Annotated in this window: 47 protein-coding genes and 1 pseudogene (2 of these 48 cut by a window edge); 15 read left to right on the top strand and 33 right to left on the bottom strand. The window is 70.4% G+C overall.

Going from position 1 to position 57,671, the window contains the following annotated elements; genetic code table 11:
- The 7 genes from H343_RS0124885 to H343_RS0124915 form a co-directional block, all read right to left on the bottom strand.
- Window positions 1-106 carry the start of a proline--tRNA ligase gene (locus tag H343_RS0124885; RefSeq protein WP_028433331.1) on the bottom strand. 1,604 nt of this gene lie to the left of the window's left edge, so 106 of the gene's 1,710 nt are visible here — the first part of the coding sequence; it begins with the start codon at window positions 104-106; its stop codon lies off the left edge, out of view.
- A gap of 108 nt (window positions 107-214) precedes the next feature.
- Window positions 215-787, bottom strand: a complete 573-nt coding sequence (locus tag H343_RS0124890; protein ID WP_051265994.1) for a GNAT family N-acetyltransferase — start codon at window positions 785-787, stop codon at window positions 215-217.
- A gap of 277 nt (window positions 788-1,064) precedes the next feature.
- Complete coding sequence (locus H343_RS0124895) at window positions 1,065-1,910, bottom strand: GNAT family N-acetyltransferase (RefSeq protein ID WP_028433333.1); 846 nt, start codon at window positions 1,908-1,910, stop codon at window positions 1,065-1,067.
- Between the two features lie 159 nt (window positions 1,911-2,069).
- The gene (gene ispG / locus H343_RS0124900; RefSeq protein WP_037905088.1) at window positions 2,070-3,233 is read right to left on the bottom strand and encodes a flavodoxin-dependent (E)-4-hydroxy-3-methylbut-2-enyl-diphosphate synthase; all 1,164 of its coding nucleotides are present in this window, start codon (window positions 3,231-3,233) and stop codon (window positions 2,070-2,072) included.
- A gap of 187 nt (window positions 3,234-3,420) precedes the next feature.
- Entirely contained in the window at window positions 3,421-4,725 is a 1,305-nt protein-coding gene (locus H343_RS0124905; RefSeq protein WP_028433335.1) for a site-2 protease family protein, read from the bottom strand.
- The gene (gene dxr, locus H343_RS0124910) at window positions 4,722-5,972 is read right to left on the bottom strand and encodes a 1-deoxy-D-xylulose-5-phosphate reductoisomerase (protein WP_028433336.1); all 1,251 of its coding nucleotides are present in this window, start codon (window positions 5,970-5,972) and stop codon (window positions 4,722-4,724) included. Before dxr ends, H343_RS0124905 begins: the two co-directional genes overlap by 4 nt.
- Window positions 5,973-6,147: 175 nt before the next feature.
- Window positions 6,148-8,061 carry an acyl-CoA dehydrogenase family protein gene (locus tag H343_RS0124915; RefSeq protein WP_106958942.1) on the bottom strand — a complete coding sequence of 638 codons (1,914 nt, stop codon included), beginning with the start codon at window positions 8,059-8,061 and terminating at the stop codon, window positions 6,148-6,150.
- A gap of 363 nt (window positions 8,062-8,424) precedes the next feature.
- Here H343_RS0124915 and H343_RS32770 point away from each other — a divergent pair.
- Window positions 8,425-8,795, top strand: a pseudogene (locus H343_RS32770) (nuclear transport factor 2 family protein).
- Between the two features lie 78 nt (window positions 8,796-8,873).
- Here H343_RS32770 and H343_RS0124925 read toward each other — a convergent pair.
- The 3 genes from H343_RS0124925 to H343_RS32775 form a co-directional block, all read right to left on the bottom strand.
- On the bottom strand, window positions 8,874-10,328 hold the full coding sequence (locus H343_RS0124925; protein WP_028433338.1) for an aldehyde dehydrogenase family protein: 1,455 nt from the start codon (window positions 10,326-10,328) through the stop codon (window positions 8,874-8,876).
- 215 nt (window positions 10,329-10,543) lie between these two features.
- Window positions 10,544-12,277 (bottom strand): PucR family transcriptional regulator, encoded by a 1,734-nt coding sequence (locus H343_RS0124930; RefSeq protein ID WP_028433339.1) that lies wholly within the window; start codon window positions 12,275-12,277, stop codon window positions 10,544-10,546.
- 60 nt (window positions 12,278-12,337) lie between these two features.
- Window positions 12,338-14,701 (bottom strand): ATP-binding protein, encoded by a 2,364-nt coding sequence (locus tag H343_RS32775; protein WP_486587036.1) that lies wholly within the window; start codon window positions 14,699-14,701, stop codon window positions 12,338-12,340.
- Window positions 14,702-15,050: 349 nt separating this feature from the next.
- Here H343_RS32775 and gabT point away from each other — a divergent pair, with 349 nt between their 5' ends.
- Both gabT and H343_RS34545 read left to right on the top strand, forming a co-directional pair.
- On the top strand, window positions 15,051-16,400 hold the full coding sequence (gene gabT / locus H343_RS0124940) for a 4-aminobutyrate--2-oxoglutarate transaminase (RefSeq protein ID WP_028433340.1): 1,350 nt from the start codon (window positions 15,051-15,053) through the stop codon (window positions 16,398-16,400).
- Window positions 16,401-16,726: 326 nt separating this feature from the next.
- Entirely contained in the window at window positions 16,727-17,353 is a 627-nt protein-coding gene (locus H343_RS34545) for a phosphatase PAP2 family protein (protein ID WP_486587037.1), read from the top strand.
- Window positions 17,354-17,384: 31 nt separating this feature from the next.
- On the opposite strand, the gene H343_RS0124950 is transcribed toward H343_RS34545, so the two are convergent.
- The 7 genes from H343_RS0124950 to H343_RS36145 form a co-directional block, all read right to left on the bottom strand.
- Complete coding sequence (locus tag H343_RS0124950; protein WP_028433341.1) at window positions 17,385-18,860, bottom strand: FAD-dependent oxidoreductase; 1,476 nt, start codon at window positions 18,858-18,860, stop codon at window positions 17,385-17,387.
- Window positions 18,857-19,678: an ABC transporter permease gene (locus tag H343_RS0124955; RefSeq protein WP_199778993.1), complete on the bottom strand. Its 822-nt coding sequence runs from the start codon at window positions 19,676-19,678 to the stop codon at window positions 18,857-18,859. The genes H343_RS0124950 and H343_RS0124955 overlap by 4 nt, the downstream gene beginning before the upstream one ends.
- Window positions 19,678-20,640: an ABC transporter permease gene (locus H343_RS0124960; RefSeq protein WP_028433343.1), complete on the bottom strand. Its 963-nt coding sequence runs from the start codon at window positions 20,638-20,640 to the stop codon at window positions 19,678-19,680. Before H343_RS0124960 ends, H343_RS0124955 begins: the two co-directional genes overlap by 1 nt.
- A complete protein-coding gene (locus tag H343_RS0124965; RefSeq protein ID WP_028433344.1) occupies window positions 20,637-21,788 on the bottom strand; it encodes an ABC transporter ATP-binding protein in 1,152 nt (383 codons plus the stop codon). The genes H343_RS0124960 and H343_RS0124965 overlap by 4 nt, the downstream gene beginning before the upstream one ends.
- A 12-nt stretch (window positions 21,789-21,800) precedes the next feature.
- Entirely contained in the window at window positions 21,801-23,051 is a 1,251-nt protein-coding gene (locus tag H343_RS0124970; protein ID WP_037905091.1) for a polyamine ABC transporter substrate-binding protein, read from the bottom strand.
- A gap of 95 nt (window positions 23,052-23,146) precedes the next feature.
- The gene (locus tag H343_RS0124975) at window positions 23,147-24,661 is read right to left on the bottom strand and encodes a gamma-aminobutyraldehyde dehydrogenase (protein WP_028433346.1); all 1,515 of its coding nucleotides are present in this window, start codon (window positions 24,659-24,661) and stop codon (window positions 23,147-23,149) included.
- A gap of 132 nt (window positions 24,662-24,793) precedes the next feature.
- Window positions 24,794-25,666 carry a DUF4190 domain-containing protein gene (locus tag H343_RS36145; RefSeq protein WP_486587038.1) on the bottom strand — a complete coding sequence of 291 codons (873 nt, stop codon included), beginning with the start codon at window positions 25,664-25,666 and terminating at the stop codon, window positions 24,794-24,796.
- 101 nt (window positions 25,667-25,767) lie between these two features.
- Between H343_RS36145 and H343_RS0124985 the strand changes: the two genes are divergently transcribed.
- Complete coding sequence (locus H343_RS0124985) at window positions 25,768-26,796, top strand: adenosine deaminase (RefSeq protein ID WP_028433347.1); 1,029 nt, start codon at window positions 25,768-25,770, stop codon at window positions 26,794-26,796.
- 148 nt (window positions 26,797-26,944) lie between these two features.
- On the opposite strand, the gene H343_RS0124990 is transcribed toward H343_RS0124985, so the two are convergent.
- Both H343_RS0124990 and H343_RS32790 read right to left on the bottom strand, forming a co-directional pair.
- On the bottom strand, window positions 26,945-27,313 hold the full coding sequence (locus H343_RS0124990) for a zinc ribbon domain-containing protein (protein WP_028433348.1): 369 nt from the start codon (window positions 27,311-27,313) through the stop codon (window positions 26,945-26,947).
- A gap of 132 nt (window positions 27,314-27,445) precedes the next feature.
- The gene (locus H343_RS32790) at window positions 27,446-28,387 is read right to left on the bottom strand and encodes a LysR family transcriptional regulator (RefSeq protein WP_078506093.1); all 942 of its coding nucleotides are present in this window, start codon (window positions 28,385-28,387) and stop codon (window positions 27,446-27,448) included.
- A gap of 79 nt (window positions 28,388-28,466) precedes the next feature.
- On the opposite strand from H343_RS32790, the gene H343_RS0125000 reads away from it, so the two are divergent.
- The gene (locus H343_RS0125000) at window positions 28,467-29,381 is read left to right on the top strand and encodes a serine/threonine dehydratase (protein ID WP_028433349.1); all 915 of its coding nucleotides are present in this window, start codon (window positions 28,467-28,469) and stop codon (window positions 29,379-29,381) included.
- Between the two features lie 124 nt (window positions 29,382-29,505).
- Here the strand turns inward: H343_RS0125000 and H343_RS0125005 are convergent, their stop codons facing one another.
- Entirely contained in the window at window positions 29,506-30,939 is a 1,434-nt protein-coding gene (locus H343_RS0125005) for a gamma-aminobutyraldehyde dehydrogenase (RefSeq protein ID WP_028433350.1), read from the bottom strand.
- A gap of 170 nt (window positions 30,940-31,109) precedes the next feature.
- Here H343_RS0125005 and H343_RS0125010 point away from each other — a divergent pair, with 170 nt between their 5' ends.
- Together H343_RS0125010 and H343_RS0125015 are read left to right on the top strand one after the other, a co-directional pair.
- Window positions 31,110-31,598 carry an Lrp/AsnC family transcriptional regulator gene (locus H343_RS0125010; RefSeq protein ID WP_028433351.1) on the top strand — a complete coding sequence of 163 codons (489 nt, stop codon included), beginning with the start codon at window positions 31,110-31,112 and terminating at the stop codon, window positions 31,596-31,598.
- 2 nt (window positions 31,599-31,600) lie between these two features.
- Window positions 31,601-32,962, top strand: coding sequence for an aspartate aminotransferase family protein (locus H343_RS0125015; RefSeq protein WP_028433352.1), 1,362 nt, complete (start codon window positions 31,601-31,603; stop codon window positions 32,960-32,962).
- A gap of 15 nt (window positions 32,963-32,977) precedes the next feature.
- Here the strand turns inward: H343_RS0125015 and H343_RS0125020 are convergent, their stop codons facing one another.
- Complete coding sequence (locus H343_RS0125020) at window positions 32,978-34,621, bottom strand: PucR family transcriptional regulator (protein WP_486587039.1); 1,644 nt, start codon at window positions 34,619-34,621, stop codon at window positions 32,978-32,980.
- 147 nt (window positions 34,622-34,768) lie between these two features.
- On the opposite strand from H343_RS0125020, the gene H343_RS0125025 reads away from it, so the two are divergent.
- From H343_RS0125025 to H343_RS0125045, 5 genes are all read left to right on the top strand, one after another.
- Window positions 34,769-36,262, top strand: a complete 1,494-nt coding sequence (locus H343_RS0125025) for a sodium:solute symporter family protein (RefSeq protein WP_028433354.1) — start codon at window positions 34,769-34,771, stop codon at window positions 36,260-36,262.
- A 100-nt stretch (window positions 36,263-36,362) separates the two neighbouring features.
- Window positions 36,363-38,012 (top strand): thiamine pyrophosphate-binding protein, encoded by a 1,650-nt coding sequence (locus H343_RS32795; protein ID WP_051265997.1) that lies wholly within the window; start codon window positions 36,363-36,365, stop codon window positions 38,010-38,012.
- A 244-nt stretch (window positions 38,013-38,256) separates the two neighbouring features.
- Window positions 38,257-39,117, top strand: a complete 861-nt coding sequence (locus tag H343_RS32800) for an ATP-binding cassette domain-containing protein (protein ID WP_078506095.1) — start codon at window positions 38,257-38,259, stop codon at window positions 39,115-39,117.
- A complete protein-coding gene (locus H343_RS0125040) occupies window positions 39,099-40,376 on the top strand; it encodes a hypothetical protein (RefSeq protein ID WP_028433355.1) in 1,278 nt (425 codons plus the stop codon). Before H343_RS32800 ends, H343_RS0125040 begins: the two co-directional genes overlap by 19 nt.
- A 150-nt stretch (window positions 40,377-40,526) precedes the next feature.
- Complete coding sequence (locus tag H343_RS0125045; protein ID WP_028433356.1) at window positions 40,527-41,618, top strand: SLOG cluster 4 domain-containing protein; 1,092 nt, start codon at window positions 40,527-40,529, stop codon at window positions 41,616-41,618.
- 54 nt (window positions 41,619-41,672) lie between these two features.
- On the opposite strand, the gene H343_RS0125050 is transcribed toward H343_RS0125045, so the two are convergent.
- From H343_RS0125050 to rlmN, 4 genes are all read right to left on the bottom strand, one after another.
- Window positions 41,673-42,701 carry an ABC transporter ATP-binding protein gene (locus H343_RS0125050; protein ID WP_028433357.1) on the bottom strand — a complete coding sequence of 343 codons (1,029 nt, stop codon included), beginning with the start codon at window positions 42,699-42,701 and terminating at the stop codon, window positions 41,673-41,675.
- Window positions 42,702-44,327: an ABC transporter permease gene (locus H343_RS0125055; RefSeq protein WP_028433358.1), complete on the bottom strand. Its 1,626-nt coding sequence runs from the start codon at window positions 44,325-44,327 to the stop codon at window positions 42,702-42,704.
- Window positions 44,328-44,416: 89 nt separating this feature from the next.
- On the bottom strand, window positions 44,417-45,496 hold the full coding sequence (locus tag H343_RS0125060) for a thiamine ABC transporter substrate-binding protein (protein WP_028433359.1): 1,080 nt from the start codon (window positions 45,494-45,496) through the stop codon (window positions 44,417-44,419).
- 237 nt (window positions 45,497-45,733) lie between these two features.
- A complete protein-coding gene (gene rlmN, locus H343_RS0125065; RefSeq protein ID WP_028433360.1) occupies window positions 45,734-46,840 on the bottom strand; it encodes a dual-specificity RNA methyltransferase RlmN in 1,107 nt (368 codons plus the stop codon).
- Window positions 46,841-47,243: 403 nt separating this feature from the next.
- Between rlmN and H343_RS34555 the strand changes: the two genes are divergently transcribed.
- Window positions 47,244-47,825, top strand: coding sequence for a DUF6932 family protein (locus tag H343_RS34555; RefSeq protein ID WP_078506096.1), 582 nt, complete (start codon window positions 47,244-47,246; stop codon window positions 47,823-47,825).
- A complete protein-coding gene (locus H343_RS32805; protein WP_037905095.1) occupies window positions 47,822-48,730 on the top strand; it encodes a hypothetical protein in 909 nt (302 codons plus the stop codon). Before H343_RS34555 ends, H343_RS32805 begins: the two co-directional genes overlap by 4 nt.
- Window positions 48,731-49,559: 829 nt before the next feature.
- Here H343_RS32805 and H343_RS35690 read toward each other — a convergent pair.
- From H343_RS35690 to H343_RS0125095, 5 genes are all read right to left on the bottom strand, one after another.
- Window positions 49,560-50,807, bottom strand: a complete 1,248-nt coding sequence (locus H343_RS35690; protein ID WP_199778994.1) for an SLATT domain-containing protein — start codon at window positions 50,805-50,807, stop codon at window positions 49,560-49,562.
- Between the two features lie 322 nt (window positions 50,808-51,129).
- The gene (locus tag H343_RS0125080; protein WP_028433362.1) at window positions 51,130-51,744 is read right to left on the bottom strand and encodes a dihydrofolate reductase family protein; all 615 of its coding nucleotides are present in this window, start codon (window positions 51,742-51,744) and stop codon (window positions 51,130-51,132) included.
- 123 nt (window positions 51,745-51,867) lie between these two features.
- Window positions 51,868-52,215 carry a hypothetical protein gene (locus H343_RS0125085; RefSeq protein ID WP_028433363.1) on the bottom strand — a complete coding sequence of 116 codons (348 nt, stop codon included), beginning with the start codon at window positions 52,213-52,215 and terminating at the stop codon, window positions 51,868-51,870.
- Between the two features lie 97 nt (window positions 52,216-52,312).
- The gene (locus tag H343_RS35405) at window positions 52,313-54,241 is read right to left on the bottom strand and encodes a hypothetical protein (RefSeq protein ID WP_028433364.1); all 1,929 of its coding nucleotides are present in this window, start codon (window positions 54,239-54,241) and stop codon (window positions 52,313-52,315) included.
- Window positions 54,242-54,396: 155 nt separating this feature from the next.
- Complete coding sequence (locus H343_RS0125095; RefSeq protein ID WP_028433365.1) at window positions 54,397-54,858, bottom strand: Lrp/AsnC family transcriptional regulator; 462 nt, start codon at window positions 54,856-54,858, stop codon at window positions 54,397-54,399.
- Window positions 54,859-54,969: 111 nt separating this feature from the next.
- Here H343_RS0125095 and H343_RS0125100 point away from each other — a divergent pair, with 111 nt between their 5' ends.
- Window positions 54,970-55,593, top strand: a complete 624-nt coding sequence (locus tag H343_RS0125100) for a LysE family translocator (RefSeq protein WP_028433366.1) — start codon at window positions 54,970-54,972, stop codon at window positions 55,591-55,593.
- 123 nt (window positions 55,594-55,716) lie between these two features.
- Here the strand turns inward: H343_RS0125100 and H343_RS0125105 are convergent, their stop codons facing one another.
- The 3 genes from H343_RS0125105 to pyrH form a co-directional block, all read right to left on the bottom strand.
- Entirely contained in the window at window positions 55,717-56,898 is a 1,182-nt protein-coding gene (locus H343_RS0125105) for a phosphatidate cytidylyltransferase (protein ID WP_028433367.1), read from the bottom strand.
- 61 nt (window positions 56,899-56,959) lie between these two features.
- Window positions 56,960-57,517, bottom strand: coding sequence for a ribosome recycling factor (frr, locus tag H343_RS0125110; protein ID WP_028433368.1), 558 nt, complete (start codon window positions 57,515-57,517; stop codon window positions 56,960-56,962).
- A gap of 151 nt (window positions 57,518-57,668) precedes the next feature.
- A protein-coding gene (pyrH, locus tag H343_RS0125115) for a UMP kinase (protein ID WP_028433369.1) crosses the window boundary here: on the bottom strand, window positions 57,669-57,671 show its 3' end. The gene runs 777 nt beyond the window's last position; 3 of the gene's 780 nt are visible here — the last part of the coding sequence; its start codon lies off the right edge, out of view; the stop codon is at window positions 57,669-57,671.

A 57,671-nucleotide genomic window follows, 5' to 3' on the forward strand; every position in this document is an offset into this window, starting at 1 on the left:
AGCCCGCGCGCACCAGCAGCTTGTGGCTGACGGTCTCGGCGTCGGCCGGGTCGTCCCGCAACGTCTTCAGCATCGACCGGGACAAACGCTGGACTCGGGCTGCCATGGAGTTCTCCGTGCGGTGGGTGAAGTGACTGAGGAGGAGACTATCCGGCGCCGCGCACAGCACGGAAATGCGATTACGGCCTCCCGCCGGGGAGCCGCCCCGCGTCCGTCACCGCCTGCTGAGCGGAAGCCACGCCCCCATCACCGCGTACGGGCTGGACGCGCTCGGGAAGTGCACGTTCCGTGCCAGGTCGCGGTAGCCCAGCGCACGGTAGAGGGCGCGTGCCGGGCTGTCGGTGTCGATGGCCGACAGCAGGGAGCGCGGTTCGGCGGCGGAGTCGGCCAGCGTGGTGATCAGGCTGCGGCCGATGCCGCGGTGCTGGTACAGGGGATGCACGTGCAGCTCGGTGATGACGAAGGCGTCGTCCAGCCAGCCCTCGAACCCGGCCTGGCGCAGATAGCCCGCCACCACCGTGGACCACCAGTGGGTACGGTCGTTGGGCATCCCGTAGACGAATCCGACGAGCCGGCCCTCCTCCGTCCGGGCCCCGAGCGCCCGGGCGCCCGGGGTCTTCAGGTGCCGCAGCACGATGTGGCGGCGGACCGCGATCTCGTCGTCGTCCAGCCCGAAGGCGACGGCCTGCACGGCGAGCGCGTCGTCCACGTGCGCTTCCAGCTCGAGCGGCCCGACGGCAACGCCTCGGGGGGCCCGGGGTTGTGGTCCCCCGTCAGAATGCGGCATGCCCGGAGGCTACTAGGGGGTGTCCGACAAGAAGCGTCGTCCGCCCGCGAGCGCGGAGTCCGCCCGCCGAGGAACGGCTGCCGGTGCGTGTGACCCCAAGGGCGGCCGGAAGCCCTGCCGCCGGAGCGGCCTGCGGCTCCGGCCGGTGGGCACCCACGCCGAAGGCAGGGGGCGTCGCGACGGCCCGGACCCCGCAGGGGAGGGCGCAGGGGACGGGCGCGAAGCGGTCTCCGCCTTCAGGCCGTGCGTGAGCGGCGCGCAGACCCGGGGGCACCGCTCAGAACAGCACGCTCATGAAGGCTCCGACCTCACGGAAGCCCACACGGCGGTACGCGGCGCGTGCCGCGTGATTGAAGTCGTTGACGTACAGGCTGGCGACGGGGGCGACCTCGTTCAGCGCGTAGCGCAGCACGGCCGCCATGCCGGTCACGGACAGGCCCTGCCCGCGCCTGCCGGGTGCGACCCAGACGCCCTGGATCTGGCATGCGCGGGGGGTGGCCGCCCCGATCTCCGCCTTGAAGACGATCTCGCCGTTCTCGACGCGTGCGAACGAGCGCCCGGAACCGACGAGTTCGGCGACCCGTGACTGGTAGACCAGCCCGCCGTCGCCGGCGAGCGGCGAGACACCGACCTCCTCGGTGAACATCGCCACGCACGCGGGCAGGACCAGGTCCATCTCGTCCTTGCGGACGCGCCGCACCAGCGGGTCGGGCCTGACCCCGTGCGGCACCTCGTCCGCCACGAGGAGCGGCTGCCGGGCCCGTACGTCACGGGCCGGGCCCCAGTGCGGCTCCAGACGGGACCAGAGCGCGGAGGTGGGCCCGGCGGGACCGACGATGGACGAGCAGCGCCGCCCCTGACGCCGTGCCCTCTCCGCGAAGGCGCGTACGGCCTCCGGGCCGGCGCACAGGGGCACGAGGTTGGCCCCGGCGTAGCACAGGGCGCTCAGCCGCCCCTGCTGGTACCAGCCCCACATCTCCCCGCCGAGCCGCACGGCGTCGAGGCCCGCGGCCTGTACGCGGGAGGCGATGAACGCGTTGTTGACCGGCTCGCGGTGCAGGAGAGCCAGCACGTCGTCGAGTTCACCGGGGTCGACAACCCTGGTGGAGGTGGTGGTCAACAAGGTGGCGGCTGCCTCATCGTGACGGCCCCGAGGACAGGGGGATGGGGAGAGGGGACGCTCCGGACGCTCCCCCCACGAGACTACCCCGCAACGCGCGGCCCCTCGCCCTCGGTGACCGTTCCGTGGGCGCGCTCACCGTGCGTACACCACGGCCGTCCCTCAGCCGGAGACGGCGACCTGCGGCTCACCGGAGGCGACGCCGTCCTGCTCCATCCGCTCGGCGATCTTCATCGCCTCGTCGATGAGGGTCTCGACGATCTTCGACTCGGGGACGGTCTTGATGACCTCGCCCTTGACGAAGATCTGGCCCTTGCCGTTGCCGGAGGCGACTCCGAGGTCGGCCTCACGGGCCTCGCCGGGGCCGTTGACGACGCAGCCCATGACGGCGACGCGCAGCGGTACCTCCATGCCCTCCAGCCCGGCGGTGACCTCGTCGGCGAGCTTGTAGACGTCCACCTGTGCGCGGCCGCAGGAGGGGCAGGAGACGATCTCCAGCCGGCGCTGCCGCAGCCCGAGCGACTCCAGGATCGAGATACCGACCTTGACCTCCTCGGCGGGCGGCGCGGACAGCGAGACGCGGATGGTGTCGCCGATCCCCTCGGCCAGCAGCGCACCGAAGGCCACGGAGGACTTGATGGTGCCCTGGAAGGCGGGTCCGGCCTCGGTGACGCCCAGGTGCAGCGGGTAGTCGCACTGCGCGGCCAGCTGCCGGTATGCGGCGATCATCACGACCGGGTCGTTGTGCTTGACCGAGATCTTGATGTCGCGGAAGCCGTGCTCCTCGAACAGGGAGCACTCCCACAGCGCCGACTCCACCAGCGCCTCGGGAGTCACCCGCCCGTACTTCTCCAGCAGCCGCTTGTCCAGCGAGCCCGCGTTGACCCCAATACGGATCGGGATCCCCGCCGCGGAGGCCGCCTCGGCGATCTCCCCCACCCGGTCGTCGAACTGCTTGATGTTGCCCGGGTTCACACGCACCGCCGCGCAGCCCGCGTCGATGGCGGCGAAGACGTACTTCGGCTGGAAGTGGATGTCCGCGATCACGGGGATCTGGGACTTGCGCGCGATCGTCGACAGCGCGTCCGCGTCGTCCTGCGTGGGGCAGGCCACACGCACGATCTGGCAGCCGGACGCGGTCAGCTCCGCGATCTGCTGGAGCGTGGCACCGATGTCGGCCGTACGGGTCGTGGTCATCGACTGCACGGACACCGGTGCGTCACCCCCCACGGCCACCGGTCCGACCTGGATCTTCCGGCTTCTGCGGCGGTCGACGAGCTTGGTCGGTACGTCCGGCATTCCGAGCGAAATCGCTGTCGCTGTCATCAGGCGTGCAACCCCAAGGTGTGGATCGAGAAGTCCCGGAGATCGACGGGCTCCAGCACCTGAGATTACGGCACCGTCACCCTTACGAGCACATCACTGACCGGTAACCACCCCAAGCGGGACACCCGGGCACATATCCTGCCCGGGTGCCGCAACGCGTTCCCCTTCGGCTGTCCGCCAGGCGGAGCTATCCGGCGAGTCTGACCGGATTGACGACGTCCGCCACCAGCACGAGCAGCGTGAAGCAGATGAAGATCCCGGCGACGACGTACGCGACGGGCATCAGCCTGGCCACGTCGAAAGGCCCCGGGTCGGGCCGCCGGAAGACCTTGGCGAAGGCCCTCCTGACCGACTCCCACAGCGCGCCCGCGATGTGCCCGCCGTCCAGCGGCAGCAGCGGCAGCATGTTGAAGAGGAACAGCGAGAGGTTGAAGCCGGCGACCAGGAAGAGCATGGTCGCCACCCGCTGCGTCGGCGGGATGTCCAGCGAGAAGACCTCGCCTCCCACGCGGGCGGCGCCGACGACCCCCATCGGGGAGTCCTGCTTGCGCTCGCCTCCGTCGAAGGCCGCGTTCCACAGGTCCGGCACCTTGGACGGGAGGGCGATCAGCGCCTCCACACCGGAGGCCATCATGCCGCTCATGCGGTCGACGGACTGCGGGAAGGACTGCTGGACGACCCCGCTGGCCGGGGTGAAGCCGAGGAAGCCCGCGGTGACGTACTCGCCCTCGACGTAGCTGCCGCGCCCGTCGGACTTGGCGACCTTGTTGGAGATCAGGTCGGCCCGCAGGGTCTCACGGGCGCCGTCCCGCTCGACGGTGATGGTGGCAGGCCCCGTGGTGTCCCGGATCTGCTGCTGGAGGGTCCCCCATTCGGCGACGCGCCGGCCGTCGAAGGCCACGATCTCGTCGCCCGGCTGCAGGCCCGCCGCCTTGGCCGGTGAGTCCGGGGCCCCCGAGGGGCACTTGTCGGACTTCGCCGAGGCCGGGATGACGCACTCGGAGACGGAGGAGACCGTGGTCGTCTGGGTGTTGATGCCGAACGACATCAGTACGACAAGGAAGATCACGACTGCCAGGATCAGGTTCATGAACGGCCCGGCGAACATCACGATGACGCGCTTCCAGGGCGCCCGGGTGTAGAAGAGCCGCTTCTCGTCGCCCGGCTGCAGCTCCTCGAAGGCCGCGGCCCTCGCGTCCTCGATCATGCCTCGGAAAGGCGACGTCGAGCGCTGTCGCAGCGACCCGTCGTCGCCCGGCGGGAACATTCCGATCATGCGGATGTAGCCGCCGAGGGGCACCGCCTTCAGCCCGTACTCGGTGTCGCCACGGCGCCGGGAGAAGAGCGTCGGGCCGAAGCCCACCATGTACTGCGGCACCCGGATGCCGAACATCTTCGCGGTGGAGAGGTGCCCCAGCTCGTGCCAGGCGATGGAGAAGAGCAGGCCGACCACGAAGACGACTATGCCGAGAATCGTCATGAGAGTCGTCATGCGCGGGCCTCCGCTGCTGCCGTCGCCAGTTCACGGGCACGCGTTCGCGCCCAGGTGTCAGCGTCGAGGACGTCGGCGAGCGTGAGGGATGTCTCCGCGGGCGTGCCGTGCTCCTCGACCACAGCGGCAACCGTATCCACGATGCCGGAGAACGGCAGCCGTCCGCCCAAGAACGCCTCGACGCACTCCTCGTTGGCGGCGTTGTAGACCGCCGGCGCGGTGCCCCCCGAGCGTCCCACCCGGAAGGCGAGCGGCACGGCGGGGAACGCCTCGGCGTCCAGCGGGAAGAAGTCCCAGGACATCGCCCGCGACCAGTCGAAGACCGGGCCCGCGTCCGGCACCCGCCGCGGCCAGCCCATCCCCAGCGCGATCGGCAGACGCATGTCCGGCGGTCCGCACTGTGCGAGCGTCGAGCCGTCGGTGAACTCCACCATCGAGTGCACCGCCGACTGAGGGTGCACGACGACCTCGATCCGCTCGAACGGCACGTCGTAGAGCAGATGCGCCTCGATGACCTCCAGACCCTTGTTGACCAGGGTCGCCGAGTTGACGGTGATCACCGGGCCCATGTCCCAGGTGGGGTGGGCCAGCGCCTCCTCGGGAGTGACCCCGGCCAGGGCCTCCTTGGTACGTCCGCGGAAGGGGCCGCCCGAGGCGGTGACGAGAAGCTTGCGCACCTCGGCGTGCGTCCCGCTCATCAGGGCCTGGAAGAGGGCCGAGTGCTCGGAGTCCACGGGCACGATCTGGCCGGGGCGTGCGAGTCGTCTCACCAGCGGGCCGCCGACGATCAGCGACTCCTTGTTGGCCAGCGCCAGCATCCGCCCCGCCTCCAGAGCGGCCAGCGTGGGAGCCAGTCCGATGGAGCCGGTGATGCCGTTCAGGACGGTGTGGCACTCGGCGGCCGCCAGCTCCGTGGCCGCGTCCGGTCCGGCCAGCACCTCCGGAATCGGCTCACCCGTCCCGTACTCCGCGCGCAGAGCCTGGCGCAGCTGCCCCACCTTGTCCTCGCGGGCGACGGCGACAGTGCGCACCTGCAGCCGGTGCGCCTGCCCGGCCAGCAACTCCAGGCGGCCACCCGCGGCGGACAGCCCGGTCACCCGGAAGCGGTCCGGATTGCTCAGTACGACATCGACAGCCTGCGTTCCGATGGAGCCGGTCGACCCGAGGATCACGATGTCGCGCGGTCCTTCCGCCGGGGTCGCCGGACCGGGGAACCGCAGGTGCGGGTCAGCGAGGGATTCCGTCATGCACCCATTCTGACGGCTCCCCTGCCCGGCGCCTTCACCCCCTCGGGCACCCCCTCGGGCGCACGGCCCGGGGACGCAGGCGCAGGCCCGCACGGCGCGGGCGCCCGGCGCCTGTTGCGCCGCGCCGGGCGCCCGCCCCCTCCCCGCCTGTTCGCGCCCCTCTCTCCGGGGGACGTCAGCTGATGCGCCGGTGCACGTTCTCCTTCTTCGAAGGTCCCGGCACGGCCTCCGCGATCCACGGGCCGTCGGTCGAGGGGTCGATGACGCCTTCCTCCAGCCACTCGTACGAGCCGCCGAGGATGCCGCGCACGACCTTGCGGTCCAGGTCGTCCGTGTTGTGCCACAGCCGCCCGAACAGCTCCTCCACGCGCACCCGCGACTGGCGGCAGAAGACGTCCGCGAGCTGGTGCGCCGCCTTGGCGTCGCCGCCGCTGCTCAGCGCGTCGCGCCGCAGCTTCTCCGCCCTCACGCAGGCGGCGCTCATCGCGAACAGCTCCGCGCCGATGTCCACGATCCGCCCCAGGAAGCCCTGTTTGGTCTCCATGCGGCCCTGCCACCGCGACATGGCGTAGAACGTCGACCTGGCCAGCTTCCGGGAGGTGCGCTCCACGTACCGCAGGTGCACCGCCAGCTCCTCGAAGTCGGCGTAGGCACTGGGCAGCTGGCCCGGCCCCGCGAGGAGCTTCGGCAGCCAGCGCGCGTAGAAGCCGCCCGCGTCCACGGCCGCGCGGCCCTTGTCGGACAGGGTCTTGTCCGGGTCGATCAGGTCCCCGGCGACGGACAGGTGCGCGTCGACCGCCTCGCGCGCGATGAGGAGATGCATGATCTCCGTCGAGCCCTCGAAGATGCGGTTGATCCGCAGGTCGCGCAGGAGCTGCTCGGCCGGTACGCCCCGCTCGCCGCGCGCGGCGAGGGACTGCGCCGTCTCGAATCCGCGCCCGCCGCGGATCTGGACGAGCTCGTCGGCCATCTGCCACGCCATCTCACTGCCGAACAGCTTCGCCAGCGCCGCCTCGATGCGGATGTCGTTGCGCTCCTCGTCCGCCATCTGGCTCGCCAGGTCGACCACGGCCTCCAGCGCGAACGTCGTCGCCGCGATGAAGGACATCTTGCTGCCGACCGCCTCGTGCCTGGCGACCGGCCGGCCCCACTGCACGCGCGCCTCTCCCCACTCACGGGCGACCTTCAGACACCACTTGCCCGCGCCCACGCACGTCGCGGGAAGGGAGAGCCGTCCGGTGTTGAGGGTCGTGAGCGCGATCTTCAGCCCCTCGCCCTCCCTGCCGATGCGGTTCGCGGCGGGCACGCGGACCTGGTGGAGTCGGGTGACGCCGTTCTCCAGGCCGCGCAGCCCCATGAAGGAGTTGCGGTTCTCGACGGTGATGCCCTCCGCGCCGCCCTCGACGACGAAGGCGGTGATCCCGCCCCGGTGGCCCTCGGACTTCGGCACGCGGGCCATGACGACCAGGAGGTCGGCCACGACCCCGTTGGTCGTCCACAGCTTCACACCGTCCAGCAGGTAGTCCTCGCCGTCCGGCACGGCGGTGGTCGCCAGCCGTGCGGGGTCCGAGCCGACGTCGGGCTCGGTGAGGAGGAAGGCGGAGATGTCCGTACGGGCGCAGCGCGGCAGGAAGGTCTCCTTCTGCTCCTGCGTGCCGAACATCTTCAGCGGCTGCGGCACCCCGATCGACTGGTGCGCGGAGAGCAGTGCGCCCACGGCGGGGCTGACGCTGCTGACCATGGCCAGAGCCTTGTTGTAGTAGACCTGCGTGAGGCCGAGGCCGCCGTACTCGGGGCCGACCTTCATGCCGAGCGCACCGAGGTCCTTCAGGCCCGCGACGACCTCGTCCGGAATGCGGTCCTCGCGCTCGATGCGGGCGCCGTCGACCGTCGACTCGCAGAAGCCGCGCAACTTCGTCAGGAACTCCTCGCCGCGCCGTACGTCGTCGGCGGAGGGTTCCGGGTGGGGATGGATCAGGTCCAGCCGGAAACGGCCCAGGAACATTTCCTTGGCGAAGCTGGGCTTGCGCCAGTCCTGTTCGCGTGCGGCCTCGGCTACTTCTCGGGCTTCGCGCTCGGAGACAGTCATCTCACTCATCTCGCCGCGTGGTAGGGACAGGGAACGCCGTGCACTACCGGCCGGTGCTACTCGCTCGTATGTACCCGATTCATCCGATGCGTACCAGGCTCCGCGCACACCCGGCCCGTACGGGGAACCAGGTGCCCCGGCATCCCGGCGCGGAGGGGCCCGCCCGGCGCGGGAACGGCCACGTCGCGCCCCGTGGCACCGGCCCGGTGCCGGCATCCGGACACCGCGTACGGCGCGCGCCCGCGCCGGCTCCGGTGGCGCGGGGAAGCAGGGCCCCACGCCGTCCGCGCGCGGGGCGGAGCCAGGGCCGGTGCGGCGTCAGGGCCCCCTGTACGGACGGCCTGCTTCTGATAGGACAGAGCCATGCAGGCCGAACCCAGCGAAGACGCTGTCGACATCTTCCTCGCCGCCTTCAACGCCTCACAACCGGCCTATGTGACCGAACTGCTGGCGCGTGCCCTCACCCGGGACGTCGTCTTCTGGGGGCCGCTGGGACGCAGCGTCGGTGTGGAGGCGGTGGAGGAATTCATCACGGAACTCCGCGCGCACCCCGAAGGCCCGGGAGCGGTGACGCGCACGACCGTGGTGGACGCCCCGGGCGAATGGGCGCGCTACAGCTGGAGCTACCGCAACGAGGAGGGCCGCGTCCTGCTGACGGGCACGGACATGGTCCACCTGCGGGAGGGCGGATCGATCAGATGGTCGTCTTCGCCGGAGACCTGGCAGCGATCTGAACGCGGAGAAGCGGGTGCCGGTCACGCGACTCGCGCGTCACCGGCACCCGCTCCTTCACACGGGAAGGGCCGCGGCCCCTACAGCTCCAGCCCGGTCAGGACCATCACACGCTCGTACGTGTAGTCCTCCATCGCGAACCGGACACCTTCGCGGCCCACGCCCGACTGCTTGACCCCGCCGTAGGGCATCTGGTCCGCGCGGTAGGAGGGCACGTCGCCCACGACCACGCCGCCCAGCTCCAGGGCGCGGTGCGCACGGAACGCCGACTGGATGTCGTGCGTGAACAGACCGGCCTGGAGGCCGTACTTGGAGTCGTTGGCCGCCGCGAAGGCCTCGTCCTCGCCGTCCACCTTCGTGAACGACATGACGGGGCCGAACGCCTCCTCACAGCCCAGCTGCGTGTCCGCCGCGACGTCCTCCAGCACGGTCGGCGCGAAGGTCGCGCCCTCCCGCTTGCCGCCCGTCAGCAGCTTCGCACCACGGGCGACGGCCTCCTCGACCCAGGACTCGACGCGCTTGGCGGCGTCCTCGCTCACCAGCGGGCCGACGTCGGTGGCCGGGTCGGAGGGGTCGCCGGTGCGCAGCGCCTCGACGGCAGTGACGACCTTCGGCACCAGCCGGTCGTAGACCGAGGCGTCCGCGATCACGCGCTGCACGGAGATGCAGGACTGCCCGGCCTGGTAGTTGGAGAAGGTGGCGATGCGCTGTGCCGCCCAGTCCAGGTCCTCCTCGGAGTGGTAGTCCCCCAGGACGATCGCCGCGCCGTTGCCGCCGAGTTCGAGCGTGACGCGCTTGCGCGGCGCCGAGTCGAGGATGGACCAGCCGACGGGCGCCGAGCCGGTGAAGGAGATGATCGGCAGCCGCTCGTCCTGGACCAGCTCGGGCATCCGGTCGTTGGGCACGGGCAGCACGGACCACGAACCCTCCGGCAGATCGGTCTCCGCGAGCAGCTCGCCGATCAGCAGCCCGGACAGCGGTGTGGCGGGAGCGGGCTTGAGGATGATCGGCGTCCCGACTGCCAGCGCGGGGGCGACCTTGTGGGCGCAGAGGTTGAGCGGGAAGTTGAACGGTGCGATGCCGAGCACCGGGCCGTAGGGGAAGCGCCTGGTGTAGGCGAGCCGTCCCGCGCCGCCCGCGTCCGAGTCCAGCCGCTGTGCCTCACCGCCGTTGAACCGGCGGGCCTCGTCGGCCGCCCAGCGGAAGACGGAGACGCAGCGGCCGACCTCGCCGCGCGCCCACTTCATGGGCTTGCCGTTCTCCGCCGAGATCAGCGTGGCGATCTCCTCGGAGCGTTCCTTCAGACGTGCCACGACGTGGTCCAGGGCAGCCGCCCGTACGTGCGCGGGAGTCGCCGAGAACTCCCCGGCGACTGCGGCAGCGGCAGCCACGGCCTCCTCGACCTGGGCCGCACCGGGCAGGCTGACCGTGCCTACGAGCCGGCCGTCCCAGGGCGAGGTGACATCGAGCGTGTCGTCGCCTGTGGCTTCGCGGCCGGCGAGCCAGAACGCGTGCGGGGAAGTCGCTGTCGTCACTGCGGGGACCACCCTTCCGGAATGGTGGGGATGTCAGTGGACGGGGAGTGATGGTGATCAGTGCCGCCAGGCACCCATCGGTTCTCCCCCTTCAACCGTAGGGCGTAAGGAAGCGGGTGTTTCTTGTCCGGCGAGGCAGACTCCTCCGGCCGGGCGCGCCGGATTGGCACGCCCGGAGGCGGGAGAGACGCCGGGAGGGGCGGGGCCCCGGACGGTCAGCTCGTCGCCTTGAGCGCGAGCCACAGCTCCATGCGTACGTCCGGATCGTCGAGGGAGCGGCCCAGGATCTCCTCGACGCGGCGCATACGGTAACGCAGGGTGTGCCGGTGGACCCCCAGGTCCGCCGCCGCCGCGTCCCACTGTCCGTGCCGGGAGAGCCAGGCGCGCAGGGAGGCGACGAGGTCGCCCCTGCCGTTCGCGTCGTGCTCGCGCAGAGAGCGCAGCAGGCCGTCCGCGAAGGCCCGTACCGCGTCGTCGGCGAGCAGCGGCAGAACCGAACCGGCGGCCACGTCCTCGTGCTCCACCATCGGGCTGCCGCGCCGCCGGGCCACCGACAGCGCCTGGTCGGCCTGCTTGAAGGCGACGGCGGCCGCGGACAGACCGGCGGGAGCGGAGACACCGATGACGAGGACGTCCTCCGCCGGTGTGCCGTTCGTGTGCGAGGGGGCGCCGGTGCGCGCCGCCTCCAGTGCCTTCGCGCACGAAGCGGCGTACTGCGCGCACGCCGAGACTGCCGCACCGCCGTCGGCGGCGAGTACGACGAGCCGGGTGGCGTCCGGTACGACGAGCACGGACTCCCCGTTGCGGGCGGCGGCGGCCTCGACGAGGTCGGCGAGCTGGTCGAGAGGGCCGGGAAGTTCCTCGATGACGCCGTCCGGTACGGGACGGGGCACCGGCGTGCCCTCGGCGACCGCCATGACGGGCTGACCGCCCGCCAGGGCGTTGCCGCCCGTGTCGGCGGCGGCGCTCCCGCCGCCGCGGGCGCGGGAGTTGACGCCGGAGGCCCGCTCCGCGACCAGCACCCGCATCGGCGCGTCCAGCAGCCCGCCGTAGAGCCGTCCGGCCACGGCGCGCGCGTGGTCGGACTCGCCCGAGAGCAGCATCCTCATCACCGCGGCGCCCAGCCGCTGTTCGGCCTCCTGCAACGCCCGCGAACGCTCCATGGTCAGTGTCAGCAGCGCGATGGCGGAGTGCACGGCGTAGCGCTCGGCGGTGCCGAGCGGGGCCGCCGTACCGACAGCGAGGACGGCCTTGGCCCGCCGTCCGCTTCCGACCGACTGCAGCTCGACGCGGTCGTCGCCGGTGTCCGGGCCGCTGACCACCGCGCTCGCGGGCGGGGGTCGGTCACGCAGCCGCTCGGCGTCACCCACGAAGCGCGCGGCACGGCGGCCCGCCCACGACGGCGCTGTGGCGACCAGTGTCCCCGAGGCGTCGTAGAGCGCGGCCCAACCGGAGACCTCCGAGGCGAGTTTGGCCAGCAGGGCCGAGGGGCCCTCCTGGGAGAGCGCGGCGCGCGTCATCTCCCGCTGGGCGTCGAAGCCGGCCGTGACCGCGCGGTACTGCTCCTTCGCGATGGCGGCGGAGACCGCCTTGCTGATGGCGATGAAGGGTGTGCGGCGCGGCACTTCGAGCAGCGGCAGGTCCGCCTCACGGCACGCCTCGACGACGGCGTCGGGCACCTTCTCGTAGTTCACGCCCGCCGCGAAGCCCAGTCCGACGACGCCCTTTCCGGCGAGCAGCCGCACGTAGTCGCGCATGGTGCCGGGGTCCTCGGCGTCCAGCTTCAGGGCTGTCAGGAGCAGCAGTTCGCCGCCGTCCAGGTACGGGGTCGGGTCGGCCAGTTCGCTGGCGTGTGCCCAGCGCACGGAGGTGTCGAGCCGGGCCTGCCCCGCCAGTACGGAGAGCCGGAGTGCGGAGTGCTGCACGAGCGAGGCAAGAGTCGGTGCCATAACAAAGCTCACCGTACAGCCGCCCGGTTCATTTCGGTCATTCCCGAACTCATCCAGAAGTCACTCCCCGAGCTGGGCCAGGATCGGCGGAGTGCGTTCCCCCCGTACCGTCGTCAGGGACAGCACAGCGTGTCCGGGGGGCAGCTCGTTCGCCAGGTCGGAGGCCGACCAGCGTTCGCGCTGCACTGTCCGTACGGTCACCGACTCCGCGGTGACGTGCCGCCCCGTGGCCAGCCGCCGTACGGCGTGCATGACCCGCGTGAAGGGCTCGTCGGAGACGAGCTGGCGGTTGGTGACGTCGCGGGTCTGCACCCATTCCGTGCCCCACACCTCGGCGAAGTGCTCGGCGTCCCACGGGGTCACGCCCGCGCACACCATCCGGCAGCCGACCGCGCCGAGCAGCGGGCCGCGCAGCGGCGCCGGTACGTCGTCCAGCGCGCGCAGGGTGAGCAGCACGCCCGCGTGGGCGGAACGAAGGCGCTGCAGGCCGCGCAGTGCCTGCGGGGTGACCGTCTGTGCGGCGTCGTCGAGGACGAGCCCCGCGAAGAGGGACTGGTCCTCGCGTGCGGTCGCGCACTCCGTGAACTGCGCGAGCACGAGCCGCGCGAGGATGCGGGAAGCCTCGGCGTGGCCCCGCTCGGGCAGGTCGATGCGCACACGCAGCGGGTGCTCCAGGGCGCGCAGTGAGAACGGCCGGTGTCCCCCACCGGACGCACCACCGGACGCACCGCCGCCCTCCTCGGCACCTGTGTCCTCGGGATGGAAGAAGCCGGCGAAGGCGGGACGGTCCAGTAGCGCGATGCGGTCTGCGAGGAGGGCGGCCGGGTCGTCGCCGCGGCCCGACTGGCGCCCGTAGGCGTCGAGTTCACGCAGCTGGGCACCGAGTCCGGCGTCCTCCAGGGCGGTGCGCAGAACGCCGAGTGCGGAGGGTGAACCGTCCAGCAGTTCACGCAGTTCCGGTACGCGCGGGAAGCGCCCGTAGGCGGCGCGGAACGGTCCGATGAGCTGCGCGAGCGATGTGGCGGCGCGGCGGCTGTCGCCGCCGGGGAGGGTCTCGGCCAGGTCACCGACGAGCCCTTCGGCGAGCATGCCGGCTGCCTCGTCGGGGTCACCGGTGCCGCCGTAGAGGTCGAGGTCGTACACGGAGTCGGGGTGGCCGATGCGTACGACCGCGTCGTAGGACTCGTCGGGGGCCAGGCGCGTACCGCCGGCGGTCACGGCGACGACCGCGGCCTGGCCGGCGAGCGCCTGCAGGCACAGCGACTCGGCGACCGGGCGTACCAGGCGCGTCGTCTTCCCTGAGCCCGGCGGTCCGACGGCGAGCGCCGACGTGCCCAGCAGGGACGGCTCCAGCGCCACTCCGGCGCCGCGGTAGTGATGCGGATTGCGCTCGCTGTCGGCGGCGGTGCCGATGCGTACCTGGCGCAGGCGCAGGTCGTGACGGGCGGCGCGGTGGGGCAGATCCCGGCGGCCCGAAGGATGCGCGCAGGCTGCCGCGCCCTGTGCGCGGACGGTGTCGACGAAGGTGGCCAGCCGTCCCGGACGGGCCCGTACGGATTCCCACGCGCGCTGGATACGGGCGTGGTCGACGTCGCTCATCCGTCCGCCGCGCACCTCCTCGGCGAGCCGGTCGGCGGCCTCGGTGGCGCCGCTGCCACGCAGTTCGGGCCATTCGACGGGGTCGGCGCGGGGGTCGGGCGGCGGGACGGGCCGGGCGGCCTCCGCCTCACCTCGCCCGTCCGCGGCCTTCCGCCGTGCGGCCGAGCCGGTAAGGCGGGCCCACGCCCTGGCGCCCACCTCGGGCCAGCGGCCCAGCCGTCCGAAGACGACGGCGAGGCCGCCGAGGACGAGCGCGTAGTAGAGGTAGCTCAGCCAGACGAAGATCATCTGGTCGCCGCCGGCGGAGCGCCACGACTCGGGGGTCAGCGCCAGCAGCGGCCAGATCCAGAAGTCGCCGAGGTAGCCGTTGTACAGCAGCGACCACAGCAGCCAGCCGATCAGGAAGGAGACGAGGGCGCCGCTGACCAGCTGGCGCGCGGGGATGCGGTCGGGGTCCTCCGGAGGCCGTGGCCGGTGTCCGTACCGCCAGATTCCCGGCTGCGCCTCGGGACGCGGCGTGCGCAGCCAGTCGGCGAGGGACGGACCCGGCCGGGGCGCACGCTCGGGCCGCGGCGGTACGGCCGGGGGCGGCGGCGGATCCTTGGGCCCACGCTCCCGAGGGCCCTGCTCCCCGGGGGCCCGCGCCCCGGGGTACGGCTCTCCCCCGGACGCCCGGGCGTCGTCCCCCTTGTGCGATGCCGCGGCGTGCGGCCCTCCGGCGTGCGGCCGCCCCCCGCCCCCGTCGGCGGGTGCCTGTGCCGGCACATCCCCGGGGCCGTACGCGCTGTCCGCACCCTGCCTCCGGTGCGGAGACTCCATGTCCATGTACTGCCTCTACCCCTGCCTGGCCCTAGCGTTTCCGCTCCCGGACCCAATCTAGCCGTCGGCGGAGGCAGTTGACCCGTCCCGGCGGGTCCGATCCGTGTGACCGCGTGCGCGTGGCCGCCGCGGACGGCGGCCGCACCGTGTGCCGGGACGGGTTCGCGGGGCGATCCGCGCGGCGGGGACCGGCCTCCACCGGGCACCCGCCGGAGCCCGGATCGCCTATGTCCGCCGCGGCCAACACGACACGGGGACTTCTCCGCACCGGTGCATGTCTCGCGCTTGCCGCTGCCTCTAGCCTGCGAAGAACCGTGCAGAGCCCTTCGTCCCGAGAGAGAGTGCTATGACCACGATGACGGAACCGTCCGGCGGCCCGGCCCTCCCCCAGGAGCGCCGCCTCGTCACGTCCGTCCCCGGACCGAAGTCCCAGGAGCTGATGGCCCGGAAGCAGGCCACCGTGGCCGACGGCATCGGGACGGTGATGCCCGTCTTCGCCAGGCGCGCGGGCGGCGGCGTCCTCGAGGACGTGGACGGCAACTCCTTCATCGACTTCGGTTCCGGGATCGCCGTGACGGGTGTCGGCAACAGCGCCGAGGCGGTCGTCCGCCGTGCGAGTGCGCAGCTCGCGGACTACACCCACACCTGTGTGATGGTCACGCCCTACGAGCCGTACGTGGAGGTCTGCGAAGAGCTCGCACGCGTCACCCCCGGCGACCACGCCAAGAAGAGCGCCCTGTTCAACTCCGGCGCCGAGGCCGTGGAGAACGCGGTCAAGATCGCCCGGACGTACACCCGCCGCCAGGCGATCGTCGTCTTCGACCACGGCTACCACGGCCGTACGAACCTGACGATGGCGCTCACCTCGAAGAACATGCCCTACAAGCACGGCTTCGGGCCGTTCGCCCCCGAGGTGTACCGCGTCCCGGTCGCCTACCCCTACCGCTGGCTGACCGGCCCGGACAACTGCGCCGAGGAGGCCGCGGACCAGGCCATCGACCAGATCAGCAAGCAGGTCGGCGCGGAGAACGTCGCGGCGATCCTCATCGAACCCCTGCTGGGCGAGGGCGGTTTCATCGAGCCGGCGCGCGGCTTCCTCCCGCGGCTCGCCCGGTTCGCGAAGGAGAACGGGATCGTCTTCGTCGCGGACGAGATCCAGTCCGGCTTCTGCCGTACGGGCCAGTGGTTCGCCTGCGAGGACGAGGGCATCGTCCCGGACCTGATCACCACCGCGAAGGGGATCGCCGGGGGCCTGCCGCTGGCCGGTGTCACCGGCCGTGCGGAGATCATGGACGCCGCGCACGTCGGCGGCCTCGGGGGCACCTACGGCGGCAACCCGGTCGCGTGCGCGGCGGCCCTGGGCTCCATCGAGACGATGCGGGAGCTGGATCTGGCCGCACGGGCCAAGCGCATCGAGGAGATCATGAAGCCGCGCCTGCAGAAGCTTGCGGAGCAGTACGACGTCATCGGGGACGTCCGCGGCCGGGGCGCGATGCTGGCGATCGAGCTGGTCCGGCCGGGCGGCAAGGAGCCCGACCCGCAGGTGACCGCGGCGCTCGCCAAGGCCTGCCACCAGGACGGGCTGCTCGTGCTGACCACCGGCACCTACGGCAACGTGATGCGCTTCCTGCCGCCGCTGGTGATCGGCGAGGAACTGCTCGACGAAGGACTGAACGTGCTGGAAGGGGCCCTGGCCGGACTGTGAGCACGGTGCGGAAACCGTCCGGCGTGAAGAATGTGTGCGAGGTGAATGGCTGGAGCGTGATCCGGCTGTCCGGCCCCGCTGACCTGCCGTACGGTTTTCGCAATCGCCGGGTCCTCCGGAACTCCACTCCGGAATCCCGGTCCGAGCCAGTCTCTCCCCAAGACGGGCCCGGTCGTGCCCTGGCGCACGCTCCTCACCGATCGGGGGACCGCTCGTCCCAGACCCCCCGGGACGCGCGGAACGCCGGTCGATACGACCGCTCCGGAACTCTCCCCCCTGTTCCGGGGCGGTCGGCCTTCCACCTCACTCTGTGCGCGCTGTGCTGCGTGGTCTTCGCCCTCATCACCTGGCAGGTCGCCGCCGGCGGACCGCTGCTGGGCGCGGACGGCCGGCTCGGCGAGGTGATCCGGAGCACCTCCCCGCCCGTCGCCTTGGCGGAACTCCTCGCGGACCTGGGCAACTTGACCGTCGCACTGCCGGTGCTCGCCGCCGCGGCGGGACACGCCGCGGCTTCCGCAACGTCCAGGGGTGTGCGCCGCTGGCTGCCGCCGTTGTGCGCGCTGGGGGCGATGGGATGCGTGGCCGTGATCGTTCCCCTGCTCAAGGTGTCGCTGGGCAGGCCGGGCCCGTTCGGGGGAACCAACTACTACCCCTCGGGGCACACCGCCACGGCGGCGGTCGCCTTCGGCGGTGCGGCGCTGCTGCTGACGCTGTCGGTACGGCGGCCTCCGTACTGGCCGCTGCCGGCCGCCGCGGCGCTGCTGACGCTGCTGTGCGGCGCGGGCCTGGTGTGGCGGGGATATCACTGGCCGCTGGACGTGGTGGCGAGCCTGTGTCTGGGGTGGGTGCTGATGGCGGCGGCGACCGCTGTCGTCCGGAGGAGCCTTCGGCATGCACCTCCTCCGGACTCCTCGGCCCGGCGGCGCAGCCCGAAACGGCCGTGCCGCGGGTGACCCGGGGCTCAGGCGCACAACGGCGCAGGGGTCAGCTGTCGAAACCCATGCCCGTGGCGTCCATGGCCTTCAGCCACGGACCGCGCCGCCCGCCGCGGGCGTCCGCCCGCGCCAGCGCCCGCTGAGTGAGTGCGATACCGGCCCAGCGCAACGGCTCGGGCGGGAACGGCAGAGGCTTCCTGCGCACCATCTCCAACTCCGTGCGCTCCGTACGTTCACCCGCGAGCAGATCGAGCATCACCTCGGCACCGAACCGCGTCGCGCCCACGCCCAGACCCGTGTAACCGGCCGCGTAGGCGACCCGCCCGCCGTGCGACGTGCCGAAGAACGGCGAGAAGCGCGAACAGGTGTCGATGACGCCGCCCCAGGCGTGGCTGAAGGTGAGCCCCGCCAACTGCGGGAAGGTGTCGAAGAAGTGGCCGGCAAGCTTGCGGAAGGTCTCCGGGCGCTGGTCGTACTCCGCCGCGATCCGGCTGCCGTAGTGGTAGAGGACGTCGTAACCGCCCCACAGGACGCGGTTGTCGGCGGTGAGCCGGAAGTAGTGGAAGTGGTTGGCGCTGTCGGAGAGCCCCTGCCGGTTGTGCCAGCCCACCGACGCACGCTGCTCCTCGCTCAGCGGCTCGCTCGTCAGCGCGTAGTCGTAGACGGGGACGATGTACGGTCGCACCCGCCGCAGCAGGGAGGGAAAGGCGTTGGTGCCCAGCGCCGCGTGCCGGGCGCGGACACGCCCGTAGGGGGTGCGCACGGCCACCGTGCCGTCGCCGGCGGCGAGTTGAAGGGCCGGGGTGTTCTCGTACAGCCGCACGCCCGCCTCGGCGCACGCGCGCTTCAGCCCCCAGGCCAGCCGTGCCGGGTTGAGCATCGCCACGCTCCGGCGCCGCCACAGTCCGGCCAGGAAGAGCGGGGAGGTGACCTGTTCGCCCAGGGCCGCACGGTCCAGGAAGACGACGCCCTGACCGGAGGCGTCACCGTCCCGCCCCTCCCGTCCGGTGAGTCCGAACTGTCTTTCCTGTTCGGCTGCCTCGCGCAGTTCGGTCACCTGATGCGGCTCGGTGGCCACGCCGATCTCGCCGGTACGCTCGAAGTCGCAGTCGATGCCGTAACGTTCGACGGCCTCCTGGATGGCGTCCAGGTTGCGGAGCCCGAGACGTTCGAGGGTGGCGATCTCCTCGGGCCAGCGGGCGAGCCCGTTCGGGAAGCCGTGGGTGAGGGAGGCGTCGCAGAAGCCTCCGTTACGTCCCGAGGCGGCCCATCCGACCTCCTTGGCCTCCACGAGCACCACGTCGCGGCCCGGGTCGCGCTCCTTCGCGACAAGGGCGGTCCACAGGCCGCTGTATCCGCCGCCCACGACGAGCAGGTCGCACTCCTCCTCACCCGTCAGGGCGGGCAGGGCACGCGGACGGTGGTCCGGGTCGTCCAGCCAGAACGGCACCGGCCTGGCACCGGCCAGTGCCCGTACGGCCTCGCCGGCGGCGTTCCCGGAGCGGGAGCGCGCCCGCGCACTCATCGCACCCTCCTTCGCCGGGCGGCGGTGATCTGGCTGCCGAGCACGATGGCGACAGCGATGAGGAACATCGCCGTCCCGATCACGTTCACCTGCACGGGGACTCCCCGCTGCGCGGCTCCCCAGACGAACATCGGGAAAGTGACCGTGGAGGGCCCGGCGTTGAACTGCGTGATGATGAAGTCGTCGAAGGACAGCGCGAAGCTGAGCATCGCTCCCGCCGCGATCCCCGGCGCGGCCAGCGGCAGCGTCACCCTCAGGAACGTCTGCAGCGGCCCGGCGTACAGGTCGCGGGCCGCCTCCTCCAGACGCGGGTCCATGCTCATCACCCGTGCCTTGACCGCGACGACCACGAAGCTCAGGCAGAACATGATGTGCGCGATCAGGATGGTGACGAAGCCGAATCCGACACGGGTGTTGAGGAAGAGCGTCCCCAGGGAGGCGCCCATGACGACCTCGGGCATGGCCATCGGCAGGAAGATCAGCGCATTGCCCGTGCCCTTCCCGCGGAAGCGGTAGCGGGCCAGCGCGAAGGCGGCGAACGTGCCGAAGGCCGTGGCGAAGAGGGTGGCTCCCAGCGCCACTTGGAGGCTGAGTCCGAGGGAGGAGCACATGTCGGCGACGCCGCAGGGGTCGGTCCACGCGTCGGTGGAGAAGGCACGCCATTCGTAGTTGAAGCGTCCGGCGGGCTTGTTGAAGGAGAAGAGCATCACCACGGCGTTCGGCAGCAGCAGATACGCGAGCGCGGACAGTCCCGCGAGGACGACCGCGTTGCGGCGCAGCCAGCGCAGCGGGGCGGGAGCGGGCGAGTGGGCAGCCATCAGACCAGTTCCTCCGTTCCCGCCCGGCGCATGTAGACGGTGACCACGAGCAGGATGATCGCCATGAGGATGAAGGACATGGCAGCGGCAGCGGGGTAGTCGAGGACGTTGAGGAACTGCTTCTGGATCGCGTTGCCGATCATCTGCGTGTTCGGCGACCCGAGCAGCTGGGCGTTGATGTAGTCACCGGAGGCGGGGATGAAGGTGAGCAGGGTCCCGGCGACCACCCCGGGCAGGGAGAGGGGGAAGGTCACCTTGCGGAAGACGGTGGCCGGCCTGGCGTACAGGTCGCGGGCCGCCTCGTGCAGTGACGGGTCGATCCGCTCCAGGGAGCTGTAGAGCGGCAGGATCATGAACGGCAGGAAGTTGTACGTCAGTCCGCACACCACGGCCAGCGGTGTCGCCAGCAGGCGCTCGTCCCCCGTGAGTCCGAGCCAGCTCGTGACGTCCAGTACGTGCAGCGTCTCCAGCACCCCGACCACCGGGCCCGAGTCGGAGAGGATCGTCTTCCAGGCGAGGGTGCGGATGAGGAAGCTGGTGAAGAACGGGGCGATCACCATCACCAGCAGCAGGGGCCGCCAGCGGCCGGCACGGAAGGCGATCAGATACGCCAGCGGGTAGCCGATGACCAGACAGAGCAGGGTGGCGACGGCGGCGTAGAGGAACGAACGCAGGAAGTGCTCGCCGTAAGTGGCCAGCGCGTCGGAGTAGTTGGAGAAGTCCCAGGTGACACGGAACCCCTCTTCGAGTGAACCGCTCTGTACGGATGTCGACGCCTGGTAGAAGAACGGCGCGACGAAGAAGACGGCGAGCCACAGCCCGGCCGGCAGCAGCAGCCAGTACGGGGTGAAGCGGCGGCGGGGGCGGGCCCCCCGGCCGTCCCCGGAGGAGCCGGTTTCCGGGGACGGCTGCTTCGAGGGCGGTGCCGCACCGGCGGAGGCGGGGGCGGCGGGGGCGGTCACAGGGCCTCCTCCACCGTTCCGGCCTCCGCGTCCTGCGCCGCGTCGAGGGCGAAGGTGTGCGAGGGCCGCCAGTGCAGTACGACTTCGGCGCCCGGTACCAGCCGGGCGTCCCGTTCGACGTTCTGCTCGTAGACGCTGAACTCGGAGCAGACGGGGCTGTCGACGACGTACTGGAGGGAGACGCCGAGATAGCCGGCGTCGCGTATGCGTCCGGTCAGCAGGTTGCTGCCCTCCGGGATCGCTCCGGTGGCGTCAGAGGTCGCGCTGTCGTCGGCGTGGACGAGGGAGATCTTCTCAGGGCGCACACCCACCAGGACCTTGCCGCCCGCCCGGGGTTCCGCCACGGCGCACCGCTGGGCGGGCAGCCGCAGGACGGTGTCGGCGCCGACGGCCTTCAGCCGCAGTTCGCCGTCCTCGACGGCGGTGATCTCCGCCTCGACGAGGTTGGAGGTGCCCAGGAAGTTGGCGACGAAGGTGGAGCGGGGGTTCTCGTACAGCTCGTCGGGCGCGCCCAGTTGCTCGACGCGGCCGGCGTTCATCACGGCCACGGTGTCGGCCATCGTCATGGCCTCCTCCTGGTCGTGCGTGACGTGGACGAAGGTGATCCCGACCTCCGTCTGGATGCGCTTGAGTTCGAGCTGCATCTGGCGGCGCAGTTTGAGGTCGAGGGCGCCCAGCGGCTCGTCCAGCAGGAGCACCTGAGGCCGGTTGATCAGCGCCCGTGCGAGCGCGACGCGTTGCTGCTGGCCGCCGGAGAGCTGGCGGGGCTTGCGGCGGGCGAGCGGGCCCAGTTCGACCAGTTCCAGTGTCTCCTCGACCTGCTTGTGCACCGAGGTGATGCCGCGGCGGCGCAGTCCGAAGGCGACGTTCTCCGAGACGTCGAGGTGCGGGAAGAGGGCGTAGTTCTGGAAGACGGTGTTCACGGGACGCTTGTGCGGCGGCAGTGAGGTGATGTCCTCGTCCCCGAGGCGGATACTGCCGCCCGAGGGCTCCTCCAGACCGGCGATCATGCGCAGCGTCGTGGTCTTGCCGCAGCCGGAGGCGCCGAGCAGGGCGAAGAAGGAGCCCTCGGGGATGGTGAGGTCCAGCGGGTGCACGGCGGTGAAGTCGCCGAAGACCTTGCTGACTGAGGAGAGCGTGATCGTCATGGCGTCCCTCGCCTATGCGCCGATGAGCTTGGCGAACTTGTTCTCGTAGCGGGCGTGTTCCTTGTCGGCCATGGGCCGGAAGTTGCGTCCCCGTTCGATGGTCCCCGCGTCGGGGAAGATCAGCGGGTCCTCGGCGATGTCCTTGTCGATCTTCTCCATCTCCGCCTTGGCGCCGGAGACCGGGCAGATGTAGTTGACCCAGGCGGCCAGCTCGGCGGCTTCCTCGGGCTGGTAGTAGAAGTCGATCAGCGCCTCGGCGTTGGCCTGGTGGCGGGCCTTGGCGGGGACGAGCAGGTCGTCCGTGCCGAAGAGGTAGCCGCTCTCGGGGAGCGAGAACTCCACGTCCGGGTTGTCGAGCTTGAGCTGCACGATGTCCCCGGCCCAGGCCAGACAGGCGGCGATGTCACCGGAGTTGAGCTCGTCGAGGTAGTCGTTGCCGCTGAAGCGCCTCAGCTGCTTGCGGTCGACGGCCTTCTGCACCCGGGCGAGGACCTTGTCGAAGTCGTCCTCGGTGAACTTCTGCGGGTTCACGCCGGTGTCCAGCATCGTCAGACCCATGGTGTCGGTCATCTCGGTGAGCATCGAGACCCGGCCCTTGAGCGATTCGTCCTCCAGGAGCTGGGAGACGCTGGTGACCTTCCTCCCGTTGGTGGCCTTCTTGTTGTACGCCACGACGCAGGCCGTTCCCGCCCATGGGTAGCTGTACTGGCGGCCGGGGTCGTGTGCGGCCGTACGGAAGCGGTCCTCCAGGTTGGCCACCGCGTTGGGGAGGCGCGCGGGGTCCAGGCGCTGGGCCCAGCCCTGGCGGATGATGCGACCGGCCATCCAGTCGGAGAGGCAGATCAGGTCGCGTCCGGTGTCCTGGCCGGCGGCGAGCTGCGGCTTGATCTTGCCGTAGAACTCACTGTTGTCGTTGATGTCCTCGACGTACTTGACCTTGATGCCGCTCTCGCGCTGGAAGCGGTCCAGGGTGGGGCGCTTCTTCTTGTTCTTGTCGTCGACGTCGATGTAGAGGGGCCAGTTGGCGAAGTTGAGGACGCGCTCCTTCTTGGAGTAGTCGGGGTTGTCCTCGGGATCGTCGCCGCGGCTGCCCTCCGCGGGCGGGATGCCGCAGGCGGTGAGGGCGGCCCCGCCCGCGGCGAGGGAGCCCAGGCTCAGCAGGCGGCGGCGGCTCATGGCTGCGCGTCCACTGGTCAGGCTCCGCTCCCATGCCTTGCGCACGGGGTCGGGCATGCCTTCGTAGAGCTGCGGGTCCAGGTCCATCGGTGGCTGCCTTCCGGTGAAGGGACAGGGAAGGAGGTGCGGGTGCGGTACGGGCGGAGCGGGGACCGGGCAGGGCGGAGCGGGACGGGCGGGGGTCAGCGGTCACCGAAGACGGTGCGGTGCCAGTCCTTGCGCGCCTTGCCCGTGGTGTCGTACATGACGTGCTTGAGCTGCGTGTACTCCTCGAAGGAGTAGGCGGACATGTCCTTGCCGTAGCCGGATGCCTTGTATCCGCCGTGCGGCATCTCGCTGATGATGGGGATGTGGTCGTTGATCCAGACGCAGCCCGCCTGGATCTCACGTTCGGCGCGGCCCGTACGGAAGACGTCCCGGCTCCAGGCCGAGGCGGCGAGCCCGTAGGGGGTGTCGTTGGCGAGGGCGAGGCCCTCGTCGTCGCTGTCGAAGGGCAGGACGCACAGCACGGGACCGAAGACCTCCTGCTGGACGATCTCGGCGTCCTGCGGCACGTCGGTGACGAGCGTGGGCAGGTAGTACGCGCCCTTCGCCAGCTCGCCCCCCGGCGCCTGACCGCCGGTGACGACACGGGCGCAGGAGCGGGCCCGTTCGACGAACCCGGCGACGCGGTCACGGTGCGCGTGCGAGATGAGAGGGCCCAGGTCGGTGCCGGGCGCGAAGGGGTCCCCGACGCGGACCTCCCGCATCAGGTCGGCCACACCGCCCACGAAGTCCTCGTACAGCGGCCGCTGTACGTAGGCGCGGGTCGCAGCCGTGCAGTCCTGGCCGGAGTTGATCAGCGCGCCGGCCACCGCACCGTGCACGGCGGCCGTCAGGTCGGCGTCGTCGAAGACGACGAACGGGGCCTTGCCGCCCAGTTCCAGATGCAGCCGCTTGACCGTGCCGGTCGCGATCTCGGCGACCCGCTTGCCGACGGCCGTCGACCCGGTGAAGGAGGTCATGGCGACGGACGGGTGGCCCACCAGGGCCTCGCCGGCCTCGCGGCCGGCGCCGGAGACGATGTTGACGACGCCGTCCGGGATGCCCGCGTCGCGGGCTGCCTCCGCGAACATCAGGGACGTCAGCGGGGTGAGTTCGGAGGGTTTGAGAACGACGGTGTTGCCGGCGGCGACGGCCGGGAGGATCTTCCAGGCGGCCATCTGCAGCGGATAGTTCCAGGGGGCCACGGAGCCTATGACGCCGAGCGGTTCACGGCGCACGTACGAGGTGTGGTCGCCGCTGTACTCGCCCGCGGCGACACCCGGGAGCGAGCGCGCGGCACCCGCGAAGAAGGAGACGTTGTCGAAGGAGCCCGGGACGTCGAACTCCTCGGACAACTTCAGCGGTTTGCCGCACTGGAGCGACTCGGCGTACACGAAGTCCTGCGTGCGCTCACGCAGCACCGCGGCCCAGCGGTGCATCGCGTCGGAGCGTTCACCCGGGGTGGCGCCGGCCCATCCGGGCAGGGCGCGCCGCGCGGCACCGACTGCCCTGTCCACGTCGGCGGTGCCCGCGAGTTCGTAGCTGAGGACGGTCCCGCCCGTGGCCGGGTCGACGATCGCGTGCGTGTGCGAGGAGCTTCCCCTCCCGAGCCGGCCCTCGGTGAACTGCGCACCCGCCGCGTAGCGCGAGGACACGTCGAAGCGCTGGACCATCGGGCTCTCCTGCCTGCGGCGATGTGGCGTCAGCCGGTGTTGAACGCCGATCCTGGCAGGAGGAGCCCGATTCAACAAGGGATTCCGTCGTTGCCATTTGGTTAAGCCACGGAATCTGCATCCACCAGAGGTTCAGGCACCACTATCCGCAGTGGCATGCGCGACGAGCGTGACACCGCCCCGCGCGTCGACGGAAGAGCCGCCTCCGTACTCGGTGTCAGATTCCTCCAGGTCGTCCTGGAAGACGGTGAACATCAGCACGATGACCGTCACGATGATCGCCGAGAGGACCGTCCCCACGATCCCCATCACGAAGCCCGCGACCGCCTGGCCGCGCCCGCCCAGCTCACCGCGGTCGGCGGCACGCCGCGCCGAGAGTCCCAGACCCAGCGCCACGGGCGAGGTGATGATCCCGATGAAACTGCCCCAGCAGGAGGAGACGACGACCAGGCTGATGATGCCGATCACCATCGCCGCCACGGACTTGCCGTTGGGCAGCGGCGCCCCGGGCCAGCCGTACCCGCCGGGCCCCGGCCCGTATCCGTACGGGGAAGGCGCCGAAGCGGGATGCCCCCAGGCGGCTCCCCCGCCCGGCTGGCCGTACTGCTGCCCGTACTGCTGCCCGCCGTACTGCTGACCGTACTGAGCTCCCCCGAACTGGGCTCCCGCCGGCTGCCCCCCGGTCTGCCCGTAGCCGTATCCCTGCCCTGTGCCCGGGGATTGAGCCCCGGGCCGGCCGTGCGCCAGCCCGTACCCCGAGCCGTAGCCCGCGCCGGGCGCGGGACCACCGCCGCCGGACGCCGCCCCCGGAGCGGGCGGAACCGGCGGAGGCGCGGCCGAGGGGCCCGAGGTCATTGTCGGCTGGTCGGCCACCGACCGGCGCCGCCGCTCCTGCTCGCTCTCGCCCTTGTCTCCCTTGTCGAACGGAACCCCGTTCCCGGGGGACGCCCACGGATCACGCCGGTCCTCTCCGGACTGCCCAGGCTGTCCGGTCTCGTCTGCCATGTGTCCCCTCCAGGGGTTTCCTCGTCCAGCGCCCATGCTATTCGCCACCGGGGACAGGCCGCATACGATGATCCGGTTCGCTCACCGACTGGAGGGTTTCGTTGTCCGACCTCACCGCGTTCATCGCCGGGCTGCCCAAAGCCGAGCTGCACGTGCACCACGTCGGCTCCGCGTCACCGCGCATCGTCGCCGAACTCGCCGCCCGGCACCCCGACTCCCAGGTCCCCGGTGACCCGGAGGCGTTGAGGGACTTCTTCACCTTCACCGACTTCGCGCACTTCATCGAGGTCTACCTCGCAGTCGTCGACCTGCTGCGGGACGCGGAGGACGTACGGCTGCTGACGTACGAGGTCGCCCGCGACCTGGCGCGCCAGCAGGTCCGCTACGCCGAGCTGACCGTCACGCCCTTCAGCTCCACCAGCCGCGGCATACCCGCCGGAGCCTTCCTGGAGGCCATCGAGGACGCACGGCACGCGGCCGAGAAGGAACTCGGCGTCGTGCTCCGCTGGACCTTCGACATCCCCGGTGAGGCAGGGCTGCCCGCAGCGGAGGAGACCACGCGCATCGCCACCGGCATGCCCTGCGACGGCCTGATCTCCTTCGGGCTGGGCGGCCCGGAAATCGGCGTCCCCCGCCCCCAGTTCAAGCCGTACTTCGACCGCGCGATCGCCGTCGGGCTGCACAGCGTGCCGCATGCGGGAGAGACCACCGGACCGGAGACCGTCTGGGACGCCCTGACTTCCCTGCGTGCCGAGCGCATCGGTCACGGCACCAGCGCCACACGGGACGCGAAGCTGATGGAGCATCTCGCGGAACACCAGATCCCGCTGGAGGTCTGCCCCACCTCCAACATCGCCACCCGCGCCGTCGAGGACCTGGACGAGCACCCCGTACGGGAGATGGTGCAGGCCGGAGCGCTGGTCACCATCAACAGCGACGACCCTCCCATGTTCAGCACCGACCTCAACACCGAGTACGCCATCGCGGCCCGCCTGCTGAGCCTGGACGCCACCGGCATCGCGGAACTCGCCAGGAACGCCGTACGGGCGTCCTTCATGGACGGGCCCGCCAAGCGGACTCTGAACGCGGAGATCGACGCCTACCTCACGGCCTGGGGACAGCGGTCCTGAACCGAGCACGGACGTGACCGGACGCCCTGGGCGCCGGTCACGTCTGCTCGCTCACCTCTGCGCACCCGCGTCCGCGCAGCCCCCTCCGCCCGCCGGTGAGCCCGTCCGCGGCGGCCGCCGCCGTCGCCGGACCCCGTGGGAGCGGCCGTCAGGACTGGTAGGGGTTCTGGGGCGGCTGCTGCTGCCCGGAGAACGGGTTGCCCTGCTGCGGCACCTGCCCGTAACCCTGCTGCGGGGCACCGTGGCCCTGCTGGGGCGCGCCGCCGGGCTGCGGCTGCCCGCCGCCGTGGACGAGGAGCTGGTCCGCGTTCTCCTTGGTTATCTCACTCGCCCCGCCGCAGAAGGTGCACTGCAGGTAGTGCTTCGCCGGCGCGACCGGGAACAGCGGGATGAAGAAGAGCGAGAACTTGGTGACCCGCTTGCGCAAGGAGTGAGCCGCAGGGTTGCCGCAGAAGCTGCACAGCAGGTTCAGCATGGCGAGCTGATGCATCTTGGTCGAGGTGCCGAAGATGAGCACGAGGGCTCCGTTTCCGAGTGCGTACGGGTGTGTCCGGCTCAGACAACCACCAGGCAGATACCGCCCTCAAGCCGCGCGTGTAACGAGACGGCCCCAACCGGGCGGAGCACGGCGGCACACACCACGCTGCCGCTACGGACGGACGTTCCCGGCCCCGCTGATGTCGCCGGCCGCGGCCTCGAGGAAGACCGTGAACTCCCGTACCAGCGCGGCCGGCCGCCGCCGGTGCACGAGACAGATCTCGCGGACGGGCGCCGTACCGCTCAGCCTCCGCACCGAGATCCGCCCGCTCACGGGCCCGGCGAGGACACCGGCGGGGACGAGCGCGATCCCCAGCCCGGCCGCCACGAGGGCCAGTACGGCGTGATAGTCGGCCGACTCGTAGGCCACGCGGGCCTCGATCCCGGCCTCACCGGCGAGCGTGTCCAGGCACGTGCGGTTCGGGACGCCCTGGGCGCCGGAGATCCACACCTCGCCGCCGAGTCCCGCGAGACTCACGCCACGCCGCGGCGGGCGGGAGGCCAGCCGGTGGTCCTCCGGCAGTACGAGCCGGAGCGCGTCCTCGAACAGGGGCCGCCTGCCCAGGCCCGGGTGCGGCGTCGAGGGCACCCCCGGATAGCGATGCGTGATGAGCACGTCGAGGTCTCCGGAGGAGACCAGTCCGTACCCTCCCGGCGGTTCGATGTCGACGAGGGACAACTCGGCAGCAGGGTAGCGTCGTCGAAGGGCCGCGAGAGCCCTGGGCACGAGGACCTGGCCCGCGGTGGCGAAACAGCCCACAGCCAGACGCTGCGGCTGTAGCGCCAACTCCTCCTCGACCGCCGCGCGGGCTTCACGGAGCTCTCCCAGCACTCGTTCCCCGTGGGTCACCAGGCGGGCGCCGACGGGCGTCAGGGCCATACCCCCCGGGCGGCGCTCCAGCAGGAGAGCGCCGAGTTCCTTCTCCAGCTTCGAGATCTGCTGTGAGAGCGCTGAGGGCGTGAAGGCGAGCCGGCGTGCTGCCTCCGCGATCGACCCGGCGTGCGCCACCTCCACGAGGGCGCGCAACCGGTTGATGTCCAGCTCCCTCGTCATGGGAGCATCGTAAGCGCTGCTTAACGCAGGTCATCAGGTGTTGCTGGTCCTTACGGCCCCGGGCGCGGAGCATGGGCACATGAACAGCACTCTCCCGGCGCTCTCGCCCCACGACGTCCGTACGGCCGCCGAACGGATCCGGCCCCATGTACGCCGCACGCCGCTCCTCGACCTGGAGATCGACGGGCGGCGCCTGCTGCTGAAGCTGGAGCATCTCCAGCTCAGCGGCTCGTTCAAGCTGCGCGGCGCGCTCAACGCCATGCTCACCGGACCGCAGGACGAGCACGTCGTCGCCGCCTCCGGCGGAAACCACGGACTCGCGGTGGCGACTGCGGCGTCACTGCTGGGCGTCGAGGCGACGGTTCACGTACCGGAGTCGGTGCCGGCCGCGAAAGCGCGGCGCATCGAGGCCCGCGGAGCGCGGCTCGTCAAGCACGGCGCGAGCTTCGCCGAGGCCGCCTCCGCAGCCGCCGCGAGTGCGGCCGCGCCGGGACGGCGGTTCCTGCACCCCTACGACGATCCGGCCGTGGTCGCCGGCCAGGGAACCGTCGCCGCGGAGGTGGTGGCGGACGCACCCGACGCCGACGCGATCGTGGTCGCCGTGGGCGGTGGCGGCCTGGCTGCCGGAGTGGCTCTCGGGGGCGGCGGACGCCGCGTGGTGGGGGTCGAGCCGGAACACTGCCGCTGTCTGCACGACGCGCTCGCCGCCGGGCGGCCGGTGGATTCCCCTGCGGATTCCGTCGCCGCGTCCGCGACAGGGGCGACATCGGCGGGGGAGGTCCCCCTCGGCGTACTGAGGGAACACGGGGTGACGCCGGTCCTCGTCAGCGACGAGCAGATCCTGCGTGCCCGCGACCGGCTCTGGGAGGAGTGCCGGGTCGCCGTGGAACCCGCGGCCGCTCTCCCGTTCGCCGCCTGGCTGGCAGGACGCGTACCGGGCGAGCTGCCGTGCCTGGTGGTCTGCGGCGCCAACGCCGACTGGTCCGCCGCCTGAGCCGAGGCCGCCGCGCTTCCCGGGCAGGGGACCGGCGGCCCACCGGTGAGGCCGGTCGCGCCGAAGGGCCCCGTGCGCTCGGCGGATTCGAGGGGCCCTTCGGCGGCTTCGCGGGCCTACGGCGTCACAGGGCCGTCATCACGTGCTTGACGCGGGTGTAGTCCTCCAGGCCGTAAGCCGAGAGGTCCTTCCCGTAGCCCGACTTCTTGAACCCGCCGTGCGGCATCTCCGCGACCAGCGGGATGTGGGTGTTGATCCACACGCAGCCGAAGTCGAGGACCCGCGACATCCGCATGGCACGGCCGTGGTCGGTCGTCCAGACCGACGAGGCCAGCGCGTACTCGACGCCGTTGGCCCACGCGACGGCCTGCTCCTCGTCCGAGAACTTCTGGACCGTGATCACCGGTCCGAAGACCTCGTTCTGGATGATCTCGTCGTCCTGACGGAGTCCGGAGACGACGGTCGGCGCGTAGAAGTAGCCCTTGTCGCCGACGCGTTCGCCGCCGGACTCGACCTTGGCGTGCGCGGGGAGGCGCTCGATGAAGCCGGACACCTTCTCCAGGTGCGCCGGGTTGTTCAGCGGCCCGTAGAAGCAGTCCTCGTCGCTGAGGTCACCGGTCTTCACCTCTGCCGCGGCCTTGGCCAGCGCGGCCACGAACTGGTCGTACACGCCCTCCTGCACGAGCACGCGGGTCGCGGCGGTGCAGTCCTGTCCGGCGTTGAAGAAGCCGCCGTCGCGGATGCCCTCGACGGCGCCGGGGATGTCGGCGTCGTCGAAGACGACACAGGGTGCCTTGCCGCCGAGTTCGAGGTGGACGCGCTTGAGGTCCTTCGCCGCACTGCCCGCGACCTCCGTGCCCGCCCGCACGGACCCGGTGATGGAGGCCATCGCGGGGGTCCTGTGCTCGACCATGAGACGTCCGGTGTCACGGTCGCCGCAGACGACGTTGAAGACGCCCTTGGGCAGGATCTCGCCGATGACCTCGGCCATGAACACCGCGGAGGCGGGCGTGGTGTCGGACGGCTTGAGTACGACCGTGTTGCCGGCGGCCAGCGCGGGCGCGAACTTCCACACGGCCATCATCGCCGGGTAGTTCCAGGGCGCGACCTGCGCGCAGACGCCGACCGGTTCACGGCGTACGTAGGAGGTCAGCCCCTCCATGTACTCGCCGGCGGACTTGCCCTCCAGCATCCGTGCCGCTCCGGCGAAGAAGCGGATCTGGTCGAGCATCATCGGCAGTTCCTCCTGCCGGGTCAGCTCAAGGGGCTTGCCGCAGTTCTCGCACTCGGCGGCCAGGAATTCCTCGGCGCGCGCCTCCAGAACGTCGGCGATCTTCAGGATCGCCTTCTGCCGTGCGGCCGGGGTGGCGTCTCGCCAGGCCGGGAACGCCTTCTCGGCGGCGGCCATCGCGGCGTCGACGTCGGCGGAGGCGGAAAGCGGGGCCGTGGCGTACACCTCGCCCGTGGCCGGGTTGACCACGTCGGTGGTACGGCCGTCAGCGGCGTCCCGGAACTCCCCGTCGATGTAGTTGCGCAGCCGACGCAGCTCGGTGGTCACTTGGCACCCTCCTGCTGAGTTGTCCATTGGGTGAGACCGCCAGCCTAACCAGCACCGCAACGCTTTCGATACACCACCACACCCAGGACGACGAATTCTGTTCCCGTAGGTTCTTTTCGCTTCGGATTACATTGCATATGGGTTGCAATGCGGAGGAGGTCTCATGCACAGTGTCGTGCGTGGCCCGAGACGCGAAGAAGACAAACGGCATCCGTTCGCTTGACGATGTATCGCTGGCGATCATCGAACAGCTCCAGGAGGACGGCCGCCGCCCGTACGCCGCGATCGGCAAGGCAGTGGGCCTGTCCGAAGCGGCCGTACGGCAGCGCGTCCAGAAGCTCCAGGACCAAGGTGTCATGCAGATCGTCGCCGTGACCGATCCTCTCACCGTCGGCTTCCTGCGGCAGGCGATGGTGGGCATCAACGTCGAGGGCGACCTCGAGGGCGTGGCCGACGCCCTCGCCGAGATCGACGAGGTCGACTACGTGGTCATCACCGCCGGTTCGTTCGATCTCCTCGTGGAGATCGTCTGCCAGGACGACGAACACCTGCTCGAAATGATCACCAAGCGCATCCGCTCACTGCCCGGCGTGCGCTCCACCGAGAGCTTCGTCTACCTCAAGCTGCGCAAGCAGACCTACACCTGGGGAACTCGATAACCGTGAGCAAGGACCTCTCCAAGACCGCGTACGACCACCTGTGGATGCACTTCACCCGCATGTCGTCGTACGAGAACGCGCCCGTCCCCACCATCGTCCGCGGCGAGGGCACCCACATCTACGACACGGACGGCAAGCGCTACCTCGACGGCCTCTCCGGACTCTTCGTCGTCCAGGCCGGGCACGGACGCGCCGAGTTGGCCGAGGCCGCCAACAAGCAGGCGCAGGACCTGGGTTTCTTCCCGATCTGGTCCTACGCCCACCCCAGGGCCGTCGAACTCGCCGAACGGCTGGCGCACCACGCCCCCGGCGACCTGAACAAGGTGTTCTTCACCAGCGGCGGCGGTGAGGCCGTCGAGACGGCCTGGAAGCTGGCCAAGCAGTACCACAAGCTCACCGGCAACCCCGGCAAGTACAAGGTCATCTCCCGCGCCGTCGCCTACCACGGCACCCCGCACGGAGCGCTGTCCATCACCGGCCTGACCGGCCTCAAGTCCCCCTTCGAGCCGCTCGTGCCGGGCGCGTACAAGGTGCCGAACACCAACATCTACCGGGCGCCGGTGCACGGTGACGACCCGGAGGCGTTCGGCCGCTGGGCCGCCGACCAGATCGAGCAGCAGATCCTCTTCGAAGGACCGGAGACCGTTGCCGCCGTCTTCCTGGAGCCCGTGCAGAACGCGGGCGGCTGCTTCCCGCCTCCCCCCGGCTACTTCCAGCGTGTACGGGAGATCTGCGACCAGTACGGCGTGCTGCTCGTCTCGGACGAGGTCATCTGCGCCTTCGGGCGCCTGGGCACCCTGTTCGCCTGCGACAAGTTCGGCTACGTGCCCGACATCATCACCTGCGCCAAGGGGATGACGTCCGGCTACTCGCCGATCGGCGCCGCCGTCATCTCCGACCGCCTCGCCGAACCGTTCTGGAAGGGCGACAACACCTTCCTGCACGGCTACACCTTCGGCGGCCACCCTGTCTCGGCGGCGGTGGCGCTCGCCAACCTCGACATCTTCGAACGCGAGGGACTCAACCAGCACGTGCTGGACCACGAGGGCGCCTTCCACGCGACGCTCAGCAAGCTGCTCGACATGCCGATCGTCGGCGACGTGCGCGGCAACGGCTTCTTCTACGGCATCGAACTCGTCAAGGACAAGGCCACCAAGGAGACCTTCACCGACGAGGAGTCGGAGCGGATCCTGTACGGCTTCCTCTCCAAGGCCCTCTTCGAGGCCGGGCTCTACTGCCGTGCCGACGACCGCGGCGACCCGGTCGTCCAGCTGGCGCCACCGCTGATCTCCGGGCAGGAGGTCTTCGACGAGGCCGAGCAGATCCTGCGCTCGGTGCTGACCGAGGCATGGAAGAAGCTGTGAGCGCTCCGGACTCCCTCAGCACCACTTGAGGGCGAACCACAGCTCCATGCGCACGTCCTGCTCGGACAGCTCCTGACCGAGCAGCTGGCCGGCACGGGCGATGCGCTGCCGGACGGTGTTGCGGTGGACCTCCAGCGCCACCGCCGTCCGGTCCCAACTGCCGTTCAGTGACAGCCACATGCGCAGCGTCTCCAGCAGCTCGGGACGGCCGTCGAGCGGCGCGAGCCGGGCGCGGGCCAGCGCGCGCCCCTCGTCGGGCGCCACCAGTGAGGCCAGGCCGGCCACCTCCCCGTCGCGCTGCCGCACCAGCCGGCGCCTCTCCGCGACGGCGCGGCGCAGGGCGCGCGCGGCTTCGGCGTCGCCTCGGCCCAGTTCCCCTGCGGGCACGGGACTGCTCACTCCGAGGGTCCAGCCAGGCTGTGCCTCGACCCGCGCTGCCTCGACCTGCGCTGCCGGGGCCGGTGCGGCGGGGGCCGCCGGGGCCTTCTCCACAGCCTCCACAGCCTCCACAGCGGCGGGAACCGGCACCAGCGCGCGCAGTTCGTCGCCCGAGAGGTCGATGAGCGTGGTGCCCAGACCGGCCGCGAGCGCAGCCGTCGTGAACGGGTCGTCGCCCTCGCGCCCGTCCGTCCCCGCGCCCCCACGCCCCGCGCGTACGCGGCGCCTCCCGTGCACCACGGCCCAGCCCTCCGCGTCACCGTCCAGCAGCGCTGCCGCCTCCCCGGCGGGAGCGCCCAGCATCAGCCGTACGAGCGCGGCCGAGCGCTGTTCCTCCAGGGCGGCGGCGCGCCGCTCGGTGAGCAGCGAGAGCAGCACGACCGCGACCGTCGCGATGGAACCGTCGATGCTGTCCCGGTGCGGTGCGCACAGTCCGAGGGCCAGCGGCTCCCTCCCGCCCAGTCCGTAGACGCTGAGGTGGCGTTCGCCCACGGCTGCCGCGGCGGAGGAGGGCCCAGGCCGCAGCAGGCCGGCGAGCGAGGCGAGTTCCGCGCGCGCCTCCGGCGGCGGCACACTGCCCGCGCCGGCCAGCTCCCTCCCGTCCGGGCCCAGCAGCACGGCCCATGCGTCGAGCCGCTGCGCCAGCTGTCCGAGCACCGCCGTGACGGGGTGCGGCCCGGCGGCGACCGCGGCGAGCGTCTGCTGTGCCTCGCTCAGCCTGCGCAGCGCCTGATGGCGGCGGTGGGTGATCGCCTGCCAGACCGCACGCGCGACTGCGGTGAACGGCGTGTCCCTCGGGACCTCTAGCAGCGGCAGTCCCAGCCGGTCGCAGGCGGAGACCAGCGCAGCCGGTACCCGGTCGTGCACGGGGGCGATGCCGAAACCGAGCGCCGCCGCGCCCGCCTCGACGGAGCGGCTCACATAGCGCTCCCAGTGCTCGCCGGCCGGGTCCCGCGCGGGGTCCTCCGACGCGTCGCCGTCGCTGCCGCCGTCGTCGTCGCCCTCGTCGGGGACGGCCGGGCAGTGCACTCCCGCGCTCAGCAGCAGCTCCCCGCCGAGCAGGTACGGCAGCGGATCGGCCATCTCACTCGTGTGCACCGCGTACACGGCCGTCTCCCGGTGCGCCGGGCCCGCGACCTGGCGCAGGCCGAGCCCCCGGTCGTCCGTGAGAACGGTCAGCGGGACCGGGACGGTGGGCGGAACCAGCTCCTGCACAGGCACCCCATGGACGGTTCATACATTCGAGGCATGCATCGGTGGATGAAACGTACACTTCCTGGCCGTCTTGACGACACCTAGGCTCACCGCTCGAACCCCTCCGCCTCCCGCGTCCCCCTCCCCACCCCCGCTCGGCACGAGGAGCACCCCATGGCCGTCGACTACGCAGTGATCATCATGTATCTCGCGGGCATGCTCGCGGTCGGCTGGTGGGGGATGCGCCGTGCCAAGTCCAAGAGCGACTTCCTCGTCGCCGGGCGGCGCCTCGGCCCCACCCTCTACTCCGGCACGATGGCCGCCATCGTGCTGGGCGGCGCCTCGACGATCGGAGGCGTGGGGCTGGGCTACCAGTACGGACTGTCGGGCGCCTGGCTGGTGTTCACCATCGGGTTCGGGCTGCTGGCACTCAGCCTGTTCTTCTCCGCCCGCATCTCCCGGCTGAAGGTCTACACGGTCAGCCAGATGCTCGACCTGCGCTACGGCGGTTCGTCCGCGGTGATCTCGGGGCTGGTGATGTGGGCGTACACGCTGATGCTCGCGGTCACCTCGACGATCGCCTACGCGACCATCTTCGACGTCATCTTCGGCCTCGACCGCTCACTGGCGATCGTCCTCGGCGGCGGCATCGTCATCGCGTACTCCACGCTCGGCGGCATGTGGTCCATCACGCTGACGGACATGGCCCAGTTCGTGGTCAAGTCGGTGGGCGTACTGCTTCTGCTGCTGCCGATCGCGGTGTACAAGGCGGGCGGCATCGACGGCCTGCGCCAGGAACTGCCGGACGGCTACTTCTCCCCCATGAACATCGGCGTCCAGACAGTCTTCACATACGTGCTCATCTACTCCTTCGGCATGCTGATCGGACAGGACATCTGGCAGCGCGTCTTCACCGCCCGCAGCGACAAGGTCGCCCGCAACGGCGGCGCGGTCGCCGGTGTCTACTGCCTCGTCTACGCGATAGCGGGCGCAGTCATCGGTACGGCGACCAAGGCGCTCTATCCGAAGCTGGACAGCCCCGACGCCGCCTTCGCCACCATCGTCGGTGAAGCGCTGCCGGTGGGCGTGAAGGGGCTGGTCCTGGCGGCGGCGCTGTCGGCGGTCATGTCCACCTCCTCCGGTGCGCTGATCGCATGCGCGACGGTTGCCAACAACGACATCTGGACGCGGCTGCGCCGCACGGCCGCGAAGGCCGCCGGGACCGGCGGCCCGCAAGGCAGCACACGGGACGACGCCCACGACGAGGTGCGCGGCAACCGCGTCTTCATCCTGGTCATGGGAGCGGCGGTCGTGGTGATATCCATCGCGCTCAACGACGTGGTCGAAGCGCTGACGGTCGCCTACAACCTGCTGGTCGGAGGGCTGCTGGTGCCCATCCTGGGTGGGCTGCTGTGGAAGCGCGGCACCGCGGCCGGGGCGCTGGCCGCCGTGGCGGTGGGCGGCACCACGGTCGTCGCCGTCATGGTCTGGAAGGGCATCCTCGCCAACGAGCCCATCTACTACGGTCTGTTGGCATCGCTGCTCACCCACGTCGTGGTCAGCCTGGCCACCAGGCCGACCGACCCCGCCGTGCTGGCCGCATGGCGTGCCCGTCTCGCCGGCGAGACGCAGCCCGAGGAGGAACGCGACTCCCCCGCCGCTGTCTGACGGGCACCCCGCACCGGCTCTTCCGACCAGGCCGCTCGTCCGACCGGGCCGCTCATTCGACCAGGCCGCTCATTCGACCAGGAAAGGCGCGAACCACAGCATGCCCCCCGAAGCCCGCACCGGCGGCGACCTTGTCGCCGAGTCCCTCACCGCCCTCGGTGCCACCACCGTCTTCGGGCTGCCGGGCCAGCACGCCCTGGGCGTCTTCGACGCCCTGCGCCGGTCCCCGCTGTCCTACGTGGGACTCAGAGTGGAGAACAACGCGGGCTTCGCCGCCGACGCCTACGCCCGGATGACCGGACGGGCCGCTCCCCTGCTGGTCTCCACTGGGCCGGGCGCCCTGATGTCGCTCGCCGCGCTCCAGGAGTCCGCGGCCGCGTCCGCGCCCGTACTGGGCATCAGCAGCCAGATACCCACGGCCGGCCTCGGAGGCAGCCGCAAGGGATATCTGCACGAACTCAGAGACCAGCAGGCTTCGTTCCGCGACGTCGTCAAGTCCGTGCACACGGTGCGAGCGGCCTCCCAGATCCCCTCCGCCGTCGCCGCCGCCTGGGCCTCCGCTCTCGAAGCTCCCTCGGGGCCCGTCTGGCTGGAGATGCCGCAGGACGTACTGCTCGCCCGCACCGACGTGCCGCCCCCCTCGTCGCTGGCGCACTCCCCGTCCGCCTCGCCACGCCCCCTGCTGCCGCGCCCCGAACTGACCGACCGGGCCGCCGAGCTGCTGAACTCGGCGGAGCGTCCCGCCGTCCTGGCGGGCGGCGGCGTCGTAAGGGCGCGGGCCGAGGGCCGGCTGCTCGAACTGGCCGAAAAGCTCGACGCCCCCGTGGCGACGACCTTCGGCGGCAAGGGCGCCTTCCCCGGCGAGCACCGGCTCTCGCTGGGCTCCTGGCTGGAGGACCGGCACACGACGGACTTCCTGGAGGACTCCGACGTGCTGCTCGTCGTCGGCTCCGGGCTCGGCGAACTCTCCTCGAACTACCACACGTTCGCTCCCCGAGGCCGCCTCGTCCACATCGAGGCCGACCCCGGCAAACTGGAGGCAAACCACCCGGCCCTGGGCATCCACGCCGATGCCGGTTCAGCTCTGGAAGCGCTCGTACCGGCCATCACCCCCCGCCCTGCCGGGGACGCAGCCCGCGAGGTCACCGCGCTCCTGGAACGCGTGCGCGCACGGATCGCCGGACAGGACCTGGAGCTCGAGCAGGAGGTGCTCCGCGCGGTCCGCGACGCGCTGCCGGATCGCTCACCGAGCTTCTGGGACATGACGATTCTCGCCTACTGGGCCTGGTCCGCCTTCGACCCTCGCGGCGGGGCCATGCACTCCGCCCAGGGCGCCGGGGGCCTGGGCTACGGCTTCCCCGCCGCACTGGGCGCCGCTGCCGCCGACCCCGCCCGCCGTACCCCGGTCCTGGCCGTCTCCGGTGACGGCGGCGCGATGTACTCGCTCGCCGAACTGGCCACCGCCCGGCAGTACGACCTCCCGGTGACCTGGCTGATCGTCGACGACGGCGGCTACGGCATCCTGCGCACCTACATGACGGACGCCTTCGGCGAGGCCACCGCCACCGAACTGGCCCGACCCGACTTCGTCGCCCTGGCGCAGTCCTTCGGAGTGCCCGCGGTGCGTACCTCACCCGGACGCCTGAGGGCCGACCTGTCGCAGGCGCTTCAGGCCCCCGGCCCGTCGGTCGTCCACCTGCCCGCCGTACTGCGGATGTTCGCTCCCACCCACCTCCCGTCCGGACACTGACGCCCCTCCCGGCACGCACAGGACCGGCGCCCGCACCGACCGGCACGCGGGGCATCCGGCACCGGGGCCATCTGCGGGCCCGTTCGGTGGAATCTGCGCCGTGCCCCGGCGGATGGCACGGCCGGCGCGCCCGGCTGTCCTTACGGTGCCTGTGACCGATGCCCCCGCCCCTCGTTCACCCACGCAGAGGTCGACACAGGGACCGGCTGGGACCAGCAGAGCAGAGTGAGTGGAGGTGCCCTCAGTGGCAGCACCGCCGGACAACGACGTGCTCTGGGCACGCGGACTGCGCTTCTCCTACGGCGGCTCGCCCGCCCTGCAGGGCGTATCGCTCGGCGTCCGCGCGGGCGAGATCGTCTCCGTCACCGGACCCCGCGGCAGCGGCAAGACGACGCTGCTGAACTGTCTGTCCGGGCAACTGACGCCGCACGACGGCGAGATCTGGTTCAACAGCGTGCCCATCCACACTCTCGGCCGCGGCTCCCGCGAACGGCTGCGCCGGGACCGCTTCGGCTGGGTCGGCAGCGAGCCGCACCTCATTCCCGAACTGACCGCCTGGGAGAACACGGCGATGCCGCTGCTGCTGTGCGGAGCCGGGCACCGTGCCGCCCGCAAGGCCGCGATCGAGTGGCTGGAGAGGCTCGACGTCGGCGACTGTGCCCGCAAGCGCCCCAGCGCGCTGCTGCAGTCGCAGCGGCAGCGCGTCGCCATCGCCCGCGCGCTCGCCCCCGCTCCCGCGATCCTCTTCGCCGACGAGCCGACCGCGCCGCTGCACCAGGGTGAACGGGCGCGGGTGCTGCGCTCTCTGACCACCGCCGCCCGGTCGCACGACATCACGGTGGTCCTGACGACCCATGATCCGGCGGTGATGCTGCCCAAGGTCACGCCGGGCGATCCGGACGCCTCCGACGCGGCCGGCCCCACTCTCGCCGACCGCAACCTCACGCTGGTCGACGGGCGGCTCAACGCTCTCGTCTCCCCCGCACCGGGCGAGGCCGGGACCGACGGTGGCGACGAGGACGGCGACAGCGGCACGGCCATGGCCGGCGAGGACGGCTCGGACGGCGAAGAGACCAAGGGTGCCGCGTGCTCGCTCTCCGTCTAGTCCGTGGTGGACACCCCCTGACGCTGCTGCGCCGCCTGCTGGTCGCCGTCGCGACCGCGGTCGTCGGTTTCCTGCTGCTCGCCACGCTGAGCCATGCCCTCGCTCACCCGCAGGACTCCGGCGCTTCCCTGCTCAGGCTGGTGTGGTGTCTCGTGCCGCTCGCCGCGGCCGTGCAGTTCGCCGCGGCGGTCGCCCGTACGGAGCCCGGTTCGCGGTCGCGGTCCGCTCTGGACGCCGCCGGCGTGGGCCCCTCACGGCTCCCGCTGCTCGCTGCCGTCTCGACCGCGATGTCTTCACTGCTGGGCAGCGTGATCGCGCTGGCGGTCTATCTGCATCTGCGCGGACAGCTGACCGGACTGCCCTTCGACGGCGCGGCGGTGAAGCTCTTCGCCGCCGACCACCCGTTGCCTGTGGCGGCGACTTCGGTGCTGCTGTGTGTGCCGCCCCTGGTGGCCGGCGGCGCCGCGGCTCTGGCGACACGGCCGCGCGCGGCGATGGCCGGTGCCGCGGCCATGTCGGCCGACGGCACGGGCCACGGCACGCTCGTACGTACTGCGGCCGGTGGTGACGGCGCGGCGGCCGGACGCGGCGGCAGGACGGCCGGCGGCCGGGAAGAGTTGTCGTACCGCGCGCTGCCGGGCGGACTGCCCGCGTCCGTGACCCTGCCGTGGGGTACCGCGCTGATCGCCGCGGGTCTGGCCATGGAGACGTACGCGAGCCGGTCCCCGGAACCTGTCTCCCTTGCGGAGATCGTCTCCAACGGCGCACCGGGCGTGCTGGGCGGATGGCTGCTGACGGCGGTCGGCCTGGTGCTGGCCGGCCCCGGACTGACGCAGATGTGCGGGCAGTTGCTGGCCGTGGGACGGCCCGGTGCCGTACGGCTGCTGGCGGGGCGGGTTCTGCAGCAGGAAGCCCGCCGTGTCGGCCGTTCGCTGGGCGTGCTGTGCGCGGTGGCGGCGGCGGGCCTGGCCGCGGCGGAGCTGTACGGCAAGTCGCCCGGCGACGGTGCGCGTCTGCTCGGGCCGCTGACCGTCCTGGGCGCGGCACTCGTCGTGATCTGTGTGACGGCGAGCGCCCTGACCGCCGCGGCCGAGTCACGCGCCGTCCGCGCTCCCGCGAACGCGGCCCTGGTGCGCATGGGCGCTCCCCGCCGTCTGCTGCGGGGAGCCGCGGCGTTGCGGATGGCTGTGCTGTGCGCCGTTCTGGGCTCGCTGACCTGGGCGGTGGGCCAGCTCGCCGCGCTCCCTCTGACGGGCTGACCTCTGCGGGCCGGGCAGCTTCCCGTTCCGTACTCCCGCGGCCCGGAACCGGGAGGCCGGCCCGGGACCTGAGCCCGGAGCCGAACCCGAGCCCCGAGGTGGTGTCCCGGACCCGGAGCCCGCCGGGCGTCGAACATCTAGGCTGTCCGGATGCTTGACCACGAGATAGAGAGCCTCGCCGAGTTCGACGACGTCATCGCGGCGACCGGATCGCTCCGCGGCTGGCGGGTGCAGTCCGTGGATCTGCGCGAACGCTCGGACGTCCTGGCGTCGGCCGAGACCGACGGCACGGTCTTCCTGGGCTGCGCGATGTCCCCCGGGACGGTCGTGCGCGTGCAGGAGGGCGGGGGCCTCGTCTTCCCGCCCGTGCCGGGGCTTCCGTTCGACCCTTACCGGGGGCGTCTCTACACGCCCGAGGAGCTGTTCGACGGACTGTCCGAAGGCTACGAGGGCACACCGGACGCCCGCTCCTACAACTGGTTCCGGCGGACGAGGAACGACGGGGACGTCTTCTCCTCGATGCTCCGCGCCGTGCACGACGACGCGATGTCGGACGCGCTGGACGAACAACTCGTCGGCACCCGGGTCGTGGGCGTCATGGGCGGACACCGGCTCGCGCGCGGTACGGACGAGTACGCGGGTGCGGCCCGCCTCGGACGCGCGCTGGCCCGCGCCGGTCACACCGTCGCGACCGGCGGCGGCCCCGGAGCGATGGAGGCGGCGAACCTCGGCGCGTACGCGGCACCCTTCGAGGACGGGATGCTGGAGAAGTCGCTGGAGATGCTCTCCTCCTCGCCGTCCTTCGAGGATTCCGTCGGCGACTGGGCGCGGGCAGCTCTGGCCGTACGGGAGGGCTGGCCGCAGGGCGGCGCGTCGGTGGGCATCCCGACCTGGTTCTACGGCCACGAGCCGCCCAACGCCTTCGCCCAGCACATCGCCAAGTACTTCGTGAACGCCGTACGTGAGGACGGACTGCTCGCACGGTCGAACGCGGGCGTCGTCTTCCTGCCGGGCGCTGCCGGGACCGTCCAGGAGGTCTTCGACAACGCGACTCCGAACTACTACCAGTCGCGCGGCGAACCCACCCCGATGGTGCTGGTGAACGAGGAGCACTGGACGCGCACCCTGCCGTGCTGGCCGCTGCTCCAGGCGCTGGCCCACGAGCGGCCGATGGCGTCCCGGATCGCACTGGTCGACTCCGTCGAAGAGGTGCCGGAGACGCTGGAGCGGCTGAGGGGCTGAGCGGCTGAGGTGCGGGGCGGGACGGGACGAAGGCCCCGGCCGTGTGGCGGGCAGTCAGCGCTCGAGCCGCACCACTTCCCGTACGTCGAAGGAGACGCCGACCCTCGTCCCGGACTGAGGTGCCTCGCGCAGCGCGCACGACGCCTCCAGCCGCGGGCCGTGATCGGGCTGCAGCAGCAGTGTCACTGCTGCCGCGTCGCCGCCGCGGAAGGTTCGTGCTTCGACGGTGCACGGCAGACCGTCCTCGACCGCGGTCAGCCGCACGCCGGACGGACGCACGAGGAGCGGGCAGCTTCCCGCCGGCGTGCCGTCCGGGACGGGGAGCTTCCCCCACGGGGTGTCCGCCGCGTCACCGTGCACGCTCGCCCGCACGACGTTGTCGAACCCGAGGAACCGTGCGACGAACTCCGATGCGGGCCGCTGCCACACCTCCAGGGGCGTGCCCGCCTGTGCGACGTGTCCCTCGTTCATCACCACGACCCGGTCGGCCAGTACGAAGGCTTCGCCCTGGTCGTGCGTGACGGCGAGAACGGTGGTCCGCAGCCGTGCGAACAGGGCGCGCAGCTCTACGACGAGCCGTTCGCGCAGGCCACGGTCGAGTTGGCCGAGTGGCTCGTCCAGCATCAGCAGACGGGGCTGCGGTGCGAGAGCACGGGCGAGGGCGACGCGCTGCTGTTCGCCGCCGGAGAGGGCGGTCACGGCACGCCGCTGTGCGCCGGGCAGCCCGACGAGGTCGAGGAGCCCGGCCACCTGCTCCTCGGTCGCCCGCCGTTCGGTCCGGCGCATGCGCAGTCCGAAGGCGACGTTGCCGCCGACGTCGCGCTGAGGGAAGAGCTGATGGTCCTGGAACATCAGACCGACCTGCCGCCGGTGCGGCGGCACGCCCGTCTGATCCCGCCCGTCGAGGAACGTCCGCCCCTCGTCGGGCTGCTGCAGTCCGGCGACGACGCGCAGCAGCGTCGACTTCCCGCTTCCGCTCGGGCCGAGCAGGCACACCGTCTCGTGAGCGGCCACCTCCAGGTCCACCGCGTCGAGCGCGCGCCGGCCGCCGAAGCCGACGGTCACGCCGTCCAGTCGCAGCATCTAGAACTCTCCCGAGCGGTCGGTACGTACGCGTTCCAGTACGAGCAGCGTCGTCGCGCACACGAGCATCAGCACGGTGCTCATGGCCATGGCCTGGCCGTAGTTGACCTCCCCCGCCCGCCCCAGGAAACGGGAGACGGCGACAGGGAGGGTGGGGGTGTCGGGCCGTGCGATGAAGACGGTCGCGCCGAACTCGCCGAGTGAGACGGCGAAGGCGAAGCCCGCCGCGACGGCGAGGGCACGGCGCACCAGCGGCAGGTCCACCTCGCGCCACGCGCGCAGCGGTGAGGCGCCCAGCACGGCCGCTGCCTCCCGCAGCCGCCCGTCGACGGCGCGCAGCACGGGCAGCATCGTCCGGATCACGAAGGGAATGCCCACGAGGGCCTGTGCGAGCGGTACCAGCATCCAGGACGAACGCAGGTCCAGGGGCGGCTCGTCCAGGGCGATGAGGAACCCGAATCCGACGGTGACCGCCGAGGTGCCCAGCGGCAGCATCAGCATCGAGTCGAACCCCCGCACGAGGCGGCCCGATGCTCCGCCCCGGCCGCGGACGGTCAGCGCCGCCGCTGCCAGTCCGCCGACGAGCAGGGCGAGAGCCGTGGCGACGGCGGCGTAGGCGAGGGAGTTGCCGATGGCGGTGGCCGGGGCGACGGTGAAGGTGGCGCTGTCGGAGACCGATCCGAGCGCACGGTAATGGTCCGTGCTGTAGCCGTCCGGTCCGTTGAACGAGCGCTCCGCGAGGATCGCGAGCGGCACGGCGAGCAGCATCACTGTCACGGTGAGAACGGACCACAGCAGCGTCCACTGGGCTGCGCCCCGTGGACGCCGAGCGGTCTGTTCAGCCGGGAGCATGCTCAGCACGGCCTGCCGTTTGCGTACGGTCCGGGCGTGCACCGCGAGCAGCGCCGTGACCGCGGCGAACTGTACGAGCGTGAGCACGGCGGCGGTGGGCAGATCCAGCAGGGCCGCCGTCTGCCGGTAGATCTCCACCTCCAAAGTGGCCTGGCGCGGGCCGCCCAGTACCTGGATCACGCCGAAGGAGGTGAAGGTGAAGAGATAGACGATCAGTGCCGCCGCGCCGACGGACGGTGCCAGCGCCGGCAGCGTCACCCGGCGCCACGCGGCGAGGCGGCTCGCCCCGAGCACGCGGGCCGCCTCCTCCTGCCGCGGGTCGAGCTGCGACCACAGCCCGCCGACCGTGCGTACGACCACCGCGTAGTTGAGGAAGACGTGCGCGAGGAGGATCGCCCAGACGCTCGTGTCCAGGCGCAGGCCGAACCACTCGTCCAGTACGCCGCCACGTCCGAGCAGCGCCAGGAACGCCGACCCGACGACCACCGTGGGCAGCACGAACGGAACGGTCACCACGGCACGGAGCACCTGTTTGCCGGGGAAGTCGAACCGTGCGAAGACGTACGCGCCCGGCAGCGCCAGTGCGAGCGTGCACACGGTGGATGCCGCGGCCTGCCACACCGTGAACCACAGCACGTCCAGCACGCCCGGATCGCCGAGCACCTGCCCGAGCCGCCCGGGGCGCCACACCCCGTCCGGACGCAGCCCGCGGCCGACGATCGCGGAGACGGGAAAGGCGAAGAAGAGCCCGAAGAAGCACACGGGCAGCACCATCAGGGCGGGGCGCAGTACCGTGCCGATGCTCCCGCGGTGCGGGCGCGGAGAGGGCCGGTGCCGTTCTTGTTCACGGGCCTCCTCTTCGTCTACTTCACGACGAGCGAGGTCCACGACTTGATCCACTGCTCGCGGTTACCGGCGATCCTCGCCGGGGACATCGTCGCCGCGTCCTCGACGGACTCTCCGTACTTCGTGAACAGTTCCGGCAACTCGGCGTCCTCGCGCACCGGGTTGACGAACATCTGCAGAGGCATGTCCTCCTGGAACGTCTTGCTGAGCATGAAGTCCAGGAGGGCCTTGCCGCCCTCGGCGTTGGACGCCCCTTCCAGCAGGCCGGCGAACTCGGTCTGCCGGAAGCACGTCCCCTTCGCGATCCCGGTCGGCGCCTGCTCCGGCGCGGGCTTCTTGCCCAGTACCTCGACGGGCGGGCTGGAGGCGTAGGAGACGACGAGCGGGCGGTCGCCCTTGCCCTTGCCTGCGCCCGACCCGCTGAAGCGGTCGTTGTACGCCTGCTCCCAGCCGTCCACGACCTCGACGCCGTTGGCCCGCAGCTTCTTCCAGTAGTCCTTCCAGCCCTCGCCGTACCGCTCGACGGTGGCCAGCAGGAAGCCCAGTCCTGGCGAGGAGGTGGCGGCGTTCGACGTGACGAGGAGGTCCTTGTACTCGGGTTCGGCGAGGTCGGCGAGCGTCCGGGGCGCGTCCAGCTTCCGCTCGGCGAACCAGCCGCGGTCGTAGTTGACGCATATCTCGCCCGAGTCGACGGGTGTGACCCGGTGCTTGCCCTTGTCGAGCTGGAGCTCCTCCGGAACCCGGTCGAGGTCCTTGGCCTTGTGGGGCGCGAAGACGCCCTTGTCGAGGGGCCGGGAGAGGAGTGTGTTGTCGACGCCGAAGAAGACATCCCCCTGAGGGTTGCCCTTGTTGAGCACGGTCTGGTTCACGGCGGCTCCGGCGTCACCGCCCCGCAGGACTTCGATCTCGAAACCGGTCCTCCGTGTGAACTCCTTCAGCACGGGCTTCGACGCCGCGAAGGAGTCGTGGGTGACGAGAGTGACCGTCTTGCCGTCCGCTCCGCCGCCCTGGTCCGAACCGCCGCAGGCGGTCAGTGTGCCCGCGAGTGCGAACAGGACGGTGACGGCGGCAGTTGTGTGCAGCGCATGCTTGCTCATCGGCCCATCGACTTCCTACCCGGCATGACCCGGGCGAGGTTCAAGGGTCTGCGGGCCGTACGCGATCCGTACGTACTGCCGCACTCTCAGCGCGCTCTGCGCTCCCCTGTCGGTCTGTACTGGCGTTCGGGAGGGGTGCCGCACCTTGAAGTGCCTGCGACAAGACTCCCGCAGGCAGGCTACCAGCCGGCCACCGTAGGGTCTTGGGCGCTTCCCGTCAGCGCCACCGCCGGTGGCTCAGCGCTCCGTCGCGGCCAACTGCCCGCACGCGCCGTCGATCTCCTGGCCCCGCGTGTCCCGTACGGTCACCGGCACGTCGTGCGCCTGCAGCGCCTGGACGAAAGCGGCCTCGTCCTCCGGCCGGGACGCCGTCCACTTGGAACCCGGGGTCGGGTTGAGGGGGATGAGGTTGACGTGCACCGGCTTGCCCTTGAGCAGCCGGCCCAGCAGATCGGCGCGCCATGCCTGGTCGTTGATGTCCCTGATGAGCGCGTACTCGATGGACACTCGGCGCGCGGAGGTCTCCGCGTACGCCCACGCCGCGTCCAGCACCTCGCGGACCTTCCAGCGGGTGTTGACCGGGACGAGGGTGTCGCGCAGTTCGTCGTCCGGCGCGTGCAGCGACACCGCGAGACGGCACTTGAAGCCCTCGTCCGCGAACCGCAGCATCGCCGGGACCAGCCCGACCGTGGAGACGGTGATCCCTCGCTGCGACAGGCCCAGCCCGTCCGGCTCCGGGTCCGTCAGCCGCCTGATCGCGCCCACGACGCGCTTGTAGTTGGCGAGCGGTTCGCCCATGCCCATGAAGACGATGTTGGACAGCCGCGCCGGGCCACCGGGCACCTCACCGTCGCGCAGGGCCCTCACCCCGTCCACGATCTGGTGGACGATCTCCGCGGTGGACAGATTGCGGTCGAGGCCCGCCTGACCGGTCGCACAGAACGGGCAGTTCATGCCGCAGCCCGCCTGGGAACTGATGCACATGGTGACCCGGTCCGGGTAGCGCATCAGCACGGACTCGACGAGCGTGCCGTCGTGCAGCCGCCAGAGGGTCTTGCGGGTGGTGTCGTCGTCACAGCTGATGTGCCGCACGACGCTCATCAGCTCCGGCAGCAGCTCCTCGGCGAGCTTCTCGCGAGCCGCGGCGGGGATGTCCGTCCACTGCGCGGGCTCATGGGCCAGCCGGGAGAAGTAGTGCTGCGACAGCTGCTTCGCACGGAAGGGCTTCTCACCCATCTCCGCGACGGCGGCCCGGCGCTCGGCGGGCGCGAGATCGGCGAGATGTCGCGGCGGCCGGGCGGCTCCGCGGGGGGCGACGAAGGTGAGTTCTCCGGGCTTCGGCATAGCCGTACCAGTGTCGCAGATCAACTGGAGCGCCCCAGGCCACAGCGGTGCGACGACGGTCACCATCCGGCATCGTCTGTCACCGTCGGCCAACCTCGCACGGCCCAGAGACGGCCCAGCGCCTACTGCCGAGCATTGTCGTGTGCGGTCATTCGGGACAGGCGACAGGTCTTGCCGTCCGGGTGCAGCCGATGACGGTCGGTGTGGTTGCTGTACTTCGCTGCGGTACAGCGAAGAGCCGGAACCTCTCGGCTGAGTCTTCTCGGTGCGGCCGTGGCTGCGCATGACGGCGAAGTGGGGATCTTCGCTGAGCGCCTACCGCGCGTAACGGGGGATTGCCGGAACGTGTTTACCAGAGGATCATGCCTTCAGTGAGGGTCCGACCACGCGTCAAAGGAGATGCATGGTTCCAAGTTGGAGCGAAAGTGGCTTCTTGCCGCCGGGAAGGTACAGGTTGGACGCTGACGGCGCAGAACAACTTCTTGTTGCCGATGAGCGGTTCAACGGCTCGGAGACGCGAGAGCGACTTTGGACTGGGCTAGAGACCTACCTGAGTCGTTTCTTTGATCTTGAAGAACAGCATGAGGTCGCCTTAGGTGGCCAAGAGCTGGTCCATGCCATCTGGCTTGGTGGGAGCTTCGTCAGTACCAAGCTGAACCCCAAGAACATAGACCTCACTGTCTTGGTCGACGAGACTGCTGCGGCCTGCATACGAGGTCGTGCCGGAGCGAAGTGGCTACTCAAGGCGTTCAGCAGGCAGGCGAGGTTGGACGAGCTGGGCGTGTCGCCACTTCGGATTGGGTATCGACCGGTTGTCTCAGTCTTTCGGCCTGCACTGTTGGCCCCTGAGGACCAGGGGTACCTTCGAGACAGGGGTGCATGGGACGACTGGTGGCAGCGCTGTCGACTCGCGGGGGAAGATGAGGGAGAGCCGACGCCTGAGACCGTAGCGCCACGGCGAGGCTACTTGGAGGTGACGCTGTGACCACTAGCTGGCGACAGCGTGCCCTAGAACGGAACCGGGAAGCCAACCGTAGCTTCTTTGCTGATCTAGGCGAAGACTCCCAGGACCCGGTGCGTCACGCAGAAGAACTTAGACGACTCTGGCTAGAGGCTGCTCGGCACTACGACCCAAGTGCGAGCCTCGAAGAGGAATTGACTGTTTGCCTCAAGGGGGAATCGGCAGACAGAGGGGCACTAGACTTTAGAATCGGGGATTCCCTTCTCAAACCCCTACGAGATGGTGTAAGTGCGGCGGCCAGAAAAGATGTCGAACTTGAGCTAACGGGAGTCTCTTCAGGAAGTACCGTCCTGCATGTGCGACCGAAAACGCCAGATGTTATCGCCACGGACGAACAAGGCGAGTTCGCGCATGTAGACACCTCGGTTGCCGATCCAGCCATTAGAGATCTCTTGAAGCTTATCGACGCCGCAGAGAACGAACGTGATGTGCGTCGCTGGGAACGCATGGTGCCTGGCCTAGACGGCGTGGTAGAGGCGCTTGACAAGTTCGATCTCTCCGTAGAGATGCGCTGGCGAAGCCTGGACGGAGCTGTACGTTCTTCTTCCCTGTCGAGCCGCGGCAAAGAATATGTGCGACGCCTCCGAAACGTTGAAACGCACAAATCCCAAATTGCTGTTACCGGCCGGATCACGGAACTCCGCGAGTCGGGCGTAGTTAAGGTCAAGACTGGCATAAGCAGAAAATCTTCCGCCTATGAAGTAAGGGTGGATTCTGAAACCCTGATCGACATGCATTTGGAACTCGGAATGACGGTCTCGTTCGTAGTGCAGGTCGTCAAGAAGAAGGACAAAGTTGGGCGCGAGCGGTCAACCGAGTACCACTTCATCCGGATGGGGGATGGCCAGGAAACCCTGCTCGATGAATAAGGCTGGCGGAGGCTCAATAGGTGCCTCAGGACCGGCCGCAACGCGATAAGAGGCCGAAGAAGTGATGCGGCAGCTCTGTGAGCTGCGGACGGACGAGAGGCCAACAGCATGACCTGCGGGTTGGCTGTTGGCCTCTGTCGTCATCTGTCACCGTTGAGCGTCCCCGCACGGGCCACAGACGGCCCAGCGAAACGGTTGGTTCCGGTGCCGGCGACATGCCGAGGCGGTTCACTTCTTGCGGCGCTTATGTGACTTCGCCTTGCGCTTCTCGATCGTGTACTTCGACCAGTCCCCGCGATGCAGGTGCCATCGCGCGGCACCGACCATGGCCAGGTTCTGACACCGTCTACCTTTGCCGGTCAACGCTCCACACTTCGACTGGGCGCCCACGACCTCTCCCCTCCCCAGACTCCGTGACCCGTCCCGCACAGGCTCTCCAGCCACTGGCACCGCCAGGAGGGCGCAGGACCAGGCGCTCCGGAGCGCGCCCTGAGGCACGGATTGGCAGAGGCGGAGCTGGAGATTCTGCTTACAAGCGGGGACCGCTCGGGTATCCACGCTTGGGGCAGTCACCTCAGCGACGGCTGCGGGGGCTCGCGGCTGCCAACGGTCGACAGAATTGCTGTACTTCGCTGCTGTACTGCACTTGCCCCCAGGCGGCGGCCAGGCTCTCAGAGCGACGCCTTGCGGGGCGTGGACTTGCCGTTGCTGGCTGCTCAGTACCGCCACTGTCCGGGGGCGTTAGCGTCAGGATGGGCGTCAAGCACAGCAAGATCGCTGTCCCGCTCAGCGCTGCTCGGACGGCCCTGTGCGCTCTCTGCTACCAGCCTCAGATGACGTCGGCCTGCCCCTGATGAGGCTGTTCCAACTGTTGCTCCCGCTTGCGCTGCTCCATCCTAAGCATCTCCACGTTCTCCGCGAATCTCCCCAGGTTCACCGCCGGGTCCGTATCGGCGTACGGCGAAATCCCCAAATCGAAGGCTGTGGCGTGCTGCTCTACCTGGTCGGCGGTTTGCTGCAGATTGTATGCGCGCTCACGGAACTTGAAATAGCCTGTCACTGCGGTGGCGAACGCCAGGAACGACCCCAGCGCGATCAGGATTGTCTTACCCGGCTGTGGAGTTTCCCAGTAAGCCGTGGTCGCCGTGGTCCCCACCGAAGCGAAGAACACTCCCCACTGAAACCAGTTGTGAATGCGTCGGTAGAACCGTGTATCTTGCCGCAATCGATCTAGCACCCGCGGTATGTGCTCTCGGTAGCCATCGCGCCGCTCCGCCGTCGGGCGCGACTTTGATGCGTTTAGGATCCACCGGTCATGGATGATCTCCAGATCTCTGCGGAGTAGAAACACCGACCTGGCGCCGCGTTTCTCGTCCTTCACTCGCAGGAAGAAGCCGACCAGAAACACTACCACCAGGATCAGCGCCACCGCGATGGTCACGATGTTGAACGTGCGCGTCTCCGGCACGTCTTCGGGCCACAGGTTTCCCCACCCGAGCACCGCAAGAACCAGCGGAATCATCCCCAGCGGCACCAGCCGGAGCCACCGCGACAGAAGAGCCCTGCGAATGCGGCGCTCCGCCGTCGCGACGTTCCGCCGGTAGGCGATAACACTGTTCGCGTACTGCTGCTGTTTAGCGGGCTCTAGACCCCATTCGTCCTCCGGTATGGGGTCTTTTAGAAGTGCAATTGTATATTCAACGAGGTGGCCCCAAGTGGAGTCCTGTTCCGGGGTGAACAGGTCGTCAGGGCGTAAGTACCGTTTGTATTGGCTAGGTGTTTCAAAATTCCAATGAAATATATATGCGCCGTCACCATAGCCTCTGACGCTTTGAGTTATTTCAACGAATAGGGTCCATCTGAGTTCTGGTTTATCGGTCTTCCAGGCGGCGGAGAGAATTGCGCCTACGCCCTCCCAGGTCAACAAGAATTCTTCGGGGAGCGGGGTATCTATGTCGGCCTCGGACAGCCGCTGGCCTTCATACGCGAGGTGATGGAGCACATCACCCACCCACGGTTCGTAACTGTTGGCGGTCTCGGGTTCAGGTTCGCGCGGCACGTCGGTCAGGCCAGACATCGAGGAGTGGCTCCCGGTCAAGGGTGGTGGCGTGTGGTTGACGGCACGCTATCGCCGTCCAGCAGCCAAGTGGTAGGTAACCGGCCTGCCGGAGCGTGCAGTTGACCACATCCGCATCAAAGGGGGATCTAAGACCTCAGCGAAACGCGGTCGCTCCGCTTCCGTTATAGCGATTCAGGCATGGTTCTCCCCCTTGACAGACGGCGGGGTGGCAGCTCCGTTCGTCGATGCGGAGTCACCGGCGGATTGGCTCGAAAAAACTGGGTCGTACCGGGGAGTCACGTGATCAGTCTCGGTTGTGTGAAGTTCCGCAGCGCCGTCCTCACTCGACGTCGTAGGTGAGGTGCGTCGCGGTCGATGTCGGGGTCACGCTCCGCTGCACCAGCGTGCGCCGGGTTCCGCCAGAGAACAGTGGCGTCCCGGAGCCCAGCACGACAGGGGCGAGATGCAGCGTCAGCTCGTCGACCAGCCCGGTGTCGAGCGCCGAGCCGATGGTGGCTCCGCCGCCCATGAGGAAGACGTCGAGGTCCTTGCCGCTGTCCGACGACGCCGCCTCCGCACGCTCGCGCGCCGCGGTGACGGCGTCAGACAGACCGGTGGTGACGAACGTCCAGTCGAGGTCGGTGAGCCGCACCGACTCCGGTGGCGAGCTCGTCACGACGATGAACGCGGGCTTGCCGACCTCGCCGGCGCCGTAGCCGGACGTATCGTCCCAGCCCTTCGGCCCGTCGACCACGTCGAAGAGCTGGCGGCCGAGGATGACGGCGCCCGAGCGTGCGGTCGTCTCGCGCAAGACCCTCTTGTCGTTGGGGTCGTCGGAGAAAGCCCAGGTGTGCAGGGCCTCACCGCCGGTGCCCAGACCGTTGTCCGGGCCGGGGTCAGGTCCGGTGACGAAGCCGTCGAGGGAGATCGAGATGTCAGCGATGATTCGAGTCATGCCGAAGCAGACCGGATCCACCACCCCGACTCATCGCTTCCGCGTGCGGCATGTGCCGAGACCGCCCAGCATCGCGCACTGCCGGACGGGCCGGGCGGCCCGGCCCGTCCGGCACTCGCGGTCTCAGATCCTGACAATGCGCCAGGCGGTATTGAAATGGCACTGCCCGGAGCTCGGGTTCGTCTGGTCGATGACGAATCCGTTCAGCGCGTCGCCGTTCCAGCCGCAGATCCACTGACCGCTTTCGGGAGCGGCAACCAGGTGCCCCGGGTAGTTGCCGCTGCATCTGTACGGGTCGATCTGCAGGGACACGTACCCTGCCGGGATTCCGCTGCAGGACCATGTGGCCAGCGTTCCGTTGTCCTTCCCGGACGGTGCTGCCGGCGCGGCCTGCGCGGTGCCTCCCAGTGCGACGGTGGCCAGTGCGGCCACCGCAGCCGTCGCCAGTGCCCGCTTACCGAATCGTGCCATTGTTCACTCCTCGCAGAGTCAGCCTGTATGCGCTTTCGCGGAGGACGTTAGAGATCTCCGGACCCCGCGAGGAGTACCTGGCTGTCTCAGAGGGCTCTCATCTGGTCGCAGCGAGATGCTCGGTGAGCCGCCGGACCGCCTCGGCCAGCCGGCGGAAGTAGGTTGCCTTGCTCATCGCCAGCGAGCGCGCGGTCGCCGCCGACGTGGCGCCCGGCTCGAGGTATCGCTGCGACAGAACGGTTCTGAGCTGCTGCTCGCGCGGTCCTGTGCCGAACGCCGCCGCGGCGCCCGCCCGTAGCGCCGCACGCACGGACTCGGCACGTTCGTCCACACCCGCACCGACGGCAAGCGGGTGGCGTGCCAGCTCGGCCGGCACGGTGAAGGACTCCAGCGCCGTTCGCACGTCCTCGACGCTCAGCGCGGACGGCACGGCGGGTGACCGGCCGAGTTCGCGGTAGACCAGGTCACGCTGGTGCGCGTGCAGCCCGCCCGGCCCGTAGTCGATCCAGTAGGCGCACAGCGGCCTGCCGTCCACGACGGTGTCCAGCTCGGGAACGACCGTGCCGCCCGCCGCGAGGCAGAACTCGTGCAGCCGTTGGTTGTGCTGGAACAACGGCACGATCGCGTGCCGGGGGTTCGGCACGTCGGCACGCAGCGCGACGGCGATGTTGAGCATCGCGAGCGCACTTCCGGCCGTCGGAGCACCGCCGGTCAGGTCGACGCTGTCCCGCCACACGACCACGTCCTCCGACCCGCAGGTCCGCTCGGCGAAACGCAGGCATCCGCGCCCGAACGGATCGTCGGCGAGAGGCGAGGACGGCGCCGCCCCGGGGGTCAGCCAGATCGCGTAGCCGACGGGCGCGCCCGCACCGTCGCGCGCGACCACCACATTGCGCGGCGCGAGACGGTGGTACAGCTCGCTCGCCGACCACCACTCGCCGTAGCCACGGTCCGCGAGAGCGGCGCCGAGAACGGCCGGGTCACCGGGACGGACCCGGTCCGCGTGGTAGCGGGAGCTGCCGTCCCAGCAGTACGCCCAGCGCAGCGCCGGACTGCGCAGCAGGTGCGCGAGGTCGGTGATGATCGCCCTGTCTCCCAGCAGGGACCGCTGGAAGAGGTGGTCGGCCACCCGTCGCCGCAGCTCACGCTCCCGCCCGGGCCGGGCACCCAGCAGGCTGTCCCTCATGGGTTCCCGTACGGCGTCGTGCAGGGTCACGGTGTCGCCGACCCGGTCGACGAAGGGCAGCCCGGTCAGCCATCCGAACGCACCTTCGGCGTCGCTGCCCGCTTCCAGCGTGTCGACGAGCAGCTCCAGAGTGGTGCGCCTGGCGATGGCGCACGCGGCGAGCGCGTCGAAGTGCGTGGTGTCCCACTCGACGGCGGTCGTCAGCCGGACCAGGGTGGCCACCAGTCCCGGCTCGGGCTCCACACGGCCGTACCGGTGATAGGCACCCGCCGCCAGCACGAGCGCGAGCGGCGAACCCGCGGTCCACCGCGTGATCTCCCGCGCCGGCCCGTCCGGGACGCCGTGCTCGGCGAGCAGCGCGGCCGAGGATTCCTCGCTCAGCTCGGCCAGCTCCATCACGAACGTCACCTGCTCCCAGCCACCGCAGAACCAGCCGGGGTCCGGCCTGCTGCGGCCGGCGATCACGACGACGACGTCGCCGTGCAGCCGGGGCAGGACCTCCTCGCGCAGCTCCTTCGCTCCGGCGGCGATCCGTTCGAACCCGTCGAGGAAGACCACTGTGCCGGCGGTGACGTCGTGCAGTGCTGCCGCCAGCGCGGCGGGCAGCGGGTCGATCGTCCTGGCGTCGATCCACCGGGTCTCCCGTCCGGCGGCGCGGGCGGCGGCGGACGACGCGCGCAGCAGCTCGGTCTTGCCGATCCCGCCGGGACCGTGCACCAGCAACACGTTGCGGTCGAGCGTCCCGGCCAGGACCCGGCCGAACAGCTCCAGTTCACGGCTGCGCCCCACCGGGCGGTCGGCCCGCCCGGCCACACGGTCGCCGATCGTCACACCGTCCATCCCACCTGTCCCCCTGCCGCACGGTCACGGGAGAACGGTACAAAGAGTTCACCGGCGAAAGCACCGCCGCCGGTGCGGGACACCGGAGGGCCCGCCGGCGGCGGCACGACCGGTCCGCGATCCGCTCCGACGGTGGCACCCCTGTGGGCAAGCTGTCAGGCGTGGCCGGCGGGCAGCGGCCTGTCCTGGACGATGCGCTTCATCACCAGTGTCGAGGTGAGCCGCTGAACGCCCGGGAGAGCGGCGAGCTTGTCGTCCTCCAGACGCTGGTAGGCGGCCAGGTCAGCGGTGAGTACGCGCAGAAGGTAGTCGGGATCGCCGAAGAGCCGTTGGGCCTGCACGACTTCGGGGATGTCCGCGACGCCCTCCTCGAAGCCGAGCAGGGTGTCGCGGTCCTCCTGTCGCATGGTGACGAAGACGATCGCTTCGAACGTCAGGCCGACGGCCTGGGCGTCGACCACGGCGCGGTAGCCGCTGATCGTGCCGCTGCGCTCCAGTTCCCGCAGCCTTCGGTGGCAGGGAGAGACGCTCAGCCCCACCCGTGAGGCCAGCTCGGTGATGGTCAGACGTCCGTCCTGCTGGACCTCGGCAAGAATCTCCCTGTCAATGCGATCCATGGAGCAGATTCTTCCACGGACTGGCTTGAGTCTGGAGAAATCTGCAAACACCTTCGGCCGGATCAGCAGTAGCTTCCCCGGAAGACCTCAGCTCACCGGGGAGGCCCTTCCATGGCTGTCAGCTCCGTCGCCGCGTTCTGGGCGACCGCCCTGCTACTGATCGTCGTACCCGGTGCGGACTGGGCCTTCATCATCGGAGCAGCGCTGCGCGACCGTGTCGTCGTCCCCGCGGTGGCCGGTCTCGTCATCGGCTATGCCGGTGTCACCGCCGTCGTGGTCGCGGGGGTGGGCGCTCTGATCGCCCGCTCTCCCCTGCTGCTGACCGGACTCACCCTCGCCGGGGGGCTGTACCTGATGTGGCTCGGCGGGACGGCGCTCGCCCGTCCCGCAACCCCGCCACTGCACGCCGCGGAGCCCGCGGGCAGCGGCTCGGGACGGAGCGCGCTCGGCAAGGGCATCGGGGTCAGCGGCCTCAACCCCAAGGGGCTGCTGATCTTCTTCGCGTTGCTGCCCCAGTTCACCGACCCGGACGGCAGCTGGCCCGTCGCCGGGCAGTTGGCCGTGCTCGGAGTGGTCTTCACGGTCAACTGCGCGGTCTTCTACGGTGCGCTCGGGACCTGTGCGCGTCTCGCTCTCCGCACGCGGCCGTCCACCGCCCGCGTCATCAGCCGCATCTCCGGGGCAGCCATGATCCTGGTCGGCGCATTGCTGATCATCGAGCGGCTGATTGGATGACGACAAGGCGGCCGGTGACGGACACCCGCCCGTGAAGGGTTGCTGCGACGCTCTCGTTGACGGCCTCCGGACGGTCTGGACCCGGGACGCCCGCCCGTACGGCGGGCTCAGCAGCACCGCCTGTCAGCCGCCGCCCACGAAGACGACGAAGAGCAGCCACACGACCGGCGCCGTCGGCAGCAGCGAGTCCAGACGGTCCATGATGCCGCCGTGCCCGGGGAGCAGGGTGCCCATGTCCTTGATTCCCAGGTCGCGCTTCATCATGGACTCACCCAGATCACCCAGCGTGGCGGTGACCGCGACCGCCAGACCCAGCAGCAGGCCCTGCCACCAGCTGCCGCCGTCGATCAGGAACTGCATGCACAGCGCGCCCGCCGCCATGGAGAAGGCCACAGCCCCGCCCAGGCCCTCCCGGGTCTTGCCCGGACTGATGCGCGGGGCGAGCTTGTGCTTGCCGAAACGCCAGCCCACCGCGTACGCGCCCGTGTCGCTGACGACGGTGAGCAGCAGGAAGGTCAGCACCCGCCAGGCGCCGTCACCGGGGGCCAGCATGAGCGCGACGAAAGTGGCGAGGAACGGCACGTAGAACGCGGCGAAGACGGCAGCGGTCACGTCCCGCAGGTACTCGTGCGGCGACTCCGTCATGCGCCACACCAGGACGGCGAACGCGGTCAGCGCGACGGCGATCCACGCGCCCTCGGGGCCCCGTACGTAACCGGCGATCACCATCGCGGCGCCGCCCACCGCGAGAGGCACCAGCGGCGCCCGGACCTCCTTGCGCTCGGCCAGCCGCGAAGTGAATTCCCACAGGCCGACCACGACGGCGACGACGATCACGCCGAGGAAGACCGGCTTGTAGAGGAAGAGGGAGGCGAGGATCACCGCACCCAGAGCGACGCCGACCCCTATGGCCGCCCGCAGGTCACGGCCCGCGCGCTTCTTCCCGCCGATCGGCGCAGGGCCGGAGTCGGAGGGCGGAGGGCAGGGCGGACGCTGAGCGGAAGGTTCACCCTGGTCGCCGCCGCCGTGGCCGTCCTGCCCGCCACCGCTTCCCTGGCCGCCTGCCGGCCCGCCGGAGTTTCCGGGCATGTGTGAACCGCCTGGTCCGGATCTGCCCCGGCCGCTGTCATGACCGCCCGGGTCGGAGACGATGGGCATACGCCGAGTCTGCGACAGACCGCCGCCCTCGTGCGCGGGTGCTTCACCCGCGCCGCGCTGAAAGGCGCCCCCGGGGACGCGTCCCTGGTCGGGTGCACCCCGGAATCCGGCACGGGGCGGCAGGGCTCCCCAGGATGAGTCGTTCACAGATTGCAGCCTCAGACGTCGGACCTTGACGGATCTCGGAAAGTCCCCCTGCGCGCGCAGCTCAGACTTCGAGCAGCTCGGTTTCCTTGTGCTTGAGCAGTTCGTCCACCTGGGTCACGTACTTCGCGGTGGTGTCGTCGAGCTCCTTCTCGGCGCGGCGGCCTTCGTCCTCCCCGACGTCGCCGTCCTTGATGGCCTTGTCGATGGTCTCCTTGGCCTTGCGGCGGATGCTGCGGATGGAGATCTTCGCGTCCTCGCCCTTGGCCTTGGCGACCTTGATGTACTCCTTGCGGCGCTCCTCGGTCAGCTCGGGGAACGTCACCCGGATGATGTTGCCGTCGTTCGAGGGATTGACGCCCAGGTCGGAGTCACGGATCGCCTGCTCGATGTTGCGCAGCGAGCTCTTGTCGAACGGGGTGACCACCGCCATCCGGGGCTCCGGCACCGAGAACGACGCCAGCTGGTTGATGGGCGTCATCGTGCCGTAGTACTCGGCCACGATCTTGTTGAACATGGCCGGATGCGCCCGGCCGGTCCGGATGGCCGCGAAATCCTCCTTGGCGACCACGACCGCCTTCTCCATCTTCTCCTCGGCCTCGAGGAGGGTCTCTTCGATCACCACGTGCTCCTGGTCTCGATGAATGAGCCTTGCGGATAAGTCCTGTTTCCTGCACGGTGTCCGACCGGCAGTGGGTTGTCCATCCCCGTGTCGGGCCGTTCCCGCGGCGCCTGGTTGCCCGGGCAGCGACAGTACGCCCGAGTGCCGAACGTCA

It is taken from the genome of Streptomyces sp. TAA204, from assembly GCF_000424965.1.

Excerpts from the sequence above, each read along its gene's own strand:
- H343_RS0124890 (WP_051265994.1), bottom strand. The coding sequence starts at position 787 with ATGCCGCATTCTGACGGGGGACCACAACCCCGGGCCCCCCGAGGCGTT.
- ispG (WP_037905088.1), bottom strand. The coding sequence starts at position 3,233 with ATGACAGCGACAGCGATTTCGCTCGGAATGCCGGACGTACCGACCAAG.
- H343_RS0124905 (WP_028433335.1), bottom strand. The coding sequence starts at position 4,725 with ATGACGACTCTCATGACGATTCTCGGCATAGTCGTCTTCGTGGTCGGC.
- dxr (WP_028433336.1), bottom strand. The coding sequence starts at position 5,972 with ATGACGGAATCCCTCGCTGACCCGCACCTGCGGTTCCCCGGTCCGGCG.
- H343_RS0124915 (WP_106958942.1), bottom strand. The coding sequence starts at position 8,061 with ATGACTGTCTCCGAGCGCGAAGCCCGAGAAGTAGCCGAGGCCGCACGC.
- H343_RS0124930 (WP_028433339.1), bottom strand. The coding sequence starts at position 12,277 with ATGGCACCGACTCTTGCCTCGCTCGTGCAGCACTCCGCACTCCGGCTC.
- H343_RS32775 (WP_486587036.1), bottom strand. The coding sequence starts at position 14,701 with ATGGACATGGAGTCTCCGCACCGGAGGCAGGGTGCGGACAGCGCGTAC.
- gabT (WP_028433340.1), top strand. The coding sequence starts at position 15,051 with ATGACGGAACCGTCCGGCGGCCCGGCCCTCCCCCAGGAGCGCCGCCTC.
- H343_RS0124950 (WP_028433341.1), bottom strand. The coding sequence starts at position 18,860 with ATGAGTGCGCGGGCGCGCTCCCGCTCCGGGAACGCCGCCGGCGAGGCC.
- H343_RS0124955 (WP_199778993.1), bottom strand. The coding sequence starts at position 19,678 with ATGGCTGCCCACTCGCCCGCTCCCGCCCCGCTGCGCTGGCTGCGCCGC.
- H343_RS0124965 (WP_028433344.1), bottom strand. The coding sequence starts at position 21,788 with ATGACGATCACGCTCTCCTCAGTCAGCAAGGTCTTCGGCGACTTCACC.
- H343_RS0124970 (WP_037905091.1), bottom strand. The coding sequence starts at position 23,051 with ATGGACCTGGACCCGCAGCTCTACGAAGGCATGCCCGACCCCGTGCGC.
- H343_RS0124975 (WP_028433346.1), bottom strand. The coding sequence starts at position 24,661 with ATGGTCCAGCGCTTCGACGTGTCCTCGCGCTACGCGGCGGGTGCGCAG.
- H343_RS36145 (WP_486587038.1), bottom strand. The coding sequence starts at position 25,666 with ATGGCAGACGAGACCGGACAGCCTGGGCAGTCCGGAGAGGACCGGCGT.
- H343_RS32790 (WP_078506093.1), bottom strand. The coding sequence starts at position 28,387 with ATGACGAGGGAGCTGGACATCAACCGGTTGCGCGCCCTCGTGGAGGTG.
- H343_RS0125000 (WP_028433349.1), top strand. The coding sequence starts at position 28,467 with ATGAACAGCACTCTCCCGGCGCTCTCGCCCCACGACGTCCGTACGGCC.
- H343_RS0125025 (WP_028433354.1), top strand. The coding sequence starts at position 34,769 with ATGGCCGTCGACTACGCAGTGATCATCATGTATCTCGCGGGCATGCTC.
- H343_RS32795 (WP_051265997.1), top strand. The coding sequence starts at position 36,363 with ATGCCCCCCGAAGCCCGCACCGGCGGCGACCTTGTCGCCGAGTCCCTC.
- H343_RS0125045 (WP_028433356.1), top strand. The coding sequence starts at position 40,527 with ATGCTTGACCACGAGATAGAGAGCCTCGCCGAGTTCGACGACGTCATC.
- H343_RS0125050 (WP_028433357.1), bottom strand. The coding sequence starts at position 42,701 with ATGCTGCGACTGGACGGCGTGACCGTCGGCTTCGGCGGCCGGCGCGCG.
- H343_RS0125055 (WP_028433358.1), bottom strand. The coding sequence starts at position 44,327 with ATGGTGCTGCCCGTGTGCTTCTTCGGGCTCTTCTTCGCCTTTCCCGTC.
- H343_RS0125060 (WP_028433359.1), bottom strand. The coding sequence starts at position 45,496 with ATGAGCAAGCATGCGCTGCACACAACTGCCGCCGTCACCGTCCTGTTC.
- rlmN (WP_028433360.1), bottom strand. The coding sequence starts at position 46,840 with ATGCCGAAGCCCGGAGAACTCACCTTCGTCGCCCCCCGCGGAGCCGCC.
- H343_RS34555 (WP_078506096.1), top strand. The coding sequence starts at position 47,244 with ATGGTTCCAAGTTGGAGCGAAAGTGGCTTCTTGCCGCCGGGAAGGTAC.
- H343_RS35690 (WP_199778994.1), bottom strand. The coding sequence starts at position 50,807 with ATGTCTGGCCTGACCGACGTGCCGCGCGAACCTGAACCCGAGACCGCC.
- H343_RS0125080 (WP_028433362.1), bottom strand. The coding sequence starts at position 51,744 with ATGACTCGAATCATCGCTGACATCTCGATCTCCCTCGACGGCTTCGTC.
- H343_RS0125085 (WP_028433363.1), bottom strand. The coding sequence starts at position 52,215 with ATGGCACGATTCGGTAAGCGGGCACTGGCGACGGCTGCGGTGGCCGCA.
- H343_RS35405 (WP_028433364.1), bottom strand. The coding sequence starts at position 54,241 with ATGGACGGTGTGACGATCGGCGACCGTGTGGCCGGGCGGGCCGACCGC.
- H343_RS0125095 (WP_028433365.1), bottom strand. The coding sequence starts at position 54,858 with ATGGATCGCATTGACAGGGAGATTCTTGCCGAGGTCCAGCAGGACGGA.
- H343_RS0125100 (WP_028433366.1), top strand. The coding sequence starts at position 54,970 with ATGGCTGTCAGCTCCGTCGCCGCGTTCTGGGCGACCGCCCTGCTACTG.